General features: G+C 69.6%; 53 protein-coding genes and 1 pseudogene (2 of these 54 cut by a window edge). 18 read left to right on the top strand and 36 right to left on the bottom strand.

What is annotated here, in order from left to right; genetic code table 11:
* The 4 genes in view from nbrcactino_RS17530 to nbrcactino_RS17515 are tightly spaced (at most 41 nt apart) and all read right to left on the bottom strand, a layout consistent with a single transcriptional unit that may run on beyond the window.
* Positions 1-2573, bottom strand: partial view of a hypothetical protein gene (locus tag nbrcactino_RS17530; RefSeq protein ID WP_161928737.1) — the 5' portion only. Its footprint begins 109 nt before the window's first position; 2573 of the gene's 2682 nt are visible here — the first part of the coding sequence; it begins with the start codon at positions 2571-2573; its stop codon lies off the left edge, out of view.
* Positions 2573-6358 (bottom strand): tubulin-like doman-containing protein, encoded by a 3786-nt coding sequence (locus nbrcactino_RS17525; protein ID WP_161928736.1) that lies wholly within the window; start codon positions 6356-6358, stop codon positions 2573-2575. The genes nbrcactino_RS17530 and nbrcactino_RS17525 overlap by 1 nt, the downstream gene beginning before the upstream one ends.
* A 33-nt stretch (positions 6359-6391) precedes the next feature.
* Positions 6392-9163: a vWA domain-containing protein gene (locus tag nbrcactino_RS17520; RefSeq protein ID WP_228460999.1), complete on the bottom strand. Its 2772-nt coding sequence runs from the start codon at positions 9161-9163 to the stop codon at positions 6392-6394.
* A 41-nt stretch (positions 9164-9204) separates the two neighbouring features.
* Entirely contained in the window at positions 9205-9501 is a 297-nt protein-coding gene (locus nbrcactino_RS17515; protein ID WP_161928734.1) for a hypothetical protein, read from the bottom strand.
* 483 nt (positions 9502-9984) lie between these two features.
* Here nbrcactino_RS17515 and nbrcactino_RS17510 point away from each other — a divergent pair, with 483 nt between their 5' ends.
* Genes nbrcactino_RS17510 through dtd form a run of 5 tightly spaced genes read left to right on the top strand, consistent with a single transcriptional unit; the run spans position 9985 to position 13393 of the window.
* Positions 9985-10395: a phage holin family protein gene (locus tag nbrcactino_RS17510; protein ID WP_161928733.1), complete on the top strand. Its 411-nt coding sequence runs from the start codon at positions 9985-9987 to the stop codon at positions 10393-10395.
* Positions 10396-10413: 18 nt separating this feature from the next.
* Complete coding sequence (locus nbrcactino_RS17505; protein ID WP_161928732.1) at positions 10414-11157, top strand: SIMPL domain-containing protein; 744 nt, start codon at positions 10414-10416, stop codon at positions 11155-11157.
* An 8-nt stretch (positions 11158-11165) separates the two neighbouring features.
* Entirely contained in the window at positions 11166-11684 is a 519-nt protein-coding gene (locus tag nbrcactino_RS17500; protein ID WP_161928731.1) for a hypothetical protein, read from the top strand.
* A 7-nt stretch (positions 11685-11691) separates the two neighbouring features.
* A complete protein-coding gene (locus nbrcactino_RS17495; protein WP_161928730.1) occupies positions 11692-12906 on the top strand; it encodes an alpha/beta hydrolase family protein in 1215 nt (404 codons plus the stop codon).
* 37 nt (positions 12907-12943) lie between these two features.
* Positions 12944-13393, top strand: a complete 450-nt coding sequence (gene dtd / locus nbrcactino_RS17490; protein WP_161928729.1) for a D-aminoacyl-tRNA deacylase — start codon at positions 12944-12946, stop codon at positions 13391-13393.
* A 22-nt stretch (positions 13394-13415) separates the two neighbouring features.
* Here the strand turns inward: dtd and map are convergent, their stop codons facing one another.
* The 9 genes from map to rpsH all read right to left on the bottom strand — a co-directional run bounded on the left by map (position 13416) and on the right by rpsH (position 19001).
* On the bottom strand, positions 13416-14216 hold the full coding sequence (map, locus tag nbrcactino_RS17485; RefSeq protein WP_161928728.1) for a type I methionyl aminopeptidase: 801 nt from the start codon (positions 14214-14216) through the stop codon (positions 13416-13418).
* 17 nt (positions 14217-14233) lie between these two features.
* Positions 14234-14776 (bottom strand): adenylate kinase, encoded by a 543-nt coding sequence (locus nbrcactino_RS17480; RefSeq protein ID WP_161928727.1) that lies wholly within the window; start codon positions 14774-14776, stop codon positions 14234-14236.
* Positions 14773-16119 (bottom strand): preprotein translocase subunit SecY, encoded by a 1347-nt coding sequence (gene secY / locus nbrcactino_RS17475; RefSeq protein WP_161928726.1) that lies wholly within the window; start codon positions 16117-16119, stop codon positions 14773-14775. The genes nbrcactino_RS17480 and secY overlap by 4 nt, the downstream gene beginning before the upstream one ends.
* Positions 16120-16288: 169 nt before the next feature.
* Positions 16289-16729, bottom strand: a complete 441-nt coding sequence (rplO, locus tag nbrcactino_RS17470; protein ID WP_161928725.1) for a 50S ribosomal protein L15 — start codon at positions 16727-16729, stop codon at positions 16289-16291.
* Positions 16730-16732: 3 nt separating this feature from the next.
* Positions 16733-16912, bottom strand: a complete 180-nt coding sequence (gene rpmD, locus nbrcactino_RS17465; protein WP_124246904.1) for a 50S ribosomal protein L30 — start codon at positions 16910-16912, stop codon at positions 16733-16735.
* A 27-nt stretch (positions 16913-16939) separates the two neighbouring features.
* Entirely contained in the window at positions 16940-17605 is a 666-nt protein-coding gene (gene rpsE, locus nbrcactino_RS17460; RefSeq protein ID WP_161928724.1) for a 30S ribosomal protein S5, read from the bottom strand.
* 46 nt (positions 17606-17651) lie between these two features.
* A complete protein-coding gene (gene rplR / locus nbrcactino_RS17455) occupies positions 17652-18050 on the bottom strand; it encodes a 50S ribosomal protein L18 (RefSeq protein ID WP_161928723.1) in 399 nt (132 codons plus the stop codon).
* A 3-nt stretch (positions 18051-18053) separates the two neighbouring features.
* Positions 18054-18590, bottom strand: a complete 537-nt coding sequence (gene rplF, locus nbrcactino_RS17450; RefSeq protein WP_161928722.1) for a 50S ribosomal protein L6 — start codon at positions 18588-18590, stop codon at positions 18054-18056.
* A gap of 12 nt (positions 18591-18602) precedes the next feature.
* Complete coding sequence (rpsH, locus tag nbrcactino_RS17445) at positions 18603-19001, bottom strand: 30S ribosomal protein S8 (protein ID WP_161928721.1); 399 nt, start codon at positions 18999-19001, stop codon at positions 18603-18605.
* Positions 19002-19385: 384 nt separating this feature from the next.
* On the opposite strand from rpsH, the gene nbrcactino_RS17440 reads away from it, so the two are divergent.
* The 6 genes from nbrcactino_RS17440 (at position 19386) to nbrcactino_RS17415 (ending at position 28097) form a co-directional block, all read left to right on the top strand.
* The gene (locus nbrcactino_RS17440; protein ID WP_161928720.1) at positions 19386-19865 is read left to right on the top strand and encodes a Dps family protein; all 480 of its coding nucleotides are present in this window, start codon (positions 19386-19388) and stop codon (positions 19863-19865) included.
* 172 nt (positions 19866-20037) lie between these two features.
* Positions 20038-23757 carry a nitrate reductase subunit alpha gene (locus tag nbrcactino_RS17435; protein ID WP_161928719.1) on the top strand — a complete coding sequence of 1240 codons (3720 nt, stop codon included), beginning with the start codon at positions 20038-20040 and terminating at the stop codon, positions 23755-23757.
* Complete coding sequence (gene narH, locus nbrcactino_RS17430; RefSeq protein ID WP_161928718.1) at positions 23757-25412, top strand: nitrate reductase subunit beta; 1656 nt, start codon at positions 23757-23759, stop codon at positions 25410-25412. Before nbrcactino_RS17435 ends, narH begins: the two co-directional genes overlap by 1 nt.
* Complete coding sequence (gene narJ / locus nbrcactino_RS17425; protein WP_161928717.1) at positions 25412-26128, top strand: nitrate reductase molybdenum cofactor assembly chaperone; 717 nt, start codon at positions 25412-25414, stop codon at positions 26126-26128. Before narH ends, narJ begins: the two co-directional genes overlap by 1 nt.
* Entirely contained in the window at positions 26125-26877 is a 753-nt protein-coding gene (gene narI, locus nbrcactino_RS17420; protein ID WP_161928716.1) for a respiratory nitrate reductase subunit gamma, read from the top strand. The genes narJ and narI overlap by 4 nt, the downstream gene beginning before the upstream one ends.
* Entirely contained in the window at positions 26874-28097 is a 1224-nt protein-coding gene (locus nbrcactino_RS17415) for an MFS transporter (protein ID WP_161928715.1), read from the top strand. The genes narI and nbrcactino_RS17415 overlap by 4 nt, the downstream gene beginning before the upstream one ends.
* A gap of 57 nt (positions 28098-28154) precedes the next feature.
* On the opposite strand, the gene nbrcactino_RS17410 is transcribed toward nbrcactino_RS17415, so the two are convergent.
* The 9 genes from nbrcactino_RS17410 to nbrcactino_RS17370 all read right to left on the bottom strand — a co-directional run bounded on the left by nbrcactino_RS17410 (position 28155) and on the right by nbrcactino_RS17370 (position 36271).
* Entirely contained in the window at positions 28155-29864 is a 1710-nt protein-coding gene (locus nbrcactino_RS17410; protein WP_161928714.1) for a purine-cytosine permease family protein, read from the bottom strand.
* A gap of 128 nt (positions 29865-29992) precedes the next feature.
* Complete coding sequence (locus nbrcactino_RS17405; protein WP_161928713.1) at positions 29993-30997, bottom strand: HoxN/HupN/NixA family nickel/cobalt transporter; 1005 nt, start codon at positions 30995-30997, stop codon at positions 29993-29995.
* The gene (locus nbrcactino_RS17400; protein WP_161928712.1) at positions 30994-31731 is read right to left on the bottom strand and encodes an urease accessory protein UreD; all 738 of its coding nucleotides are present in this window, start codon (positions 31729-31731) and stop codon (positions 30994-30996) included. The genes nbrcactino_RS17405 and nbrcactino_RS17400 overlap by 4 nt, the downstream gene beginning before the upstream one ends.
* A complete protein-coding gene (gene ureG / locus nbrcactino_RS17395) occupies positions 31728-32474 on the bottom strand; it encodes an urease accessory protein UreG (protein ID WP_161928711.1) in 747 nt (248 codons plus the stop codon). Before ureG ends, nbrcactino_RS17400 begins: the two co-directional genes overlap by 4 nt.
* Positions 32467-33132: an urease accessory protein UreF gene (locus nbrcactino_RS17390; protein WP_161928710.1), complete on the bottom strand. Its 666-nt coding sequence runs from the start codon at positions 33130-33132 to the stop codon at positions 32467-32469. Before nbrcactino_RS17390 ends, ureG begins: the two co-directional genes overlap by 8 nt.
* Positions 33132-34841 (bottom strand): urease subunit alpha, encoded by a 1710-nt coding sequence (locus nbrcactino_RS17385; RefSeq protein WP_161928709.1) that lies wholly within the window; start codon positions 34839-34841, stop codon positions 33132-33134. Before nbrcactino_RS17385 ends, nbrcactino_RS17390 begins: the two co-directional genes overlap by 1 nt.
* Positions 34841-35161, bottom strand: a complete 321-nt coding sequence (gene ureB / locus nbrcactino_RS17380; RefSeq protein ID WP_228461008.1) for an urease subunit beta — start codon at positions 35159-35161, stop codon at positions 34841-34843. Before ureB ends, nbrcactino_RS17385 begins: the two co-directional genes overlap by 1 nt.
* Before the next feature lie 27 nt (positions 35162-35188).
* A complete protein-coding gene (locus nbrcactino_RS17375) occupies positions 35189-35491 on the bottom strand; it encodes an urease subunit gamma (protein ID WP_161928707.1) in 303 nt (100 codons plus the stop codon).
* A gap of 135 nt (positions 35492-35626) precedes the next feature.
* Positions 35627-36271, bottom strand: a complete 645-nt coding sequence (locus nbrcactino_RS17370) for a TetR/AcrR family transcriptional regulator C-terminal domain-containing protein (RefSeq protein ID WP_161928706.1) — start codon at positions 36269-36271, stop codon at positions 35627-35629.
* 83 nt (positions 36272-36354) lie between these two features.
* On the opposite strand from nbrcactino_RS17370, the gene nbrcactino_RS17365 reads away from it, so the two are divergent.
* Genes nbrcactino_RS17365 through nbrcactino_RS17355 form a run of 3 tightly spaced genes read left to right on the top strand, consistent with a single transcriptional unit; the run spans position 36355 to position 38127 of the window.
* Entirely contained in the window at positions 36355-37299 is a 945-nt protein-coding gene (locus nbrcactino_RS17365; RefSeq protein ID WP_161928705.1) for an NAD(P)-dependent alcohol dehydrogenase, read from the top strand.
* A 21-nt stretch (positions 37300-37320) separates the two neighbouring features.
* Positions 37321-37572, top strand: coding sequence for a hypothetical protein (locus nbrcactino_RS17360; RefSeq protein WP_161928704.1), 252 nt, complete (start codon positions 37321-37323; stop codon positions 37570-37572).
* A 33-nt stretch (positions 37573-37605) separates the two neighbouring features.
* A complete protein-coding gene (locus tag nbrcactino_RS17355; RefSeq protein WP_161928703.1) occupies positions 37606-38127 on the top strand; it encodes a DUF4334 domain-containing protein in 522 nt (173 codons plus the stop codon).
* A 16-nt stretch (positions 38128-38143) separates the two neighbouring features.
* Here the strand turns inward: nbrcactino_RS17355 and nbrcactino_RS17350 are convergent, their stop codons facing one another.
* Positions 38144-39169 carry a TQXA domain-containing protein gene (locus nbrcactino_RS17350; RefSeq protein WP_161928702.1) on the bottom strand — a complete coding sequence of 342 codons (1026 nt, stop codon included), beginning with the start codon at positions 39167-39169 and terminating at the stop codon, positions 38144-38146.
* A 315-nt stretch (positions 39170-39484) separates the two neighbouring features.
* Between nbrcactino_RS17350 and nbrcactino_RS17345 the strand changes: the two genes are divergently transcribed.
* From nbrcactino_RS17345 to nbrcactino_RS17330, 4 genes are all read left to right on the top strand, one after another.
* Positions 39485-40414, top strand: a complete 930-nt coding sequence (locus nbrcactino_RS17345; protein WP_161928701.1) for a family 2A encapsulin nanocompartment shell protein — start codon at positions 39485-39487, stop codon at positions 40412-40414.
* Entirely contained in the window at positions 40356-42089 is a 1734-nt protein-coding gene (locus tag nbrcactino_RS17340; RefSeq protein ID WP_371864611.1) for a family 2A encapsulin nanocompartment cargo protein cysteine desulfurase, read from the top strand. Before nbrcactino_RS17345 ends, nbrcactino_RS17340 begins: the two co-directional genes overlap by 59 nt.
* Positions 42090-42137: 48 nt before the next feature.
* Entirely contained in the window at positions 42138-42680 is a 543-nt protein-coding gene (locus nbrcactino_RS17335) for a dihydrofolate reductase family protein (RefSeq protein WP_161928699.1), read from the top strand.
* Between the two features lie 394 nt (positions 42681-43074).
* Entirely contained in the window at positions 43075-43347 is a 273-nt protein-coding gene (locus nbrcactino_RS17330) for a hypothetical protein (RefSeq protein WP_161928698.1), read from the top strand.
* 5 nt (positions 43348-43352) lie between these two features.
* Here the strand turns inward: nbrcactino_RS17330 and nbrcactino_RS17325 are convergent, their stop codons facing one another.
* The 13 genes and pseudogenes from nbrcactino_RS17325 to nbrcactino_RS17265 all read right to left on the bottom strand — a co-directional run.
* Positions 43353-44279 carry a TIGR03564 family F420-dependent LLM class oxidoreductase gene (locus nbrcactino_RS17325; RefSeq protein WP_161928697.1) on the bottom strand — a complete coding sequence of 309 codons (927 nt, stop codon included), beginning with the start codon at positions 44277-44279 and terminating at the stop codon, positions 43353-43355.
* Positions 44280-44446: 167 nt separating this feature from the next.
* On the bottom strand, positions 44447-44632 hold the full coding sequence (locus nbrcactino_RS17320; protein WP_007319192.1) for a type Z 30S ribosomal protein S14: 186 nt from the start codon (positions 44630-44632) through the stop codon (positions 44447-44449).
* Between the two features lie 15 nt (positions 44633-44647).
* Positions 44648-45223 (bottom strand): 50S ribosomal protein L5, encoded by a 576-nt coding sequence (gene rplE, locus nbrcactino_RS17315; RefSeq protein WP_161928696.1) that lies wholly within the window; start codon positions 45221-45223, stop codon positions 44648-44650.
* Between the two features lies 1 nt (position 45224).
* Positions 45225-45542, bottom strand: a complete 318-nt coding sequence (rplX, locus tag nbrcactino_RS17310) for a 50S ribosomal protein L24 (RefSeq protein WP_124246725.1) — start codon at positions 45540-45542, stop codon at positions 45225-45227.
* 2 nt (positions 45543-45544) lie between these two features.
* On the bottom strand, positions 45545-45913 hold the full coding sequence (gene rplN / locus nbrcactino_RS17305; protein ID WP_161928695.1) for a 50S ribosomal protein L14: 369 nt from the start codon (positions 45911-45913) through the stop codon (positions 45545-45547).
* 323 nt (positions 45914-46236) lie between these two features.
* Positions 46237-49668, bottom strand: coding sequence for a GH92 family glycosyl hydrolase (locus nbrcactino_RS17300; RefSeq protein ID WP_161928694.1), 3432 nt, complete (start codon positions 49666-49668; stop codon positions 46237-46239).
* A gap of 29 nt (positions 49669-49697) precedes the next feature.
* Complete coding sequence (locus nbrcactino_RS17295; RefSeq protein WP_161928693.1) at positions 49698-49982, bottom strand: hypothetical protein; 285 nt, start codon at positions 49980-49982, stop codon at positions 49698-49700.
* A 169-nt stretch (positions 49983-50151) separates the two neighbouring features.
* On the bottom strand, positions 50152-51399 hold the full coding sequence (locus tag nbrcactino_RS17290) for an ATP-binding cassette domain-containing protein (RefSeq protein WP_161928692.1): 1248 nt from the start codon (positions 51397-51399) through the stop codon (positions 50152-50154).
* Between the two features lie 46 nt (positions 51400-51445).
* Positions 51446-52282: an ABC transporter permease gene (locus nbrcactino_RS17285; protein WP_161928691.1), complete on the bottom strand. Its 837-nt coding sequence runs from the start codon at positions 52280-52282 to the stop codon at positions 51446-51448.
* The gene (locus nbrcactino_RS17280; protein WP_161928690.1) at positions 52279-53016 is read right to left on the bottom strand and encodes an ABC transporter permease; all 738 of its coding nucleotides are present in this window, start codon (positions 53014-53016) and stop codon (positions 52279-52281) included. The genes nbrcactino_RS17285 and nbrcactino_RS17280 overlap by 4 nt, the downstream gene beginning before the upstream one ends.
* Positions 53017-53038: 22 nt before the next feature.
* Entirely contained in the window at positions 53039-53344 is a 306-nt protein-coding gene (locus tag nbrcactino_RS17275) for a hypothetical protein (protein ID WP_161928689.1), read from the bottom strand.
* Between the two features lie 136 nt (positions 53345-53480).
* The gene (locus nbrcactino_RS17270; protein ID WP_161928688.1) at positions 53481-54479 is read right to left on the bottom strand and encodes an alpha/beta hydrolase; all 999 of its coding nucleotides are present in this window, start codon (positions 54477-54479) and stop codon (positions 53481-53483) included.
* A gap of 14 nt (positions 54480-54493) precedes the next feature.
* Positions 54494-57671 (bottom strand): annotated as a pseudogene (locus nbrcactino_RS17265) (amino acid adenylation domain-containing protein) (its annotated part continues 13586 nt past the right edge of the window); the annotation flags it as partial.

Genomic DNA, 57671 nt, shown 5'->3' with positions numbered 1-57671 from the left:
GCTGGTGCGGGTGCGGTGGCGGCCCCCTCCAGACGCAGGTAGTCCACAGTGATCGCCTCGGACAACTGGGTCGCCACGCACACGATTCCCAAGCCCACCGCGACGCGATGCCGGACGTCGACGCGCACCGCGGCACCGCCGTTGGTCACCGCGATGTCGGTGAGCAGCCCGTGGTCGAACGCCCCGCTGGGCGCGGCGTCCCGGTCGATCCCGGCGAGGAACTCCTCGCGCGGCAACGCCGCTGCGCCGGGAATCGCGACGGTGCTGACCAACCGCGGGACCAGCTCACCGAGCGGTCCGCCCAACGACGCCAGGGCACGGCCCCACACGAAGTCGGCCCCGCTCGAGCCGATCACCCCGTTGAACAGGTCCGTCGACCAGCGGTCCAGCGCGGTGCCGGTGTCCTTGCCGTGGTCGAGCCACACCGGCGACGCCTCGGCGCCGGCTTCCCGCGACCCGAGTCGCGGCGGGATCGACGACACGATCAGCGTGTCCCACGACGGGGTCAGCCAGCCCGGTCGGAACAGGTCGCGGCGCAGGTAGCCCACCGACTCGTCGACGTCGGGTCCACTCGGCTGTGCCGAGCCCAACCCGGTCGACATGGGCAGTCCCCACCCCAACTGCAGTGACCGCGCGGCTGCCGCCGACGGCGAGCCCAGGGGTGCCTCCAGGTAGGAGCCCAGAGCACGGTTCCACGACAGGAACTGGCCGTAGGCCTGCGACAGGCGGCGGACATCGCGCAGCGCCGCACGCAAGTTGTGCCGGTCGACCTCCAGCCGGTCGATCGAGGCCCGCCGCTGGTGCAGCAGCGCGAAGATCATCCGTTGCGAGGAGATGAAGCCCCACAGGCAGGCGCCCAGGCCGATGAGGCCGAAGGCGACGACGACGATCAGCGACACCCACCAGGCCAAGCCCTGTTTGATGCTCAGGTACGCGAACAGGCCGGTGATGAGCAGGAACGCGATCACCGTGACCTGGACGGCCCGGCCCAGCGAGCGGTTGCGCTGGTCGGGTTCGGGCGGCGGGGCGACCGCCGTGTTCACCTGGTGCAGCAGCTGCTGGACCTCGTTGTACGCGCCGTAGAACGCGTCGCCGAGCCGCTGACCGGCGGCCACGCCGAAGCTGCGGCCGGAGTTGCGGCGCCAGGTCGTGAGTTCGGTCAGCGTCGAGCGGGCGCCGACGCCGTGATCGGAGCTCGATTCCAACTCGGTGAGCCGGTTGGACAGGTCCACGATGCCGAGCACGTCGGTCGCGTCGACGCTGTCCACCTCGACGGCCGCCGAGACCGGTCCGGGGATGGCGCGGAACGCGGCCGACGGGCCGGGGACGACCTCGTCGGCGTGTTTGACGATGGCGCGTGCCGACCCGACCTGGATCGGCGGCAGATCGCGGCTGCGGGCACCGGCGTCGGCGAGGGTCAGCGCGGCACGCGCGTAGTCCTGCCACACCTGGGTCAGGTCCGAGTCGGAGTCGGCCAACTGCCCGGACGGGTCGAACAGGGCGCCCGACAGCGCATTCGAGGCGGCGCCGATCTCGGCCCACCCGGCCATCCGACCCGAGGAGGTGCGGCCGTTGACCACGACCTGGTAGGCGGCGGGTTGGCCCTGGAAGACCGCTTGTTCCACCCCCACCGCGATCTTGGACGACACGCTGTCGACGACGCTGCGGTACCAGGCCGCCGGCGCGTTGCGGATCGATGCCCAGACGAAGTTGAAGAACATCTTCAGCACCGCCATCGCACCGATCTCCTGCGGCGGGTTGGCGCTGTAGGCCATCCGGGGACCGCGCAACACCGCGGCGTGCTTGCGCCAGAAGACATCGGCCATCGTCGAGGTGGCGGTGGCCACGTCCGCGACGTAGACGATCTGGGAGCGCTGGTCGCTGGGCAGCGGCAGAACGCCGTCGTTGGTCAACAACGAGGCACTCAACGCGGCCTCGACCTCGTCGGTGCGCAGCTTCCGGTAGAACGACCGGGCCAGCCGGACCGACTCGCCGGGTACCACCTGCAGGCCGTCGAGGGGCGCGTGATCGACGCCGCTCCACAGGCCGACCAGGCCCGCGATCACCGGTGCCGCATGACGTCCCAGGTCGTCGGCGGACGCCTGTTCGGTCAGCGGGACGCGGCCGAACTCGGGGCCGCGCGCATCCTCCGGCGAGATCACGATGTTGTGCCAGCCGGGGACCGCCAACTCGCGGCCCGCGCCGGCGACGGCCGGCGGCCGCGTGATGAGCGCCCGCACCCGGGTCACCTCACCGGCCCCGGTCGTACCGATCAACTGGTTCGCGACGGCGGTCTCGTCGGCCACCGAGGAGCGCGGCGTGCCCGGCAGGGCCGGGACCACCGAGCACAACCGCAGGCGCGTGGTGCGTCGGCTCGCCACGAGTTCGGTCAGACCCACCTCGCGCACCCGGCCGCCGGCGACCATCTGCACCGAGACCACCGGGGTCTGCGCCGACGGATCGGCGACCCACAGGAAATCGTCGACGAGGCCGGCCGCCGACAGGTCCGTCAGCGCCGACAACACGCTGCCCGCCGCGCCGGTCGGCGCCATGAGCACGGTCAATGCCGACATCAGAACCCGCCCGGCTGCTCAGGGGACTGCAAACCTCCGAACGGGTTGGGCCCGCCCTGGCCCTGCGGCCCGCCGGGCGTGCCCGGCCCCGTTTCGGGGGCCGGTGGCGCATACGGCGATGACGTCGGCGGCTGGGGTGTCGGCGGCACCGGCGGCTGGGCCGTCGGCGGCACCGGCGGCTGGGCCGACGGTTCCTGGGTGAAGGCCGCGGCCGGATCCATTGACGGCACCTGGTAGGTGTCGCCGCCCTGGAAGTTCGGGGCGGGTGCCGGGGCCACCGTGCCCTGCTCGGCGATCGCCACGGCCGCGTCGACCAGGCCGGCCAACTCGTTGGTCGCCCAGAAGACATCCGGCGCGACGTCGCGGTAGATCGGGGTCTTCGACGCCTGCTGGCGCACGGTGATCCGGGCGAACACCCCGGTGCCGTCGGCGCCGGGATGACCCGGACTCGAGCCCTGGCCCGGTTCCATGTAGTTCTTCGACACGAAGTCGTTCTGGTAGGCGAAGTAAGCCCGCAGCTTCTCGGCGCGGTCGCGGATCGAGAGCCCCGGCCCCGAATCCGGGATGGCCGACGCCACACCGGTCCCGGTCTCGCCGTTGCGCAGCCAGTTCGCCATGTTCACCGCGGCGGCGAGTTGGCGCTGGTCCAGCCCCGACGCCGGGTTCTCCGCACCGGCGTCGTAGATGTGGCGCAGCGCGCGGTACGGCGCCATCGACGACATGACCGGCGGCTTGTGGCTCTGCGCGATAGCCAGCAGCACCGATTCCAGAACCGCGGGCAGCCAGTCGTAGTCGGCGAGGAACTCCGACTGCGGGGTCAGCAACGGGTTGGGGAAGGCCAGCCAGCGCCGGTCCTCGGTATCCCACACGTGCACGGCGTCGGTGAACGGCGGCGGCGGCACCTGGATGAACCCGAGGGCCTGGCCGAGGATCCATCCGGCCACCATCGCGCGCCGCTCGTTCTCGTGCATCGGCAGGCTGGCCTCCAGCGGCCGGCTCCGGCGCATGGTCCAGAACGCCTTGCGCTGACCGGGCGACGACGCCAACCACTGGCGCGCGGCGGGCTCGATGACCGCCTCGTAGGCCAGCGGCGAGTAGTTCGGATAGGAGCCGAAGATGTCGATGCGCTTGATCTTCGCCTCGTCGGTGAGGGCGTTCTTGACCGCGTCCCCGCTCTTCTTGTCCACGCGCGCGGTGGAGTTCAGCCCGGCCATCAGGTTCTCGGCGACCGGGAGCCCCTGGAACGGGATCGCGGAGAACTTGTAGCGGTACACCATCTCGGCGACGCCGTGGATGGCCTGCATCGCGTTCTCGTTGACGCTGGCGAGGGGGCGGGCGAGGTTGACGGCCTCGATGAAGCGCAGCTCCAGGTCGCTGCGGCGGGCGGCCCGCTCGGACTCCGGCGCGTCATAGCCCTCCACGTACTCGCGCAGCGAGACCGAGCAGAACCGGTCGAACGACTCGCCGGTGCGCCCGACGAAGCGCCGGGCGCGGCCCAGCAGTTCTCCCGGGCGCAGGTGCACGTCGTAGCTGGCCCGCTGGGCGATCAAACCGTCACCGGTCTCCGGGTGCCGCGGGAAGGCCCGCGAGACCCAGGTGGTGGTCCGCTCGACGACGGCGCGCTCGTCGGCCGGCGACGTCGTCCCGTCGAGAGTCGTCCAATACCCGGTGATGACGTGGCCCGCCGCGCGGGAGATGCCCTCGCCCAGCAGGCGCGGGTCGGTGCTGGTCGCACCGACCGAGGCGGGCAGGTCGATCTCGTAGCGCTGCTTGAACTCCGCCGAGCGGGTCAGCATGACCTCGTTGTCCGCCTCGGAGAAGCGCTCGGCCACCAGCTCGTCGGAGTCGGCCGGCCAGGCCGCGTACTCCTCGGTCTGCAACTGGGCCAGGCCCACCTGCTGCCGGTTCGCCCCTGCGGCCTGCCGCAGCAGGGTTTGCGCTTCGTTGAGCGCGTCGATCAGCGGGTCGAAGACCTCGGTGATCATCGCACCGCACGCATTGCCGACGTGGTGTGCCAGCGCGGCGTAGATCTGGCGCTCGACGGTGCGCGCCGAACCCGCGAACACCTCGTCGGCGATCGGCGCCGGGTTGGTGATGGTGCCCGACAGCCCGGCCAGCGTGCCCTTGGTCTCCGGCGGCAGGTCGGCGATATCGGCCGGCCCGTACTTCGACAGGTCGGTCAGCGACGGTAGCAAGACGTCGTCGAGGAGGCGGGCGACGCGCTTGACCAGACCGGTCGCATACGGCAGCCCCTGGGTGGCCAGCGCCCGGGACGTGGCCTGCTCGAGGTGGGCGACGAAGTTCTGGTGCCACACGAAGGCGTCGTGGTACGCCGCCGCGTTGGCCCCCTCCGCGAGGTTGTGCCGCTGCTCGACGAGCACCTGTCCGACGCGCGCCGACCACTGCTCCCCGTTGATGCCGGGAGTCTGGTCGATCATCGGCCGCACGCAGGCGTTGACCACGTTGCGCGACTGCGCGACCACCTGGTCGCCGGGCAGCACGGTGTGGGTCAACCACGGTGCGACGACGGCCGCCGATCCGTCGGCGCCGTCGGGCAGTCCCAGCGAATGGCAGATGTTGCTCCACTGGTTGTCGAGGATGGCGTTGACCTGTTCCTCATCGGAGGCGTCGTTGCCCGGCTGGACGTGGCCGTGCAGCAGCTTGTCGATGCTGCTGCGCGCCAACCGTTGCGCCGAGTACTCGGCGTAGCGGTCGCGGCCCATCGACAGGCTGGCGTAGCCGAAGGTTCCCCACGGGATGTTGTTCCACTGCTTGTTGCCCCACCCGAGGTACTCCAGCGACCCCTGGTCGCCGGTCTGGTTGGTGAGGTCCCACTCGATGAACTGCTGGGTGGCCGAGCCGGACAGGACCATGCCCGCCAACCCTCGGCCGAGCCCGCGGTACACCGCACCCGGGGTGCCGTCGCCGAAGACGGTCCGCTGTGCACCGACATAGCGGCCGATCGGGAAGACGCGGGCGAACGGGATCCGCTCCCCCTCACCGTGCTCGTGCCCGAGTGCGCGCAACAACTCGACGTCGCTCTCCCGCGCCGAGCCGGTCTGGCTGGCCACGATCTCGCCGAGCATGGCCAGGGCGTTGGCCCGGGTCCCGGTGATGGCGGATTCGTCGAGCGACTCGAAGATGTCCGGGGTCACCATGAACACGCCCATGAGGCGCGGATCGACGCCCTGCACCAGCGTGAGGATGCGGCAGATGTCCAGCGCCATCGAGGCACCGGCGCCGCCGGCCATCGACGAGACGACGAGGACGATCGGCTGGTCGTTGGAACTGTACGGTCCCGCACCCGGGATCTTCAGCGACCGCATCTCGGTGTCGGTGGAGTTGGCGAACAGCGTGTCCCAGGACCGCTGCAGCGCCTTGCGCACGGTGTCGACGCGGCTCAGCGTGATCATGCGCCCCAGCGCGCGGTACTGGCCGGCACCGGTGGAGAGCGGGGTGTACACCTGCTCCGGCTCGCGCGGGGCCCAGGTCGCGATGGTGTCGAGGGCGTTGTTGGCGATCAACCGCTGCGACAGTGCGTTGTCGAGGACCTTGTAGCCGTCACTCTCGGGTCCGGTGCCGACGTAGACCCCGCCGTGGTCGGGCACGGTCCCGACACCGGCAACCGGCGACGGCGACGTGGGCACGTCGAGGTGCACGAACTGCCAACCGGCCGGCAGCCGGTTGATGCCGTGCGCACGGAGGTCGGACTCGAGCTGGTCCATCATGTAGGCCAGCGCGGCCCCACCGGAACCACCGCAGCCGACGACGAGAAAACGCTTCATCTGGTTTCAATCCTCTTCACGGACTAGATCGGGTCAGTTGTCGAACGGGTTGTAGTCGCGCGGGGGGCCACCGGGCCCGGCCTGCGGGGGGCCACCCGGGCCGCCCTGCGGCGGACCGGCCTGCGGCGGACCACTCTGCGGCGGACCAACCGGACCGCCCTGCGGCGGGCCGAACGAACCCGGCCGCGGCGGCGGTGGCTGCGCGGCGAACGGATCGCCACCGGGCACCCCACCCGCCCGGCCGAACGGATCCGGCGACTCGCCGGTGGCGGCGGGAGCGCCGGCCTGCTGGCGCAGCGTGGCGACCACGGTACCCACCGACTCGGTGATCTCCTCGCTGAAGCGTTCCAGCGTCACCGACCCGGCGTCGTCGCCCACGAGGACCACCACATCGGCCCGATCGGCGGGCCCGCCGGGGTTGTGCAAGACGAACCACCGGTTGTGGACGTTGAGCGGGAGCCGGGCATCCGGCGCGGGTCCGACGCTGTCGCCGGTTTTGCCCGCCGCCCCGATCATCCCGGGCGCGCTGGCCACGACGTAGCCGGTGCCGAACGGCGACCGCCCGACGCGGGTGTCGAGCGAGATCCCATCGATCGCCAGGTGTCGCGTCGGTGCCGCGGTACCGGGGACCATGCGGACCAAGTCGTTGTCGCGGAAGGCGAACGGTTCACCGTCGCGCAGGACCGACGACCCGCTGATCGTCACCGGGATGACCTCGGCGCGCAGCGAGCGCGCGGGGATCCGCGCCGTCCACCACTTGGCCAGGTACGCCAGGCCGAGCGGCACAAGCGGGCCCAGGATCAGCGCAGCGAGGATGCCCAGCAGGGTGTTGGCCGCATCCTGCTGCTTGGCCAGGGTCGCACTGAACTGGACCTGCATGGCCCGGGGTTCGCCCTGGCCGTCCGCTTTGGCGACCATCACGGTCACGGTGCCGCCGACGTCGCCGCGCCCCTGGTTCGGGACGTGCAGGGTGAGCGGCAACTTGCCTTGTTCCCCCGCCCCGGGGTCCGAGGCGCAGTTCTTCGCGCTGGTCGCCGTCGACGTCACGTTCAGCCCATCGGTGCCGCTCGGCGACGCCTCCACCTTGGTGGCGCCCTGCGGTGCCACCCAGACGCAGCCCGGACCGTGGAACTCCAGATCGACGGTCGCCTCGCCGGAACCGGTGACCGTGCCGAAGTCGACGCGCGAGGCGACCTGGGGGTACCCGGCCGGCGGGTTGATCGTCACCGGCAGGTCGACGCCCTTGGGCACCAACGGGGTTCCGGGGACCAGCTTGCCCCGGGAGTCGCGCGCCGGCGCGGTGGTGACCGCGAGCTTCATCCGCAGCATCGCCGGACCGGGCGCGACCTTGGACAGGTCGGCGGTCTGCGTCTGCGTCACCTTGTTCTTCGGCAGGTTGCGGGCGATCGTGACGGTCTGGCCACCGCGGGTGACCAACCCGGCGTCGAAGGAGACCGTGCCCGGCAACGCCTCGACCGCGACGGTCTGGTTGCTCTTGTTGGTCACGACGAAGTTGAACTGGGCAAGTTTGTCGCCGGCCCGCAACTTGTAATTGCCATAGGCCGGCCACGCCGGCGCCAGATCTCCGTAGATCCGGATGTTGGACTGGGTCTGTGCGCTCACCGTCTGATCGGGCGACACGAACACCAGGGCCCAGACACCGCGCCACTTCTTCGCGTCGGCGGCCGCCATCTCGATGGACACCGACTTCGGACTCGGCGAGGAATAACTCACCGCGGTTCCGGCGATGTCGACCTTCCCCGGTTTCCCGGTCTCGAGGCGGTGCTCGGACCCGTCTGGCGCCACCAGGACCGGGATCAGGCCGGTCGTCGTCGCGTCGGCGATGATGCTGACGCTCGACACCGACTCGTCGAGGACGAAGCGGTGCTTGGCGTCTTCGCAGACCCGGTTGTTCGGGCAGGCTCCGCGCTTGGTCTCCACGCCGGCGCCGCCGCCGATCGTGGCGAAGGCGCGCACCAACTCGTCGATGTCGGTGACCCGGTAGAACGCCCCCGGCACCGGCTGGGTGATCGACCCGCAGGTGCGGCCGCCATCCGACTTCCCGGTGGCGATCGCCTGCAACAGGTCGAAGTCCGAGGCGCGGGACTGGGCGTCGAGGCCGATGGCGACGGTGATGACCCCTGCCGAGCGCAACTGGTCGGCGATTCCGCCGGGCCGGCAGATGCTCTGCTCGGCGGCCTTCTTCATCGCGTCGCGATCGGCCGGGCTGGTGAGCTGCTGGCCGGGGGCGAACTCTTTGTCGACCCGGCCGCGGTTCTGGTAGTCGAAGTCGAGCGCGCCGTCGGTGAACCAGACGATCATCTGGCACCCGGCCGCGGCATCGGGCCGGCGCTTGGCGGCGAGCGCCGACGCGGCGTTGGCCAGGGCCGTCGCATAGTCGGTGTCGCGCCCGGTGTTGCTCTGCCCCAGCTTGTCCAGACCGGCGGTCACCGCACCCATCGAGTTCGCGTTCAGCTCGGTCCAGTCGGTGATCACCCGGTAGCCGTCGGCGAAGGCCGCCACCGACAGGTCCAGCCGGGTGCCGTCGCGCTCGGCGACCATGCGCAGCTGGCGGGCGAGTTCCTTCGCGGCGGCCACCCGGGCCGCCGTGGCGTCGGACTTCTGCAGGCTCAGCGATTCGTCCATGAGGAACAGCACCTGGCCGTTCTTCTGACCGGCCACACACGACGCGAACCGGGAGACGGCGGCGTCGCCATCAGCCGGTTCGGCATGGGCCGCGCCGAGCAGCAGGCCCAACGGCGCCAGCAGCACCGCGAGCGCGACGACGGCGAACCACCTGGCCACGACTGATCGCGAATCCGCCACCGGATGAATCCCCCTTGCCATCACAACCGCCCGACCCAGAATCCGACGGCCAACGCCGTCACCGCGATCCCGATGACGACCAAAGCAATCGCCACCGCCCACAGCACCCCGGTGGACCCGGGTCGCGAGTACACCGTAGCGGTCTTGCGCTCGGTGTCGACGGCGACGAACCGCGCGACGAACCAGATGGCCAACGGGCCGGCCAACACCCAGCCCAGCAGGGACCACCAGTGACCCCAGCCGATCGCGCCGATGATTCCACCGACCGCGGCCAGCACCGCTGCCGCAATCAGCAACCCGTTCGGCGGCTCGGCCATGGTGATCGCGCTACCGCCGGGAACCGACGACCCGGATTGGCGGCGCGCGAGCGGGTCGGCCGGGTCGACCCCGGTTCCCGTCGAAACACCGTGGTCAAAAGGCGTCGTGCCGAACCCGCCCGCACCACCGGGGGCCTCGTGTCGGCCCGGTGTGGCCTGCGGCCCCGCGTTGGGGACCCACTGCCCCGGCTGCGCCGGGGGTTGGGGCGGACCGGATTGAACCGGCCCGGGCTGCACATGCCGGCCCGGGTAGCCCGGCCCCGGCTGACCCGGCCCCGGTTGACCCGGACCCGGCTGACCCGTTTGGGGCGCACCCGGGTACCCCGACGGTGCTCCAGAGGGCGACGACTGGCCCGGGTCATTACCCTGACCAAACGGATTGAACGACGACACGGATGCCATGTTTTCACATGTCCTGCGCGTCTGGGTGACCCAGACGAATGAATCGCCCACCCAGTTGGCTGAATCTGGCAGGATCGGGCCATGATCCCTTTCCTCTGGCGCACCGCGACGACCGGCGTCACCCTGTGGCTCGCGACCCTGTTGGTTCCCGACAGCATGCATTTCGAATGGGGCAACGCCGATTCGGTGTGGCGCAAGGTCGGGATCGTGTTGATCGTGGCGGTCGTCTTCGGCGTCGTGAACGCGTTCGTCAAGCCGGTCGTGCAGTTCCTCTCCATCCCGTTCTACATCCTGACGTTGGGCCTGTTCCACGTGATCGTCAACGCGCTGATGCTGTGGCTGGTGTCCTGGTTCAGCAACCACGTGACCGGGTGGGGCCTGGTCGTCGACAAGTTCTGGTGGTCGGCGATCTGGGCGGCGATCATCGTCTCGATCGTCGGGATCGTGGTGACCGCGGTCGGCGACCGCATCGCCGACACCGTTTCGGACTGAGTGATCGGAGCCGCTGATATGCCCACCACACCGCACCGCTTCCGCACCGCCGTCGCGCTGATCGCCGGCATCGGCGCCGCCGGGGCCGTCCTCGTCGGATGTTCGGCCTCGTCGAACTCCGTCGACGACACGCGTTCGGTCACCGTCGTCGGCAACGGCAAGGTGACCGGGGTGCCCGACACCCTCAGCGCGACCGTCGGCGTCGAGGCGGAGGCCGCCGACGTCTCCGCGGCCATCAACGAGACCTCGGCCAAGATCACCAAGATCACCGACGCGGCCGTCGAGGCCGGCGTGGACCGCAAAGACGTGCAAACCCAGCAGGTCTCCATCTCACCGCGCTACTCCTCGCCGGGCCCGGGCGGCGGTACGTCCACCATCAGTGGCTACCAGGCGACCAACACCGTCTCGATCAAGATCCGCGACCTCGCCAAGGCCTCCACGATTCTCGGCAACATCGTCACCGCCGGCGGCAACAACACCCGCCTGTCGGGTGTGAGCTTCGCCATCGACGACAATTCGGCGCTGATGCGCAATGCGCGCGAGGCCGCCTTCGCCGACGCCCGGGCGCGCGCCGACCAGTACGCCCGCCTGGCCGGGGACAAACTCGGCAAGGCGTTGGTGATCACCGAGACGAACACCGCCGATTCGGTGGGCCCGTCCTACCGCCGCGCCCCCGACGCGATGGCGGCCGCACCCGTGCCGATCGAGCCGGGCCAACAGACCCTCACCTACACGGTGACCGTCAAGTTCGCGCTGACCTGACCCCCGACATGCATCCGGCACTGGAACAGTGGTCCGACTTCAACGTCGCCATCGCCGGTGCCAGCGCGGCGTTGGCGGGCCTGATCATCGTCGCGGTGTCGGTGAACCTCGAACGCATCTTGGTCTCGCCGGCCATCCCGGCCCGGACCGGCGCGGCGATCGGCGCCCTCACCCTCGCCGTCGCCGCCGGATGCCTCTCGCTGATCCCCGACCAGTCGCTGTCCGCCCTCGGGGTGGAGATCCTGGTCGGGGCCCTACTCGTCGGGTGGTTCGCCCTGCTCGCCTCGCTGCGGATCTATCGCGTGGCCTCCGCCGAGCACGATCCGCTACTGCCCAAACCGCCCCGGATGTGGCCGCCGGGCAAGATCGCCATGGCGCTGGCCTCCCCCCTGTTGTTCGTCATCGGCGGAATCATTCTGGTGACCGGCAACGTCGACGGGCTGAACTGGGTCGCGGCCGGATCGATCACGGCAATCGTGGCCAGTGTCGGGCTCTCGTGGATCGTGTTGATCGAGGTACGGCGGTGAGGATTTTGTGACCATCCTGTTCCACGACCCGCTGCTCGACGAGCTCGGCGTGTGGCCGCTGGCCTATGCGCCCTACGGGGGCTGCGACTTCGGCGAACTCCGGGCGATCGCGACCACCGTCGGCGACGGCGGCGCCGATGCCTTCTACGCCGCCTTCGCCGCGATGGCCGACGGGTTGGCGGCCGACGCGGCCGCGGCCGAGAAGGCCGGGCACACCGCGTCGGCCCGGGAACTGCATCTGCGGGCCGCCGTCTACTACGCGTCGTCCTTCCATCCGCTGTACGGCACCCCGGTCGACCCGCGCCTCGTCGACGCCTTCGACAAGCAGTCCGCCGAGTTCGGCGCCGCCATGGCACTGCTCGACCCCGCCGGCACCGCGGTGCAGATTCCCTACGACGACACCTCGCTGCCCGGTTATCTCATCCCGGCGCCGGGCTCCGCGGGTGAGCGCCGGCCACTGGTCGTCTTCACCAACGGGTACGACGCCACCATCACCGACATGTACTTCGCCTCGGCGGTCGCGGCGGGTCGCCGTGGCTACCACTGCCTGCTGTTCGACGGCCCCGGGCAGGGCGAGATGCTGATCCACCGCCAACTGCCCATGCGGACCGATTGGGAGCACGTGATCACGCCCGTCGTCGATTGGGCGCTGGGGCACGACCTGGTCGATCCCGACGCCATTGTTCTCAGCGGGTGGAGCCTCGGCGGCTACCTCGCCCCGCGCGGCGCCTCCGGCGAGCACCGGCTGGCCGCGGTGGTGGCCGATCCGGGGCAGTGGGACGTCGGGGCGACGATGACCCTGATGGCCACCTCGATGGGGGTGGCGCCGCGCGCCGCCGCGAATCCGAGCACGATCGACCAGAAGACGATCGACGCGATGATGGCCGCGATCACCGCCAACCCGAGGTTGGACTGGTCGATCGTCAAGCGCGGCTTCTGGGTGAACGGGGTGGACAATCTCGCCGACTTCCTCGCCGCCACCCTGCGCTACTCCCTCGACGGCGTCGGTTCACACATCTCCTGCCCGGTTCTGGTGACCACCGCCGAGGACGACTTCCTCTCCCGCGGCGCCCAACGGTTCGTCGACGAACTCGGCGACCGGGTGACCCTGTTGGACTTCACCGCCGCGCAGGGCGCCGGAATGCACTGCGAGATGCTCAACCGGTCGCTGCTCAACCGCCGCGCCCTCGATTGGCTCGACGACACGCTGCAGCGGGCCTGATCGCGGCCGCCGACTCGACTCTGGCAGGGTTGTCCGCATGCGAGCAGTCGTCCAACGGGTCAGCCGGGCACGGGTCCTCGTCGACGACGAGGTGGTCGGCGAATTGGACTTGGCGCCGGGCGCACAGGGACTCGCGGTCCTCGTCGGCGCCACCCACTCCGATGGCGACGAGCAGGCCCGGGCCCTCGCCGAGAAGATCTGGCGGTTGCGCATCCTCGACGGACCCGACGGCGGTCAATCCGGTGCGGCCGACCTGCTCGCACCGGTGTTGGTGGTCAGCCAGTTCACCCTGTACGCCAATACCGACAAGGGCCGTCGGCCGTCGTGGAATGCCGCGGCACCCGGCGATGTCGCCGAACCGTTGGTGGCGGCAGTGGTCGAGCACCTGAGGTCGATGGGCGCATCGGTGGCGACCGGCCGGTTCGGCGCGCACATGATGCTCGACCTGGTCAACGACGGACCGGTCACCATCACGTTGGACGTGTGAGGCGCGGTAGCGTGCGAGAGGCTCAGGCGCCGGCGGGCCGGGTCGTCAGGATGCGCGGGCCGTCCTCGGTCACCGCGACGGTGTGCTCCCAGTGCGCGGCCCGGGTGCCGTCGTCGGTGATCACGGTCCAGTCGTCGTCCAAGACGGTGGTGTCCTCGGTACCCAGCGTGAGCATGGGCTCGACCGCCAGCGTCGACCCGACCACCAGTCGCGGACCGCGACCGGGCTCCCCCTCGTTGGCCAGGAACGGGTCCAGGTGCATCTCTCGGCCGATCCCGTGGCCGCCGTAACCGGCGACGATGCCGAAGTGACGCCCGAACCGCTCGCGGGCGGCAATCGTGCCCTGTTCGATGGCGTGGGACACGTCGGTGAGCCGGGCGCCGTCGACCATGGCGGCGATCCCCGCCTCCAACGACAACCGGGTGGCCTCGCTCAGCTCCTCGTCGTCACGGGCCAGGGTCCCCACGCCGAAGGTCCAGGCGGAGTCGCCGTGCCATCCGTCGAGAATGGCCCCACAGTCGATGGAGACGAGATCCCCCTCGGCGAGGACGACGTCGGCCGACGGGATGCCGTGCACGACGACGTCGTTGACCGAGCTGCAGATGGACCCGGGGAAGCCGTGATAGCCCTTGAACGAGGGCACCGCCCCGGCGGCGCGGATGACCGACTCGGCGACCTCGTCGAGTTCCAGGGTGGACACGCCGGGCGCGGCGGCCGCGCGGACCGCCACGAGTGCCTCGCCGACGACCGCGCCAGCGGCAGCCATCGCGTCGAGCTCACCGGCCGACCGGAACGGGACAACCCGTCGACCGAACAAAGCCATGGTCGGAGACTCGCCGCCTACTCGGCGCCGGTGCCCAGTGCGGCCAGGACGCGCTGGTGCACCTCGTCGACCTCGCCGACCGCGTCGATCGACGTGACGTCGTTGCCGTAGTACTCGAGCAGCGGTGCGGTCTCCGAGTCGTACACCGAGAGGCGGTTGCGGATCACGTCCTCGCTGTCGTCGGCGCGGCCACGGGCCAGCATGCGCTCCACGACCACGTCGGCGTCGACCGAGAAGGAGAGCACGGCGTCGAGGGTGACACCCATCTCTTTGAGTGCGTCGGCCTGCTCGATCGACCGCGGGAAGCCGTCGAGGATGAACCCGCGGGCGGCATCCGGCTCGGCGATGCGGGCGCGCACCATGTCGACGGTCACCTCGGAGGGGACCAGGTCGCCGGCGTCGAGGTACCGCTTCGCCTCGATGCCGATCGCGGTGCCCTGGGAGATGTTCGCGCGGAACAGGTCCCCGGTGGAGATGTGGGGAATGCCCAGCGCCTCCGACAGGAGTTCGGCCTGCGTGCCCTTACCGGCCCCGGGAGGGCCAAGGATGATGAGTCTCAATTCAGGAACCCTTCGTACTTGCGCTGCATCAACTGGCTGTTGACCTGCTTGACGGTGTCGAGGGCCACCACGACCATGATCAGGAGGGCGGTACCGCCGAACGGCAGGTTCTGGATGCCGCCGGAGCTGCTACCCACCTGCAGGAACACGTTGGGCAGGATCGCGATCAGACCCAGGTAGATCGAACCGGGGAGGGTGATCCGCGACAGGACGTAGCCGAGGTAGTCGGCGGTCGGCTGACCGGGTCGGATGCCCGGGATGAAGCCGCCGTACTTCTTCATGTCGTCGGCGCGTTCCTGGGGGTTGAACGTCACCGCCACGTAGAAGTAGGTGAAGAAGATGATCATCAGGAAGTACGTGGTGATGTAAACCCAGTCGGTCGGGTTCACCAGGTGCTGTGTGATGAAGACCTGCCAGCCCTTCGGCTGACCGTCCTGACTGGTCAGGTTGGCGATCAGCATCGGCAGGTACAGCAGCGACGAGGCGAAGATGACCGGGATAACACCGGCCTGGTTGACCTTGAGCGGCAGGTACGTCGACGAACCGCCGTACATCTTGCGGCCCACCATCCGCTTGGCATATTGGACCGGGATCCGGCGTTGGCCCATCTCGATGAAGACCACGCCCGCGACGATGACCAGGCCCGCGATGATCACGAGCGTGAAGGCGACCGCGCCGCGCTCCTTGAGGATCATGCGGCCCTCGGCCGGGATTCGGGCGACGATACCGGCGGTGATCAGCAGCGACATGCCGTTGCCGATACCGCGCTCGGTGATGAGCTCGCCGAACCACATGACCACCATGGCGCCGGCCACCATGACGATGACGATGGTCACCAGCCCCATGATCGACTTGTCGTCGATCATGTCGCTCGGCGTACAGCCCTCCTTGGCGGCCGCCCCTTGCAGCAGCCCGCCGTTCGCGGCGAGGGCAACGATGCCGGTGGCCTGCAGCAGCGCCAGCGCGACCGTGAGGTAGCGCGTGTACTGCGTCATCTTGGCCTGGCCGGCCTGCCCCTCCTTGCGCAACTCCTCGAAGCGCGGGATCACCACCGTCAACAGCTGCACGATGATGCTCGCGGTGATGTAGGGCATGATGCCGATCGCGAACACCGACAGCTGCAACAGTGCGCCGCCGGAGAACATGTTGATCAGCGAGTAGAGCTGCTCCTGGGCCGACGACTGGCCGTCGGTCGGCTTGAGGCAGTTCTGGATGACCTGGAAGTTCACACCCGGCGACGGCAGCGTCGCACCGAACCGGTACAGCACCAAGAGGAAGATGACAAAGAAGATCTTCTTCCTCAGTTCCGGCGTGCGGAACACGGCGACGAGGGGGGAGAACACTAATTCCTCCTAGCGGCGACCACTTCGGATCGGTGCCTGACGGTCAGGGGTGGCGCGGACGGCTCGGTCGCGCGACGGGCAACGCTGCAAACTCTAACAGTTGCCGGGAAAGCGGGTCGTCGGCGCAACGCGCTGGGCATTGCACCGACGACCCCGCCCCCGGATGTGCTTAGAGCTCGGTGGTGGTGCCACCGGCGGCGGCGATCTTGTCCTTCGCCGACGCGGAGAACTTGTTGGCGGTGATGTCGAGCTTCACCGACAGCTCCCCGTCGCCGAGGACCTTCACCAGCTCGTTCTTGCGGACCGCGCCCTTGGCGACGAGGTCCTCGACACCCACGGTGCCGCCGGACGGGAAGAGCTCGGCGAGATCGCCGACGTTGACGACCTGGTACTCGACCCGGTTGCGGTTGGTGAAGCCCTTGAGCTTCGGCAACCGCATGTGGATCGGCATCTGGCCGCCCTCGAAGCCGGCCGGCACGGTCTTGCGGGCCTTGGTGCCCTTGGTGCCGCGGCCGGCGGTCTTGCCCTTCGAGCCCTCACCGCGACCCACGCGGGTCTTCTCGGTCTTCGCGCCCGGAGCGGGGCGAAGGTGGTGGAGTTTGATGGTCATGTCTTAAACCTCTTCGACGGTCACGAGGTGCCGGACCACGTTGATCAGGCCCCGCGTCTGCGGGTTGTCCTCGCGGGTGACGGTCTTGCGGATGCCCTTGAGGCCAAGGGTGCGCAGGCTGTCACGCTGATTGCTCTTGGTACCGATGGTGCTCTTGATCTGGGTGATCTTCAGCTGGCCCACTTCAGTCTCCTTTTTGGCCATGGCGGCTTACGCCCCCTTAGCGGCCGACGACGCAGCGGCAGCCGCAGCGGCGCGGGCCCGCAGCATGCCGGCGGGTGCGACGTCCTCGACCGGCAGGCCACGGCGGGCGGCGACCTCTTCGGGGCGCTGCAGCAGCTTGAGGGCGGCCACGGTGGCGTGCACGACGTTGATGGCATTGTCCGAGCCCAGGCTCTTGGCGAGGACGTCGGTGACGCCCGCGCACTCGAGCACGGCGCGCACCGCGCCACCGGCGATCACACCGGTACCGGGAGCGGCCGGACGCAGCAGCACGACGCCGGCGGCGGCCTCACCCTGAACCGGGTGGGTGATGGTGCCGGCGATCATCGGGACGCGGAAGAAGTTCTTGCGAGCCTCTTCGACACCCTTCTGGATCGCGGCCGGAACTTCCTTGGCCTTGCCGTAGCCGACGCCGACCATGCCCTGGCCGTCGCCGACCACCACGAGGGCGGTGAAGCTGAACCGGCGGCCGCCCTTGACGACCTTGGACACGCGGTTGATGGTGACGACGCGCTCGAGGTGGTTGCGCTCCTCGCGGTCGCGGCCGCCCCGGTTGTCGCGACGGTCGCCGCGGCCACCGCGGCGGTCGCCGCCGCGCTCATTGCTGTTGCTGTTGGCGGGTCCGTTCCCGCCGTCACGCTGACGTCCGGGCATCAGAGGATCCCTCCGTTGTTGATCAGGCAATTCATGTAGGTGGTCATCAGAACTTCAGGCCTCCCTCGCGGGCGGCGTCGGCGAGCGCCGCGATCCGGCCGTGGTAGCCGTGGCCACCGTGGTCGAACACGACGGCCTCGATGCCGGCCGACTTGGCGCGACCGGCGATCAGCTCGCCGACCTTGGCCGCCTGGGCCGACTTGTCGCCACCGGCCGACCGCACGTCGGCCTCGATCGACGACGCGGCGGCCAGCGTGTTGCCGGCCAGGTCGTCGATGAGCTGGACGTGGATGTGGCGGCTGCTGCGCTTGACGACCAGGCGCGGCCGCTCCGGCGTGCCGGAGATCTTCTTCCGCAGGCGGAAGTGGCGGCGGTTGGTCGCGGTGCGGCGACGCGTCGAGGCGTCCTTGCCGACCGGCTTGCGTTGCGTTGCGGTTTCACTCATGGCTTACTTACCCGTCTTTCCGACCTTGCGGCGGACCTGCTCACCCTCGAAGCGGATGCCCTTGCCCTTGTACGGGTCCGGACGCCGCAGGCGACGGATGTTCGCCGAGATCTGGCCGACTTGCTGCTTGTCAATGCCCGTCACCGAGAACTTGGTCGGCGACTCCACAGCGAAGGTGATGCCTTCGGGTGCCTCGATCGGCACCGGGTGGCTGTACCCGAGTGCGAACTCGAGGTCGCGACCCTTGGCGGCGACGCGGTAGCCGACGCCGAAGATCTCCAGCTTGCGGGTGTAGCCGTCGGTGACGCCGACGACGAGGTTGTTGATCAGGCTGCGCGACAGACCGTGCAGGGCACGGTTGCGACGCTCGTCATTGGGCCGGGTGACGACGATCTGCTGGTCTTCCACGGCGGCCGTGATCGGCTCGCTGATGGTGACGGACAGTTCGCCCTTGGGGCCCTTGACCTTCACGTCCTGGCCGTCGATGGTGACATCGACTCCGGCCGGGATCGCAATGGGGCTCTTACCGATTCGCGACATGTTGTGGGCCCCTTACCAGACGTAAGCGAGGACTTCGCCGCCCACGCCCTTGTTGGCTGCCTGGCGGTCGGTGAGCAGGCCCGACGACGTGGAGATGATCGCCACGCCGAGGCCGCCCAGCACCTTGGGCAGGTTGGTCGATTTCGCGTAAACCCGCAGACCCGGCTTGGAGACGCGGCGCAGACCAGCAATGCTGCGCTCCCGGCTCGGGCCGTACTTGAGGTTCACGATGAGCTTCTTGCCGACCTCGGCGTCTTCGACGCGGTAGTCGGTGATGTAGCCCTCTTTCTTGAGGATCTCGGCGATGTTGGCCTTGATCTTCGACGACGGCAGGGTCACCTCGTCGTGGTACGCCGAGTTGGCGTTGCGCAGACGCGTCAAGAAGTCTGCGATCGGGTCAGTCATGGTCATGGTTGACCGTCAACCTTTCTCGTAGCGGTTCCCATACAGCGGCGTACTGGGTTTTCCCAGGTCAACCGGTGGGCCTTCCACGAAGTGGAGTTGTGCGTAGGTTCTTCCCTGCCCATGCCGTTGGCTTTTCGCCGGCACGGGCGGGGTATGAAGTTGTGGCTCCCGGGGGGCACAGTTCACCCCGGGCAACCGTTTCAGTGTAGGGAACCCGCTCCAAGAACCCAAATCCTCGGTGGGGGCGGCCGACTCGGCCCCCACCGGGCCAGCCGCCCCCCTCTCTAATCTGGATTCAATCCAGATTTAGTGGTAGAGTCAGTGGTGTTGCAGCCCCCAGCGACACACCGGCCAAACCCAACCGAGGCCGGACGAGAAGGAGTGATGAGTATGAGCACCGCGACCCCCATCAACGGAGTACTCGACCACGACGCCCGCCAGGTCGTCGGCGACGCCCTGCAGGCGACCCTCGTCGACCTGGTCGACCTGAGCCTCATCGCCAAGCAGGCGCACTGGAACGTCGTCGGCAGCCACTTCACCGCGGTCCACGCCGACCTCGACGAGCTCGTCGACGTCACCCGCGAGTTCTCCGACGCGGCCGCCGAGCGGGCAACCGCCGTCGGCGTCAGCCCGGATGCCCGGGTGCAGACCGTCGCCAAGACGACCGGGACCCCCGGGATCAGCGAGGGCTGGATCGGCGACACCGCCGTGATCGGCGTGATCGTCGAGAACCTCGCCGCGGTCATCGGCGGCATCCGCGAGCGCATCGAGGCCACCGGCACGCAGGACCCGGTGACCGAGGATCTGCTCATCGGGTTCGCCGCCCGGCTCGAGCAGCTCCACTGGATGTGGCAGGCCCGCCAGGCCTGATCGGAGCCGCCCGAGTGGCGGCCCGCCCCACCGACCCCCGGCCCCGCGAACCACCCCTCGGTTCGCGGGGCCGGGCCTTGTCTGCGGGAGACGGCGACCCGTGGCGGGACCTACGTCGGGACTTCACCCATTCGCCCCCTGCCGGCCTATTTGGCGAACTACCGTTATTTTTATGAACCGCCCAGCCCAGGTTCAAGGAAAATCTGCACAGTTGCTGCTCGACGCCGGACGGTTCTTCACCCGATGGGATGAGACCGCCGACGGACGGGCGGTGTTCCGCGAGGGAGGCCGCGCGGGCGACTACTTCTACCGCGACCGGTGGAGCCACGACAAGATCGTGCGCTCGACCCACGGGGTGAACTGCACCGGATCGTGCTCGTGGAAGGTGTATGTCAAAGACGGCATCATCACCTGGGAGACCCAGGAGACCGACTATCCGTCGGTCGGTCCGGACCGCCCCGAGTACGAGCCGCGCGGCTGCCCGCGCGGCGCCGCCTTCTCCTGGTACACCTACTCCCCCACCCGGGTCCGCCACCCGTATGCCCGCGGCGTGCTGGTGGAGATGTACCGCGCGGCCAAGGCGAAGCTCGGCGACCCGGTCCTCGCCTGGGCCGACGTGACCGGCGACCCGCTGCGCCGCCGCGCCTACCAACGGGCGCGCGGCAAGGGCGGTCTCGTGCGCGTCTCCTGGGACGAGGCCATCGAGATGGCCGCGGCCGCCCACGTGCACACCATCAAGACCTACGGCCCCGACCGGTGCACCGGGTTCTCCCCGATCCCGGCGATGTCGATGGTCAGCCACTGCGTCGGCACCCGGTTCATCCAACTGATCGGCGGCGTCATGACGTCGTTCTACGACTGGTACGCCGATCTGCCGGTGGCCAGCCCGCAGGTTTTCGGCGATCAGACCGACGTACCCGAGTCCGGCGACTGGTGGGACGCCACCTACCTGATGATGTGGGGCTCCAACGTGCCGGTCACCCGCACGCCCGACGCCCACTGGATGGCCGAGGTCCGCTACCGCGGCACCAAGATCGTCACCGTCTCCCCCGACTACGCCGACAACACCAAGTTCGCCGACGAGTGGCTGCCCGCCCAGGCCGGCACCGACGCCGCCCTGGCCATGGCAATGGGCCACGTCATCCTCCGCGAGTACTTCGTCGACCGCACCACCGAGTTCTTCTCCGACTACGTGCGCAAGTACACCGACCTGCCGTTCCTCGTCGAACTGGCCGAGCAGGACTACGAGGGGCAACCGACGCTGGTCCCCGGGAAGTTCGTCACCGCCGACGGCGTCGGACTCGGCACCGCCGACGAGGACGCGTGGAAGACGGTCGTCCTCGACGAGGCCACCGATGCCGTCGTCGCCCCCAACGGGTCGATGGGCTTCCGCTACGCCGACTCCGGGGAAGGCCGCTGGAACCTGGATCTGCAGGGCGTCACCCCCCGGCTGAGTCTGGTCGACGACCCGGCGGCCGAACCGGTCGCGATCAGCCTCGCCGCCTTCGACGCCCCCGACGGCAGCGGCACGGTCCTGTGCCGCGGCGTCCCGGCGCGGCGCGTGCACGGCAAGCTCGTCACAACCGTCTTCGACCTGATGCTCGCCCAGTACGGCGTCGGCCGCGACGGCCTGCCCGGCGACTGGGCGGCCGGTTACGACGACGCCGCCACCCCGTACACGCCCGCGTGGCAGGAGGCGATCACCAGCGTCCCCGCCGATGCGGCGATCCGCATTGCCCGCGAGTTCGCCACGAACGCCGTTGAGTCCCAAGGGCGTTCGATGATCATCATGGGCGCCGGCATCTGCCAGTGGTTCCACGGCGACGCCACCTATCGGGCGATTCTCGCCCTGCTGAACCTGACCGGGAGCATGGGCCGAAACGGCGGCGGGTGGGCCCACTACGTCGGGCAGGAGAAATGCCGCCCGATCACCGGGTGGATCTCGCTGGCCAACGGGCTGGACTGGTCGCGGCCACCGCGCACCCAACCGGGCACCTCGTACTGGTATATGCACACCGACCAGTGGCGCAACGACGGGTATTCGACGACCGCGCTCGCCTCGCCGCTGTCCCGCGGGGTGCTCGACCACCCCCACACCGCCGACGCGATCGCCCAGTCGGCCCGCCTGGGGTGGATGCCGTTCTACCCCCAATTCTCCGCCAACCCGCTGCAGCTGGCCGACGACGCGCAGGCCGCCGTCGACGCCGGCACGGCGCCGAACGTGGGCGCCTGGGTGGCCGACCGACTGCACGACGGCGGGCTGACCCCGTCGATCAACGACGTCGACGCCCCGGAGAACTGGCCGCGCACCCTGGTGCTGTGGCGCTCGAACCTGCTCGGCTCGTCGGCGAAGGGCGACGAGTACTTCCTGCGCCACCTGCTGGGCACCGACCACAACATCCTGGGCACCGAGGATCCGCAGACCCCGCGCCCACGCGAGGTGGCGTGGCACGACGAGGCCCCCGAGGGCAAGCTCGACCTGCTGCTGTCGGCCGACTTCCGCATGACCTCGACGACGCTGATGAGCGACATCGTCCTGCCGGCCGCCACCTGGTACGAGAAGCACGACCTCAGTTCGACCGACATGCACCCGTTCGTGCACGCCTTCACCCCGGCCATCTCGCCGCCGTGGGAGGCCAAGAGCGACTTCGAGCTGTTCCACCTGCTGGCCCGCGAACTGTCCCGGCAGGCCAAGACGCACCTGGGTACCGTGCACGACCTGGTCGCCACCCCCAACCAGCACGACACCCCGGGCGAGACGGCCAACCCGCACGGCATCGTCGACGATTGGCTCGGCTCCCCGCGCCCCGGGGTGCCGGGCAAGAACCTGCCCCAGTTCGCCGTCGTCGAACGGGACTACACCGCGATCGCCGACAAACTGGCCTCGGTCGGCCCGCTCGCCGACCGGCTCGGCTTCACCGTCAAGAACCTGACCTTCGACGTCGGGTCGCAGATGGCCAAACTCGCCGGGCGCAACGGCGTGATGATGGGCGCGCACAGCGCCGCCCACGGCCGCCCGGCGATCGACACCGACGAGAAGCTGGCCGAGGCGATCCTGCTGTTCTCCGGGACGACCAACGGCGAGCTCGCCGTCGACGCCTTCGAAAAGCTGGAGCAGCGGACCGGTAAGCGGTTCGTCGACCTGGCGATCGGTTCGGAGGAGAAGCAGATCACCTTCGCCGACACCCAGGACTCCCCGCAGCCGGTCATCACCTCGCCGGAATGGTCGGGCTCGGAGACCGGCGGGCGCCGCTACGCCCCGTTCACGATGAACATCGAGCGGGACAAGCCCTTCCACACCCTGACCGGGCGGATGCACTTCTACCTCGACCACGACTGGATGCTCGACATCGGCGAGGCGCTGCCGCTGTACCGGCCGCCGCTGGACATGCACCGGTTGTTCGGCGAACCCCGACTCGGCCCGACGGGCGAGATGGAGATCGCGGTGCGCTACCTGACCCCGCACAACAAGTGGTCGATCCACTCGGAGTACCAGGACAACCTGTTCATGCTCTCCTTGTCGCGGGGCGGCCCCACCGCCTGGCTCTCCCCCGACGACGCGGCCGCGATCGGTGTCGAGGACAACGACTGGATCGAATGCGTCAACGCCAACGGCGTCTTCGTCGGCCGGGCCGTCGTCAGCCATCGGATCCCTGCCGGGGTGACCTACGTCCACCACGCCCAGGAGCGCACCATCGACGTGCCCAAGTCGGAGGCGACCGGGCGCCGCGGCGGCATCCACAACTCGGTGACCCGCCTGCTGGTGAAACCCTCCCACCTGATCGGCGGATACGCGCAGCTGTCCTATGCCTTCAACTACCTGGGGCCGACCGGCAACCAGCGAGACATTGTGTCGACCATCCGCCGGCGCAGCCAGGAGGTGACCTACTGATGCGAGTCATGGCCCAAGTCGCGATGGTGATGAACCTGGACAAATGCATCGGCTGCCACACCTGCTCGGTGACCTGCAAACAGGCCTGGACCAACCGGGCCGGCACCGAGTACGTGTGGTTCAACAACGTCGAGACGCGCCCCGGGCAGGGGTATCCGCGGCGGTACGAGGACCAGGACACCTGGCGCGGCGGGTGGTCGCTCAACCGCCGCGGCAAGCTGCGGTTGCGCACCGGCGGGCGCCTGCAGAAGCTGGCGACCATCTTCCACAGCCCGGTCCAGCCGACCCTGGACGACTACTACGAGCCGTGGACCTACGACTACGAGAACCTCATCAGCGCCCCGCTCGGCGACGACATCCCGGTTGCCCGGCCCAAGTCGCTGATCACCGGCCAGGACATGAAGATCTCCTGGTCGGCGAACTGGGATGACAATCTGGGCGGCAGCGGGGCGACCGCCCAGCGCGACCCGATTCTGCAGAAGCTGGCCGAGGAGTCCAACGAGAAGATCAAGCTGTCCTTCGAGCAGACCTTCATGTTCTACCTGCCGCGGATCTGCGAGCACTGCCTCAACCCGTCGTGCATGGCGTCCTGCCCGTCGGGCGCGATCTACAAGCGGTCCGAGGACGGCATCGTGCTGGTCGACCAGGACCGCTGCCGCGGGTGGCGCCAATGCATCACCGGCTGCCCCTACAAGAAGATCTACTACAACCACCGCACCGGCAAAGCCGAGAAATGCACGTTCTGCTACCCCCGACTGGAGGTCGGCCAGCCGACGGTGTGCTCGGAGACCTGCGTCGGGCGCCTGCGCTACATCGGGATCTTCCTCTACGACGCCGACCGGGTCACCGAGGCGGCGTCGGTCCCCGACGAGAAGGATCTCTACGAGGCCCAGCTGGACCTGATGCTCGACCCGTCGGACCCCGCGGTGATCGCCGCGGCCAAGGCCGCGGGCATCCCCGACGACTGGCTCGACGCCGCACGCCGCTCCCCGGTGTACGCGCTGGCCAAGCGCTACCGCGTGGCACTGCCGCTGCATCCGGAGTACCGGACCATGCCGATGGTCTGGTACGTGCCGCCGCTGTCGCCCATCGTCGACCTGCTCACCGAGCAGGGCCACGAGGGGGAGAGCCACACCAACCTGTTCGGCGCGATCGACAGCCTGCGCATCCCCGTCGAGTACCTGGCCGAGTTGTTCAGCGCCGGCGACACCGCGGTGGTGACCGGAGTCCTGCGCCGACTCGCCGGGATGCGGTCCTACATGCGCGACATCGCCCTGGGCCGCGAGCCCAACCCGCTGATCCCCGCCTCGGTGGGGATGGACGAGGAATCCATGGTCGAGATGTACCACCTCATGGCGATCGCCAAGTACGCCGACCGCTACGTGATCCCGACCGCGCACGTCGAGCAGGGCCACCAGCTCGAGGAGATGGCGTGCTCGCTGGACTACGAGGACGGCCCCGGCATGTACGAGTCGGGCCCGTTCGGCGAGGCCAGCGGCCCGGTGATGCCGGTGTCGGTGGAGACCTTCCAAGCCCTCCAACAGCGGCAGACCAGTGAGCATGCCGCCGACGAGGAGTCCCTGCGCGGCCGGGTCAACCTGTTGAACTGGGACGGCAACGGTGCGCCGTCCGGCCTGTTCCCCGCGGGGCGATGATGCGATTCCCCTTCGGTTCCCCCTCAGCCCCGACCGCGGCCCCGCGGCGCGGCGCCGCCGACCACCGCGTGCTCTACCAGGCCGCGTCATGGTGTCTGCAATACCCCGACGACGAGGTGCTCGCCCGCGCCGCGCTGCTGCGGGCCGCCCTCGACGAACAACCGTCGTCGGACGCGGTGCTGGCGTTGGGCCGGTTCGTCGACCACCTCGCCGCCACCGACCCTGACGACCTGCGCCACTCCTACGTCGACGTCTTCGACCTGTCGCGCCGGCAGACCCTCTACCTCACCTATTGGACCCATGGCGACACCCGACGGCGCGGCGCGGCGCTGGCCGCGATCAAGCAGCGCTACCGCGACGCGGGCTTCCTCGTCGACACCCGCGGCGAGCTGACCGACTACCTGCCGATGGTCCTGGAGTTCGCCGCCCGGGTCGACCCGGACGGCGGGCGGGAACTGCTCGTCGAATACCGGCCCTGCCTGGAGTTGATCCGGCTCGCCCTGGCCGACCAGACCTCCGCCTACGCCGACGTGCTGACCGCGGTGTGCGCGACGCTGCCCGGGCCGTCCCCCGCCGACCGGGCCAGCGCGTTGGCGATGCGGGGCGAGGCGGAGACCGTCGAGCAGGTCGGGCTCGACGCCGGCGATCCGCGGTTGATGCCGTTGTTCACCGTCGCGGAGATGGCCGCGACGGCTCCGATGGGAGGTCGACGATGAAGATCCTGCTGTGGGGGGTGATTCCGTACCTGACCCTGATCGCGGTGATCGGGGGCACGATCTGGCGCTACCGCTACGACAAGTTCGGGTGGACCACCCGCTCGTCGGAACTCTACGAGTCCCGACTGTTGCGCATCGGTTCGCCGCTGTTCCACTACGGCATCCTGATGGTGATCGCCGGGCACGCGATGGGCCTGGTCATCCCGGAGTCGTGGACCGAGGCGGTCGGGATCAGCGAGTCCGCCTACCACTGGGCGGCGGCGATCGGCGGAATCTTCGCCGCGGCGGCGACCCTCGTCGGCGTCGCCATCCTCGTCTACCGGCGGCGCACCGTCGGCCCGGTATTCGCCGCCACCACCGCCAACGACAAGCTGATGTACCTGGTGCTGGTGTCGGCCCTGGTGGCCGGGACCTACCTCACCGTCATCGGGCTGATCGATCCGCACGGCCCCGGGGTGAACTACCGCGAGACCGTGTCCCCCTGGTTCCGCTCGATCTTCCTCCTCCAACCCGACCTCGACGCCATGGCCGCCGCCCCGCTGCGCTTCCACGTCCACGTCCTGATCGGGATGACGCTGTTCATCCTGGTTCCGTTCACCCGCCTGGTGCACATCTTCACCGCACCGCTGCACTACCTGTTTCGGCCCTACATCGTCTACCGCAGCCGCGACGAGAAGTTGACCCCCGGCGACGCCAAGTCCGCACACGCGTGGGCCCCGATCGGCACCTCGGATCGACGGCGCTCATGACCACCGACACCGCACCTCCCCAATCGGCGATCGACCGGGCGGCACAGACGAGGAACCTGGCGTTGGCCACCACGGCCTTCACCATCACGTTCTGGGCCTGGAACCTCATCGCGCCGCTCGGCGTCTTCTACGCGAACCCGCTGCAGATGGACTTGTCGTCGGGGCAGAAGTCGATCCTCATCTCGGTCCCGATCCTCGTCGGGTCGTTGGGCCGCATCGTCGTCGGCGTGCTGACGCCGCGGTTCGGCGGTCGGGTGATGTTCACCGTGCTCCTGCTGCTGTCGGTGCCGTTCGTGCTGCTGGTCGCGGTCGCCGGCGAACTCAAGTCCTATCCGCTGATGCTCGTCGCCGGGTTCTTCCTCGGCATCGCCGGCACCAGCTTCGCCGCGGGCATCCCCTTTCTGAACAACTGGTACGAGGCGCACCGGCGGGGTTTCGCCACCGGCGTGTTCGGCGCCGGCATGGGCGGCACCGCACTCTCGGCCTTCTTCACGCCCCGGTTCCGGGAGTGGTTCGGCTACTTCCCGACCCACCTCATCATCGCGATCGCCCTCGTGGTCGTCGCCGGCGTGTGTTGGACCTGGATGCGCGACGCACCGTCCTGGACGCCGAACCGCGAGGCCGCCCTGCCCAAGCTGATCGACGCGGTCAAACTCCCGATCACCTGGCAGATGGCCTTCCTCTACGCCGCGGCCTTCGGGGGGTTCGTGGCCTTCTCGACGTATCTGCCGACCTACCTCAACGACGTCTACGACATGCACGACCTCAAGTCGGCCGGCGCCCGCACCGCCGGGTTCGCGGTCGCCGCCGTCATCGCCCGGCCGATCGGCGGGTCGTTGTCGGACCGGTTCGGCCCACGGCTGGTCACCGCGGTCTCCTGTGGCGGTGCCGCCATCCTGGCCGTGTGGATGATCATGAAGCCGACGATGCCCTGGCTCGCCGGGGTCGACTTCATCCTCATGGCGCTGATGATGGGTATGGGTTCGGGCGCCGTGTTCGCCTGGGTGGCCAAGGCCGCCCCGCCCGCCCGGGTCGGGGCCATCACCGGCCTCGTCGGCGCCGCCGGCGGTCTGGGCGGATTCTTCCCGCCGTTGATCATGGGCGCGACCTACGACGAGGCGACGCACTCCTACACCATCGGCCTCTCGCTGCTGGTTATCGCGGCGGCCGCCGCCTGCCTGTTCACGGTGTTCGGCATCCGTCACACCGCATCCGAATAGCGGGCCCGACCATCGAGGCCGCCCGTCGCATGGACGGGCGGCCTCGCCGTATCCGACTCAGCGCACCGGCGGATCGGCCGGCAGCACATGCTCGCCGGTCCGGTCGCAGGACAGCGCGAGCGAAGAGATGTACTGCTTGGACCCGTCGGGCGCCGGGACCGCCGAGGCGATCATGTCCGGCCGCTCGAACTCCGTCTGGGTGACGCAGCACCACAGCTTGACGTCGCTGGGGTTGCCGTCCTCGTCATACATCGGCAGATCGATTCCATCGTCGCCGCGGCGCAAGTAGTAGCGACCCTTGGTCGCGACCGCGAGCACCGGGGGCGTGACGAATCCGAGAACCGCGGCGACCATCGGCGAATACGGGGCAACCGCGTCGCCGAAGACGCCGAAGAACACCAGGATCGATGCACCGGCGGCGACGATGACCGACACGAAGCCCACCGGGTTCACCGCGTACAGCATCCCGCGGCGGAACTCCGGATGCTTCGGGCTGATCTTGAGCACGTACTTGTTGATCGCGATGTCGGTGGCGACGACGACGATCCAGGCGATACCGCAGTTGGCGTAGAAGTTCAGCAGCTCCGACAGGAAACTGAACATATTCGCTTCCATCAGCACCAGGGCGATGACCAGGTTGACCACGACGAAGACCAGTCGACCCGGGTAGGTCTTGGTGACGCGGGTGAACGAGTTGGTCCATGCCAGCGAGCCGGAGTAGGCATTGGTGACATTGATCTTGATCTGGGAGATCACCACCAGGATCACCGCCAGGGTCATCGCCAGCCAGGCGGGCATGAACTCCTCGTAGATCATCACGAACTGGTGCACCGGCTCGTTGGCGACCCCGACGCTGTCGGCGACGTGGCCGATCAGGTAGACCGCCAAGAACAATCCGGCGACCTGCTTGAGCGCGCCGAAGAACACCCATCCGGGACCGGCGACGAGGACCGCGGTCCACCACTTCCGCTTGTTCTCCTCGGTGCGGGGCGGCATGAACCGCAGGTAGTCGATCTGCTCGGCGATCTGCGCGATCAGCGCCAGACACACCCCGGCGCACAGCATGATCCCGGCCCAGCTGACCCCGTTGCCCAACGGTTTGCCGGCACTGTCGACGCCGGAGAAGCTCAGGAAGTCGCCCACCGAACCGGGATGCGCGGCCACCAGGTAGATGAACGGGCCCACCATCATGACCAGCCACAGCGGGGTGGTCCAGACCTGCAGCTTCGCCAACGCCTTCATCCCGTAGACGACCAGCGGCAAGACGATCAACGTCGACGCCAGATAGCCGACCGGCAGCGGGATGCCGAGTCCGAGTTTGAGGCCCTGGGCCATGATAGAGCCCTCGAGGGCGAAGAAGATAAACGTGAACGACGCGAAGATGAGGTTGGTCAGGACCGAGCCGTAGTAGCCGAATCCGCTGCCACGCGTGACCAGGTCCAGATCGATGTTGTACCTGGCCGCGTAGTAGGCCAGCGGCGTCCCGGTGATGAGGACGACGATGGCGAACAGGAGGATGCCCCACAGCGCGTTTCCCGTCCCGTGGGCGATACCGATGTTCGCCCCGATGGAGAAGTCGGCGAGATAGGCGATCCCGCCGAGCGCCGAGGTGGCGACGACCGCCGGCCCCCAGCGCCGATAGCTCCGCGGCGCAAACCGGAGGGTGTAGTCCTCCAGCGTCTCCTTCAGTGCCTCGCGCTCGCTCGTGTTGACGGGCGAAACGCCGGCCCTGGTATCCCCGGCCCTCGTATCCACTGTGTCGGTCATGGTCCTCCGCTCGACTGCGCAGTCGACGACTCGACGTCGTCGATTTCCGTGTGCTGCGACGGTACGAAGGCCGTGTTTTCCCGGTGGGACACCGATGTTTCCGGCGTGCTACACCGTGGCTGCGGAGGCTAAGACACGGTTACACGTCTGCGGCCGGCGATGCCGAACCCGATCGCCGCCACCACCCAGATGACCAGCAGCGCGACGGTGAGGCCGATCCCGGCGCTTTCCAGGTCGATTGCGCCGACCCGCGCGACCACGCCGCCCCAGCCGAGGGTCTCGGTCCCCACCCCCGCGAGTTGGACGGTGGCCACGGCCACCGCGGCCGCCGCCGACAGGCCGGTCATCACCACCGCATAGGTGACGGCCCGGCGTCGCGGTCGCCCGTCGCCGGCACCCGTCCGCCAGGCATAGGCGCGGCGCATCACCGCCCCCTGGGCGGTGTCGGCCACCGCCATCCCGGCCGCGAACAGGACCGGCAGGGTCATCACCGCCCACCACGGCACCCGGCCCAGCGTCGCGGTTCCGGCGATGGCCAACAGGCCGACCTCGGTCGCGGTGTCGAAGCCCAGGCCGAAGGCGAAGCCGACCCCGAACATCCGCGACGGACGGTCCACGACCGATTCGAAGCGGCGCATCAACCACCACACCGGCCCACCGGGCGGGGCGCCGCCCGTCCCGCGCCGCGCCTGCCGGATCGACCAGACGTTGATGGCGGCGATGGCGAGCAGGAACACCGCCGACACGGTCGGCCCCCACACCCCGGCGACGCGGTGCACCCCGGAGTCGTCGGCGGCGATCGCCGCGGCGGCGGCGCCGAGGCCGACCGACAGCGCCGCGCAGAGCAGGACGACAACGGTCGAGTGGCCGAGCGAGAACCACAGGCCCACCGTCGCGGCCGGACGGCCGCGGTCGACGAGCCGGCGCGTCGTGTTGTCGATCGCGGCGATGTGGTCGGCGTCGAAGGCGTGCCGCATACCCAGCGCATAGGCGGCCAGCCCGACCGCCAGCGCCGTGGACCCGCCCACCGCGTAGTGGATCCCCGACGGCACCACCGCCGTCAACAGCAGCCCCCACCCCAGCAGGTTCAGGCCGGCAATCACCGCGACGGCGACCCGCCACTCGCCCCTCATCGTCGGCCCCCCGCCCGGTCTGCGCCGTCCCCGGCGAGCAGCTCGCCCGACCAGTCTGACCACACCCGGCCCATGGGGCTGTCGTGGGTCGCGGACCCGAGGAACCGGGCCAGTGCGCCGGGTTCGGCCAGCGCCATCGCGCCGACGTCCTCGGACGGTCGGCGCCCGACCAGCAACACCGAATCCATCACCGATTGCCCGTGCAGGACCCCCGGCACCGGGTGGGCGCCGTCGAGCTCGAGTTCCTCGACCAGGACCGGCCGCCGCGGCCCGGTCACCGTCGTCTGCTGCCACACCCGGCCGCCGCGCTCCCCGCTGCGCCCGAGCACCGTCGTCTCGCGCAGCAGCGCGCAGGCCCGCTCGGCCAGCCGGACCGTCGTACGCCGGACGAGGTTGGCCCCGGTGGACACCACCGTCTCCCGTCCCATCCACAACAGCCGCGCCCCCTCGCCGACCGTGATGTTCACCAGCCAGCTCGACTCCGCGCCGTCGGCGTCATAGGCGACGGTGCCGCCGACCTCGACGACCTCGAGCACGCACCCGGGACCGACGTCGATCGACACGTCCAGGTGGTCGCCGCCGAGCACCATCGCCCCGCCCGGCACCAGCGCGACCCGCGCCGAATCGGCGGTGCGGTTCAGGATGCGCGGGACCAGCGCGGTGCCGGCGCCCGACGACATTGAGACGCGGGTCCGCGGGCCACCGGCACCGACCGCGACGACGGTCCGGCTCACCGGTGGGTGTGTCCGGGGACGTGGGCGTGGGTGTGGGTGAGGCCACCGTCGGGGTGGTCGGGGTCGGCGTGGAAGTGGGGCGCCATCGGTCCCGGATCCACCGGGGTGTGCCGCCCCGAGACATGCGCCTCGAGCATCGACAGGACCCACTCGCGCAGCCGCCCGACCGAGGCCTGGTCGTGACGGGACAGCGCCAGCACCGGACGGCCCTCGCGGGCGGCGAGGCCGTCGTCGACCATCGCCGCGACGTCCACGCCGACGTACGGCGCCAGGTCGGTCTTGTTGACGACCAACAGGTCGGCGCGCCCGATGCCGGGCCCGCCCTTGCGGGCGACGTCACCGCCGCCCGCGACGTCGAGGACGAAGATCTGGGCGTCGACGAGCGCCGGGGAGAACGTAGCGGTGAGATTGTCCCCGCCGGATTCGACCAGCACCACGTCGAGTGGGGCGAAATCACGCTCGAGGTCCTCGACGGCCAACAGGTTCTCGGTCACATCGTCGCGGATCGCGGTGTGCGGGCACGCCCCGGTCTCCACCGCCCGGATCCGCTCGGCATCGAGCACCCCGGCGGCCTTGAGCATCCGGGCGTCCTCGTCGGTGAAGATGTCGTTGGTGATGACGCCGAGTTCCAGGTCATCGGCCAATGCTTGGCAGACCGTCGCGATCAACGACGACTTGCCGGTGCCCACCGGACCGGCGACGCCGAGGCGGAAGGAACGGGTGCGGGGGGCGGAGTCAGGCACGGAATAACCTTTGGGTCAGGAGGGCGTGGGCCTGGGCCCACTCCTCGGTTTGCGGGGCCCCGGTGGCGGGGATGTCGGCGGGATCGGTCAACGCGGCCACCTCCGCGACGTAGGGTTCGCCGGTGGCACAGGCGTCGAGCACCCACCGGCTGACCTCGGCGGGGTCGCGCGGGTCGAGTTTCAGAACCGCGGCGGCGGCCGCTGCGGCATCGTCATAGACGACGGTGCGGACCAGGTCGGCCGGGGGCATCCCCGATTCCGCCGCGATCGCGCCCAGCACCACCGCCCGGCACGGCGCGCGGTCCTCGAACAGGGCCCACGCCGGCGCCTCCGGCCACAGCCGCGCAGCCAACCGCAGATACCCGCGGCCCTGGGCGACCGACGCGGCGCGCAGAGCCGGCGACGGGGTCCGCGCCGCCCAGGCAGCCGCGACGTCGGCGAGCGCGCGGCGATGGGCCGTCGCGTCCCCGAGCAGGACGTGCCGGGCGAGGACCGCAGTCCCGGCCTCCACTCGGGTTACCGTGCGCACCCGGCCGATCAGATAGTCCGCCAACAGGTCCGGGGGCAGCCCGGCACGCACCGCCGGTTCCACGCCCGCCGAATAGGCATGGCCCCCGGTCGGCAGCCGGGCGTCGGCGAGGAGCATCGCGGTGTACATCAGAACAGCGAGTACAGCTGGGCCAGCGGGAGCCGCTGCGCCGGGGCGGGCTCGACGGGTTCCCCGTCGACGGTGATCTCGAAGGTGTCGGGTCGGATGTCGATCGACGGGAGCGCGTCGTTGAGGCGCATATCCCGTTTGCCGACGGCCCGGGTCGGTTTGAGCGGGGCCAACCGCCGACGCAGACCCAGCCGCTGCGCGAGACCGTCGTCGAGCGCGGCCGGCGACACGAAGCTCACCGACAGGTCGGCGCCGACGGCGTCGCCGAACGCCGGACGCTGCAGGACGGGCTGCGGAGTGGGGATCGACGCGTTGGGGTCGCCGAGCGCCGCCCACGCGATCGCCCCGCCCTTGATCACCAAGGACGGGCGGACGCCGAAGAATTTCGGCTCCCACAGCGTGAGGTCGGCGAGCTTGCCCGGCTCGATCGAGCCGATCTCGTCGTCGAGCCCGTGGGCGGTGGCCGGGTTGATCGTGTACTTCGCGACATAGCGGCGGACCCTCAGGTTGTCGGCCGGACCGTCGCCGGGGCCGCCGAGGTGCCCGCGCCGAGCCTTCATCACGTGCGCCACCTGCCAGGTGCGGGTGATGGCCTCGCCGATCCGCCCCATCGCCTGGGCGTCGGAGGAGGTGATCGACAACGCACCGAGGTCGTGGAGGATGTCCTCGGCGGCGATCGTCGTAGCCCGGATCCGGGACTCGGCGAACGCCAGGTCCTCGGGGACCGCCGGGTTCAAGTGGTGGCAGACCATCAGCATGTCGAGGTGTTCGGCAACCGTGTTGACGGTGTGCGGGAGGGTCGGATTGGTCGAGCCGGGGATGATGTGCGGCAACGACGCGATCGACAGGATGTCGGGGGCGTGCCCGCCGCCGGCCCCCTCGACGTGGAAGGCGTGGATGCTGCGCCCGGCAATGGCGTTCACCGTGGAATCGACGAACCCGGCCTCGTTGAGCGAGTCGGAGTGCAGCGCGACCTGCACGCCCCATTCGTCGGCCGCGCGCAGCGCCGCATCGATCGCGGCCGGGGTCGCCCCCCAATCCTCGTGCACCTTGAACCCGCCGGCCCCGGCCAGCGCCTGCTCGGCGAGCCCCGGCGCGGATACCGTGTTGCCCTTGCCGAGCAGCACGACATTGAGCGGCACGTCGTCGAGGGCCCGGTGGATCGTCGCCAGATGCCAGGGCCCGGGGGTGACGGTGGTCGCCTTCGAGCCCTCCGATGGTCCCGTGCCGCCGCCGATCACCGTCGTGATCCCCGTCGCGAGCGCTTCGCGCAGCTGCGACGGCGAGAGCAGGTGCACGTGCGAGTCGATTGCCCCGGCGGTGAGGATCTTTCCCTCGCCGCCGATCACGTCGGTCGACGGACCGATCACGAGGTCGGGATGCACCCCGTCGGCGATGTCGGGGTTACCCGACCGGCCCAGTGCGACGATCCGGCCGGCGCGGATGCCGACGTCGGCCCGCTCGATCCCCCACCAATCCACGGCGATGACATTGGTGATCACCGTGTCCAGCGCCCCGTCGGCGCTGGTGACGGTGGACTGGTTCATCGATTCACGGATGGATTTGCCGCCGCCGAAGACCGATTCTTCGCCACCGGCGGTGTGATCGCGCTCGATCTCGATCCACAGATCGGTGTCCCCCAGGCGGACCTGGTCGCCGGTCGTCGGGCCGTAGATCGCGGCGTAGCGCTCCCGGTCGATCGCCACCATCAGAGCCTCCCGCCGTCGGTTTTGCCCAACGCCACCCCGGGCACGCGGCGCCGGCCCCGCAGGGCGACCGCCGCGACCGTGCGCGACGCCCCGGGTTCGAACCGCTGAGAAGTGCCCGCCGGGATGTCCAGCCGAAACCCGTGCGCCGCCTCGCGGTCGAAGTCCAGTGCCGCATTGGCATCTGGGAGATGCACGTGCGATCCGATCTGGACCGGCCGATCACCGGTGTTGACCAGGACGAATTCGGCGCGTTCGGCGTCGCCGCGGTCGGCGTTGAGTTCGATCCGGCCGGGCCGGATGCGCAGTTCGCCGGGGATGATCGGGGCGGTGGGGTCCATGGCGGCCTCCTAGTCGATCGGGTGGTGCAGGGTGACAAGTTTGCGGCCGTCGGGGAAGGTTGCCTCGACCTGGACCTCGGTCACCAGCTCGGCAACGCCGGGCATCACCTCGTCACGGGCCAGGACCCGGCGGCCCTGGTCCATGAGGTCGGTGACGCTCAGCCCGTCGCGGGCGCGCTCGATGATCCACGTCGACAGCAAGGCGACGGTCTCGGGATGGTTCAACAGCACGCCGCGCTCGCGCCGGTCCCGGGCGACCATCCCGGCCACGGCCAACATCAGCTTCTCGGTGTCGGCGTCGGAGAAGTGCATGCCGGAGATCTTGCCATCCCGAGATGTCCACCCGGGACCGTTGAGGGACATCGTCCCAGGTCGCCGTTGGCGGCGAAAAGGACTTCTTACCGACTGGAAACGACCGCGAAACAACTGGGGCGCGAGGGCGACGACTCAGTCCGTCGCCGCTGCCAACCGCACCGCCAGCGAGTCCAGCACAAGGTCCAGGCCGTAGGCGAACTCGTCGGAGTAGCGGAATCCGTCGGCCATGATCGTTCGGGCGAGTTCGGCCAAGTGCGGATAGTCGTTCATCGGCAGCGCCTCGGTGAATTCCCCGACGTACTCTTCGGCACCGTCGTTGAACGGCAGGTTCGTCTCGGTCAGCACGAAGCCGTACACATAGGAGTCGACCGCGGAGAAGGCGTGCGAGGCGAGCATGACCGGGAAGCCGTTGCGCCGCAGGCAGCCGAGGACGGCGTCGTGGTGGCGCAAGACCGCGGTCCCGGGCGTCCGGCGCGACTCGACGAGTCCGAGCGCCCAGGGGTGCGCGGCCAGGACACGTCCGGCCGATTCGGCGGTGCGCCGCAGCCCCTCCCGCCAGCCGTCGTCGGCCGCGGGGAGTTCGATCCGGCGGAAGATCCAGTCGACCATGGCGTCGAGGAGCGCCGACTTGTCGGATACGTGGTGATACAGCGACATCGCCTCGACCCCGAGCGCGCGCCCCACGTTGCGCATGCTGACCTTCGTCAGCCCGCCCTCGTCGGCGACGGCCACGGCGGCGTCGACCACGTCATCGCGGGTCAGGCGGGCGCGGACCACCGCTTCCTCCTCGTCGTCGGTTGCAGTCTTACGGCTGTAAGGTTAGCATTCAGACGTCGGCTTACAGGTGTAAGGAGAAGGTCATGCGCGCAGCCATCGTCGAGGAATTCGGCCCGCCCGAGGTCGTGCACGTCCGCGACACCGCCGTGCCGCGGCTCAAGCCGGGCGCGGTGCTCGTCCGCGTCGCCGCCGCGGCGGTCACCAGCGGCGACGCCCGCATCCGCGGTGCCCACTTCCCGCCCGGCTTCGGCTCCGTGTCGCGGTTGGTGTTCGGCCTGCGCCGCCCGCGCCGCCCCATCCTGGGCGGCGTCTTCTCCGGCACCGTCGAGGCGGTGGGCGCCCGCGTACAGGGCATTGCCGTCGGCGACGAGGTGTGCGGCATGACCGGGGCGGCCATGGGCACCCACGCCGAGTACGTGGCGGTACCGGCCAAGAAGCTGGCCCACAAGCCCGCGTCGGTGACCCACGAGCAGGCCGCCGGCGTGCTGTTCGGCGGTTCGGCCGCGCTGCACTTCCTGCGGGCCGCCAACACCGGCCCGGGCTCGACGGTCCTGGTCATCGGCGCCTCGGGAGCCATCGGCACCAACGCGGTCCAGCTGGCCAAGCACCTCGGCGCCACCGTCACCGCCGTCACCAGCGGGGCCAACGCCGGGTTCGTGACCGGCCTCGGGGCCGACGACACCGTCGACTACACCACCACCGGGCTCGACGACCTCGACCGGCGCTTCGACGTCGTCCTCGACGCCGTCGGCACGCTGGACCGGCACAGCGCCCCGAGTCTGCTCGCCGACGGCGGCACCGCCGTTCTTGCCGTCGCCAGCCTGGGCGACAACGTCTTCGCCCGCGGCGGCGTCAAAGCCGGCGTCGCCTCGGAGCGGGCCGAGGACTTTTCGACGCTGGTGGGCCTGGTCGCCGACGGGGTGCTGCGCGTCGTCATCGAGGAGGTTGTCGACCTCGACGAGATCGTCGCGGCGCATCGGCGCGTCGATTCCGGCCACAAGGTCGGCAACCTCGTCGTCCGGTGTTGATGCGCCGGTACGGTGGTGACCATGGCACGCAAACGTTGGAATGACCTGTCCCCGAAGGCCAAAGGCTTCGTCGTCGGCGCTGCCGCCGTCGACGCCGGACTCCGCGCCTGGGCGTTGCGCGATTTGGGCAGCCGGACCAAAGACGAGGTGAACGGCCCGAAGTCCTTGTGGTCGGCGGGGCTGGCCATCATCAACTCCGCCGGGATCTTCCCGCTGGTCTATCTGGTGAAGGGCCGTCGACCACGGGTTGCCGCGCCGGCCACCGAATCCTGACCCACCGTCCACCGACTGCGAAAGAACACCACCATGACGACCATCGCCGACCTGCGTTCGGGGCTGAGCGCCACCGCCGCCGAGGAACTCTTCGACTCGCTTGCCCCGGTTTCCACCGACGACATGCTGGGCCGCTGGCACGGCTCGGAGGTACCCACCGGCCACCCGATGGACGGGTTGCTCGACGCCAGCGGTTGGTATGGCAAGGAATTCATCGACGCCGATTCGGTCCACCCGTTGCTGTTCGGCAAGCCGGGCGACCTCTTCGCGGTGAACCCGAAGCTCGTCCCGATGCAGACCCTCAACCGGCTGGGTAACCGGATGCCGCGGACGTTGCCGCCCGGCGGCGGACTCGCCTTCCGGGCGATGCGCACCACCAAGCCGCGCGCCCGCATCCGCGTCGTAGAATTCCGCGGAACCGCCAGCGCCGCAATGGTTTACGACGACATCCCGGTCATCGACCACTTCCGCCGGCTCGATGCGAACACGGTTCTCGGCGCGATGGACCAGCGCGGCTCGGCGCAGATCTACTTCTTCCTGCTCGAGCGCGAGTGAGCGCCGTCGCCGGCGGTCACCGCACGGTGATCAGCGGCGTCAACCCAAGCTCGGAGGCATCGTCGGCGAGCAGAACCCACGGCTTGGCCGCCCCGGTACCGACCGGTGCGGCCGCCCGGCCGGCATCCTGGCCGACACTGTCGAGCAGGTAGCGGTAGAGCTGCACGATCGGGGCGTCGTTGGCGTACCGCGAGCCGATGATCCGGAATCTCAGGTCGTCGAGCCGCACCCGACCGGCGGCGGAGACGTCGAGCCGATAGCGGCGATGGCCCACCCGGCTCGCCGCGGGGCCGGTTGCGCGGATGGTCGCGGCCTCCCCCAGCGTCCGGGCATGGGTGCCGTGCACGTCGGTCTCGAACACCGACCCGGCGACCGTCACCCATCCGCGCGCCGTCGGCTTGAGCAACCGGACCGCGAATCGATCGGCCGGCGAGTCCGAGCCGATCCCGACGGAGAACCCGCCGAGCACGACGTCGTCGGCGAAGGCGACCTCGATGAGGCTGCCCTCAGCCTCGTCGACGACGCGCACCTCGACTGGTTCGTCGCGGGCAACGGTGTCCAGCTCGAGATTGTTGGTCAACCGCCAGATCGCCGCCTGCGTCGCGGCGATCGCCTCGTGTTCGCGCAGATTGGCCGCTCCCAGGGCATAACCGGCGGCACGCAGCCGGTCGCTCAACACGCGCAACCCGACCACCGGGTACGACTCGTGCAGCACCGTCGAGATCGCCGAGGCCCGGAACCGGGCCGCGTGGACCCCGGTCACCCGGTCCCACGCCCGGGGCCGGTAGACCGTGGGCGAATCGGTGACCATGCCGTTGAAGTCCAGCGAGTAGGCGCTGACGTCGGGGTTGAGGCGGATGAGGTCGGTCCGCGCCGTCGTGCCGTCGGCGAACCGGATCCGCGCCACCGTCGGCGAGTAGGTGCCGCCGCGGTACCGGGTCAGCCGTTCAAACGGCGGTACGTCGACGGCAGGGCTCGCCGCGGGCGTCGCGACGGGGATGACGGGACGCGGCAGGGGACGGGCAAACGCGAGTTCGGACATGTGACTTCTTTTCGATGGAGGTGGGCGGCGTGGCGCACGACGGGACTACCCGTCGGTCATCGACACCGACAACCCGGTGCGACGACGACGTCGCACATTCGCATCGAAAGCAGAACACTCACGCCCACCACGCTAAGCCAGCCGGGCGTCGTTGTGGAGAGTTGCGGCGGGTTCGGATCACGCTGAATCCAACCCCGTGCCGATTTGTCCACCTCTAATCCCCCGGAATTACAGTCAACGGACCGCTTCGGGGAGCACACTTGGCCCCGAATCGCCGGGAAGCCGTGCCGCGACCACCCCCTATTGGAGGACCCGATGACGAATCCGCAGAACGAATCCCAGGCGCTCGGCGACCTCGCCGCGCGGCAACTGGCGAATGCGACCAAGACCAACGCCCAACTGTCGACGATCACCCCGAGGTGGCTCCTCGACCTGCTGCAGTGGGTTCCCGTCGAGGCCGGCATCTACCGGGTGAACCGGGTGGTCAACCCCGACCAGGTTTCCGTCCACGTCGCCCAGGGCGAGTCGGATCTCGACGGCGACCTGCCGCAGACCTTCGTCGACTACGAGACCCATCCGCGCGAGTTCACGCTGCGGCCGATCTCGACCGTCCTCGACATCCAGACCCGCGTGTCCGACCTGTACTCCAGCCCCCACAACCAGGTCGCCGAGCAGCTGCGGCTGACCATCGAGACGATCAAGGAGCACCAGGAGTCCGCGCTGATCAACAACCCGGAGTACGGGTTGCTCGCGCAGGCCGTCCCCGAGCAGCGCGTCGGCACGCTGACCGGACCGCCGACCCCCGACGACCTGGACGGACTCATCACCAAGGTGTGGAAGTCGCCGGGCTTCTTCCTCACCCACCCGTTGGGTGTCGCCGCCTTCGGCCGCGAGGCCACCCGCCGCGGTGTTCCGCCGGCCACCGTCAGCCTCTTCGGGTCCCAGTTCCTGACCTGGCGCGGGATCCCGATCATCCCGTCGGACAAGGTGCCGGTGGAGAAGTCGAAGACCAAGTTCATCCTCGTGCGCACCGGCGTCGAGCGCCAGGGCGTCGTCGGGTTGTTCCAGCCCGACCTCGAGGGCGAGAGCCAGACCCCGGGCCTGACCGTGCGCTTCTCCGGCATCGACCGGGCCGGCGTGGCGTCGTACCTGGTGTCGCTCTACACGTCGTTGGCCGCCCTGACCGATGACGCGCTGGCCGTCCTCGACGACGTCGCGGTGGACAACTTCCATGACTACTCCTGAGCCCCCGGCGCTGGGAGGCACGGGTTTGGGAAACACGGGTTTGGGCGGCACGGGTTTGGGAGGTGGCGGCTCGGTGCCGCGGGAGTTCCGCAGCACCGGCGCCGACAGCGAGTTGCCGGTGAGCGCCGCCGAGCTGGCGAAGCTCGCCGGCCGGCTCTACGCCGCGCCGACTGGGCCCTCTTTCCCGCCGACTGGGCCCTCTTTCCCGCCGACTGGGCCCTCAATCCCGTCGACTGGGCCCTCAATCCCGTCGACTGGGCCCACCACCCCGTCCACGGCGGGGTCGGCGACCGAGGAAATCTCCGCGACACCGCAGTTCTACTTCACGTCGGAGACCGCCCAGCCGTACTACTTCATCGACGAGCAGCCGGTCGTCGACGAGGACGTCCCGACGACCGTCGACATCGACCACCCGGCAGTGCCGACCACCGCGACCACCGCGACCACCGGCGACCAACCGCTCGACGTCGCCGCGGTCCGTCAGGATTTCCCGATCCTGTCCGAAACCGTCAACGGTCGGCCGCTGGTGTGGTTCGACAACGCAGCGACAACGCAGAAGCCCAAGGCCGTCATCGATCGGATCAGTTACTTCTACGAGCACGAGAACTCCAACATCCACCGTGCGGCGCATGAGCTCGCGGCGCGGGCCACCGACGCGTACGAGGACGCCCGCGAGACGACGCGGAAGTTCATCAACGCTCCTCGGGCCGACGACGTGATCTTCGTGCGCGGCACCACCGAGGCGGTCAACCTCGTCGCGCAATCGTGGGGCGCCAAGCATCTCGGCGAGGGCGACGAGATCGTCATCACCCACCTTGAGCACCACGCCAACATCGTCCCGTGGCAGCTGATCAGCCAGCGCACCGGCGCGGTGATCAGGGTGGCGCCGGTCGACGACCGCGGCAACCTGTTGCTCGACGAACTTGAACGCCTCGTCGGGCCGCGGACCAAAATCGTTGCGGCAACCCACGTTTCGAACGCGTTGGGCACGGTGACGCCGGCCAAGAAGATCGTCGAGATCGGTCACCGGTACGGCGCCCGAGTCCTCATCGACGGTGCGCAGAGCATCCCCCACATGCCCATCGACGTCGTCGACCTGGGTGCCGACTTCTTCGTCTTCTCCGGGCACAAGATCGTCGGCCCGACCGGCATCGGCGTGCTCTACGGCACCGAAGACGCACTGGCCGACACACCGCCGTGGCAGGGCGGCGGCAACATGATCGCCGACGTCACGCTCGAGCGCGCGCTCTACCAGGGCCCGCCCAACAAGTTCGAGGCCGGGACCGGCAACATCGCCGACGCGGTGGGTTTGGGGACGGCGCTGCGCTATGTTGCCGACCTCGGGATCGAGCGCATCGCCGCCTACGAGCACTTCCTGCTCGAGTACGCGACGCCGCGGCTCGCCGCCATCCCGGGCGTGCGGATCATCGGGACCGCCGACGAGAAGGCCAGCGTGTTGAGCTTTGTGCTCGACGGCCACGAGCCGCTCGAGGTCGGCAAGGCACTCAACGCGGAGGGCATCGCGGTCCGGGCCGGCCACCATTGCGCGCAACCGATCCTGCGCCGCTTCGGCGTCGAACAGACCGTCCGCCCGTCATTCGCGTTCTACAACACCACCGACGAGATCGACGCATTCATCGACGTCGTCGACAGCCTCGCCCGCGGCGGGGTCTGACCCGCCGTTCGCCCGTCGCGGGAGCCGACCGCAGGTAGCGTCGGGCGCATGCGTCCCCTTCGGTATTCGATCAATGTGACGGTCGACGGCTGCTGCGATCACCTCGCTGGCCGCCCCGACGAGGAGTTGCACGCTTACACCGCGGAGATCCTGGGCCGCGCCGACACCCTCCTGTTCGGGCGGATCGTCTACGAGATGATGGAGTCGGCGTGGCGGGTACCCGACGACGAAGAGCCAGATGACCCGTTTGTCGCGCGCATCAACGCGATGCCCAAGTACGTCGTGTCGAGCACCCTGACCGACGTCGACTGGAACGCCGAACTGATCCGCGGCGACCTCGCCGGGGCCGTGACGCGGCTGAAGGAACAGCCCGGTACGGGGATTTACGTAGGTGGCGTGACGCTGCCACTCGAACTGGCCCGGCTCGGGTTGATCGACGAGTACGAGTTCATCGTCCATCCACGGATCGCCGGCCGTGGTCCGACGCCGTTCGCGGGGTTGGCTGAGTTCGTCGACTTGCGGCTGACCAATACCAGGCAGCTGAAGTCCGGCGCCGTGGCGCTGCGCTACACGCCCGAGGAAGCCTCTTAACGCGCAAAACAGTCATCGGTTAATAACCCAGCCCACACCCAGCCCACATATATTTGAGCTCGCCGGCAGTCATTAGGCACCCTCCCTAGCGCTCCTGAACAGGCCCGCGGCGACTGTTGCCCTAACCGACTCCGCGGCCGCAATGACCTGCAGAAATACCCTGAATGCAGCGGCGGTCGGCGTATCGATTGGCCGACTCGCCGCACGTCCACCTCGCGTCGCTCCCATTGCCCCAAACGGGTGAACCGATTTCCACTATCGGAGACTTATCCGCTATGCCACTTTCGTGCCGATAGGCTTACTTGCGTTCTCAACGCAATATCCCCAAATGTGATCCACATCACTAAATCTCGGGTCAAGGTCACCACAGCGACGACCGGAATCGGCTTGGCTCGTGGCTGTCATCCCCGGCCGCCCATACGGCAATCTGTACACCGGACCCGATGGAACGCTCTACCAGCTCACCTACAGCGATGAAGGCGCTGACGGATCTACCACTATCACCGCCATTTCCGCGGACGGGACTACGGTGAAAAGCACCCAGGTCACCGGCACCCCGGGCGAGCCTGGCGGCCTACGTATCGACGATAGCGGGACGATCTATCTGTTCACGGCAACGCCCACCGCCACCAAGTACTCGATTGTCACCTTTGCCGACCCAACCTAAGCGACCTACCGGCCGTCGAGTTCGCGCAGCAATGCGCGAGTCCGTTCGCGCACCTTGTCGTCGCGGTCGAAGACGATGCCGACATACTCGTCGACACCTGCGTCGGCGAGTTCGCGGATGCGGGCGGTGACCGACTTCTCGTCGCCGACGATAGCCGCGTCGGTGGGGGTGTCATAACCCTCGCGGTCGAGCATCGCCCGGTACGACGGGAGCGAGTTGTACATCCGGAACTGTCGGGCGGCGGCCGCCTTCGACGACTCGACGTCGTCGGTGACGGCGAGCGGCAAAAAGGCGACGGTCCGGACATCGCCGGCCGTGCGCCCGGCCGAGACGGCGGCCTCGCGCAACGTCGGCACGATGTGGTCGCGCAACGTCTTCGGCCCGGTCATCCAGGTGACGGTGCCCGCGGTACGACGACCGGCCAGCCCCAACATCTGCGGCCCGAGCGCGGCGAGATACACCGGCGGCGCGGGCACCTCGTTGAGGGTCATCGCACCCCGCGTCGTGGTCAATGTGCCCACCGCGTCGGCCATCTCGCCGGACAGCAACGGCAGCAGGCCGTCGAGGTACTCGGACATGCGCCGCAGCGGGCGGTCGTAGGAAATACCCCACATTCCCTCGGTCACCACCTGGTGGGTCAACCCAATTCCCAGTGTGAGTCGGCCGCCGGTGATCGCGTTGACCGTCAGCGCTTGTTGGGCGAGCTTCATCGGATGCTGCGGCTGGATGGGCAGCACGCCGGTGGCGAATTCGATCCGCGGCACCTCCCGCCCGGCGACGGCCAGGACGGTCAACGTGTCGGCGTCGGTCGGCATCTGCGTTGCCCAGGCGCGCCGGAACCCCTCCGACTCAAACGTCGCGAGGGTGGCGATGTACTCGTCGAGGTGCAGGGTCTTGCGGCTGTCGACCGCGTGCATGATGGTGATCTCCATCGGTCCAACCTATCGGGTGCGGTCTACCCGGGGCCCAGTCGACGAGAAACAGGGCCCAGTCGACGAGAAGTAGGGCCCAGTCGACGAATGCACGACGACCCCGCCTCCCATCGGAGGCGGGGTCGTCGTCGTAGTCCTATCGGTCCGGCAACCGCCGGACCGTCAGCTCACCAGCTGGACTTCTGCACGCCCGGCAGCTCGCCGGCGTGCGCCATCTCGCGCAGGCACACACGGCACAGGCCGAACTTGCGGTACACCGAGTGCGGGCGACCGCACTTGTTGCAGCGCGTGTAGGCGCGCACGGCGAACTTGGGCTTCTTGTTGGCCTTGTTGACCAGAGCCTTCTTTGCCATCAGTAATCCCTACCGTCAGTTCTTCGCGTTGTTGTCTTTGAACGGGAAGCCGAGCGCGCGGAGCAGCGCACGACCCTCGTCGTCGTTGGTGGCCGACGTGACAACGGTGATGTCCATACCGCGCGGTCGGTCGATCGAGTCGATGTTGATCTCGTGGAACATCGACTGCTCGTTGAGACCGAACGTGTAGTTGCCGTTGCCGTCGAACTGACGGTCGCTCAGGCCGCGGAAGTCGCGGATACGCGGGAGGGCGATCGACACGAGGCGGTCGAGGAACTCCCACATCCGGTCGCCGCGCAGCGTGACGCGGGCGCCGATCGGCATGCCCTCGCGCAGCTTGAACTGGGCGATCGACTTGCGGGCCTTGCGGATCTCCGGCTTCTGACCGGTGATCAGCTCCAGGTCCTTCACGGCGCCGTTGATGAGCTTGGAGTCGCGGGCGGCGTCACCGACGCCCATGTTCACGACAACCTTCACCACGCCGGGGATCTGCATGACGTTCTCGTAGGAGAACTCCTTGTTGAGGGAGTCCTTGATCTCCTCGCGGTAGCGAGTCTTCAGCCGAGGCTGGACCTTCTCAGAGGTGGTCATCTCAGATGTCCTTCCCGTTCTTGCGGGAAATCCGGACACGCTTGCCGGTCTCCTCGTCGGTCCGGTAACCCACGCGGGTCGGGTTGCCGTCGGAGTCCACGACCATCACGTTCGACACGTGGATGGAGGCCTCCTGGGTCACGATGCCCCCGGAGGAGGCGCCGCGCTCGTCAGCCGACGCGGCGGTGTGCTTCTTGATGCGGTTCACGCCCTCGACGAGGACACGCTGCTGCTTCGGGAAGGCCTGGATGACCTTGCCCTTGGCGCCCTTGTCCTTGCCGGAAACGACGATCACGGTGTCGCCCTTGTGCACCTTCATGGTTAGAGCACCTCCGGAGCCAGCGAAACGATCTTCATGAAGCGCTTCTCGCGCAGCTCGCGGCCGACCGGGCCGAAGATGCGGGTACCGCGGGGATCGCTCTCACCCTTGAGGATGACGGCCGCGTTCTCGTCGAAGCGGATGTAGCTGCCGTCGGGACGACGACGCTCTTTGACAGTGCGGACGATGACGGCCTTGACGACCTCGCCCTTCTTGATGTTGCCGCCGGGGATGGCGTCCTTGACGGTGGCGACGATGACGTCGCCGATCCCGGCGTATCGCCGCGACGAGCCACCCAGCACGCGGATGCACAAGATTTCCTTGGCACCGGTGTTATCGGCGACGCGCACGCGGGATTCCTGCTGAATCACTCGTGTCTCCTGACCTGGTGTTGTTGCCCGCCGGATTACCGACCCGACGCGCACGGCCTGCTGCCATCAGACACGTGCCTGCCTGGCGTTTCTCGGTCTCCCGAGGCAACACCAGTGGGTTCACGTGCCGACTCGCGACGCTACTGCGCCGCAGGCAACCGTTTCAGTGTAGGGGAATGCGCAGGTCGGGGCCAAATCCAGCGACGACGAGAGGGCCCACTCGACGAGATCGAGGGCCCAGTCGGCGAGGATCAGGGCCCAGTCGACGAGATCGAGGGCCCAGTCGGCGGAAAACAGGGCCCAGTCGGCGGAAGGGGCGGGGGTCAGGAGCCCAGGCGCAGGAATTCCAGCTGGGCCAGCGACATCGGATCGTCGACGACGAGCCGCAGTGCCGCGACCGGCCCGGGAGCACCAGCGTCGGCACCACCACCAGTGTCGGCACCACCAGCAGCGGCAACAGCGTCGACGGCGGGGGCGACGGCGAAGACCCTGGTCTGGTTCTCCCACCGGAACTGCGCGGTCTGTGCGCCGACCGGCGACCACCGGCCGTCGGCACCGCGCGCCTGCACCTCCCACGCATACGTCCCCGGTGAGACGACGGTGACCGTGTAGTGGTCGACCACCGTCGGACCCGCGAACTCCCATCCGACGTGCCCGCCGGCGCCCAGCACCGCCGGCGCGGTCGCCGACGAGTCGTCGAAGGCGTGGCCGGCGTCGTCGGCGCCCAGCGCACCGGCCCCGTCCGGCGAGGTGAGGTCCACCGGCGGCGCCGGCTGCGCCCCCTCGGCGGTTAGCGACGGCGGCACACTCCCCGCGGCCCAATCCGACGGCGAGGACCCCAACTCGAACTCGATGACCACCCCGTCGGTGAGCCGCTCGCGCTCGATGGTGATGCTGTCCCACGGCTTCCCGTCGACGCGCACCGCCTGCACGTAGACGTTCTCCGACGAGAAACCGTGCGCGACGATGTCGATCTGTGCGCCGTTCTCCAGCGTCCACGTCAACCGCGGCAGGCTCGGCGCGCACAGCACGAACTGCCCGCTGCCGATGGTCACCGGATACAGCCCCGACGCGGCGAGCAGGTACCACGCCGACATCTCGCCGTTGTCCTCGTCGCCGGGGTAGCCCTGGCCGAGATCGGATCCGACGAAGAGCCGGCGCACCGCGTCGCGCACGATCGCCTGGGTCTTGGCGTGGGCGGTACTCCCCTCCCGCGAGGCGAAGGCGTACATGAAGGGGATGTGGTGGGCCGGCTGGTTCGACAGGGCCAGCATGCCCATCCGGGTGTCGCGGGCCTCGCGCATCTCGTGGATCACCACCGGGTAGCCGCCCATGAACTCCGGGCGCCCGGTCTCGGGCAGGGCCATGAACTCGTCGAGGGCCGCCTCGAGTTCCGCGCGCCCGCCGTACAGTTGCGCCAACCCCTGACCGTCCTGCGGCGCGGTGAACCGCGTCCCCCAGGCGTTGGTCTCGGTGTAGTCGGTGCCCCAGTTGCGCGGGTCGAACGGGCCGGTGCGCCAGCCGCCACCGGCCGCCGCGGGTTCCCGGCCGCGGAAGAAGCCGGTCGACTCGTCGAACATCAGCGCGTAGCGCGCGGCCCGCGCGGCGAACCAGACGGCGTTGGCGGCGAACTCCTCGGCCCGGTCGTGGCCGGGGAAGCGTTCGAGCAGGTATCGGGAGAAGGCGGCGATCGCCGCATCGTTGATCGCCGCGTCGATCGTCCACGACATCCCCTCGTGCGCCTCGGTGTCGGCGTAGCCGGTGAACATCGACTGCGCCATCCCCTTGCGGCCGACGAAACGACTCGGCGACGGGACGGTCGCATTGCGCAGGCAGGAGTCGTAGGCCCCGATCACGTCGAAATCGCCGAGATCGGCGATCCCGGCGACGGCGGCATCGGCGAACACCGCGTCGCTCGACGTCCCGGTCATGATGTCGGCGGGCGCCGGTGCCGACCACCGGCTCACCCAGCCGCCGTCGCGGAAGTGCTCGACGAATCCGTCGAGCAGGCGCCCGGTCAGCGTCGGTGCGATCAGGGTGCGCAGCGGCCAACTCGCCCGATAGGAGTCCCAGAACCCGTCGGTAACGGTCAGCCGGCCGTCGACGATCCGCCGCCCGGTGTGCGTCGGGGTGTCGTCGACGTCGGGGCGGTAGGCGAACGGCGAGGCGAACCGCGGCCCGTCCGGGGTCGGCTCCGAGGCGTCGTTCGGGTAGAGGTGCACCCGGTAGAGGCTGGAGTAGAGGGTGGTGAGCTGGTCGGCGCTGGCACCCTCGACGTCGAGCCGCCCGAGGACCGCCGACCAGCGGTCCCTCGTCGCCTCGACGACCTCGTCGAAGGAGCCTGCCGCCCGGTCGTGTGCCAGGTTCCGGCGCGCCTGGTCGAGGCTGATGTGCGAGGTCCCGATGGCGACGGTGACCGACCGGTCCGCGGGCGACAACCCGATGGTAAGCGCGCCGAGCACCGCCTCCCGCTCGTGCCCCGGAAACCGCCGGGCGCTCAGGACCCGACCCTCGACCTCCACGTGGACATACATCCGCGGGACGTGCGTCAGGCCGCCCGGACCGTCGACGTACGCGGTGGCGACGTAGCGCTGCCCCGGTACCGGGTCCGGCAGGTCGAGGAAGCCGTCGGCGTCGAGCTGGTCGAAGACCAGCGATCCGGTGTCGCCGCCGTACGTCGCGCGCAGCCACACCGAATGCGACCCCGCGGTCAGCTCCGCGCGGATCGGCGCGTGCATCCCGTCGTCGAGGACCACCGCGTACAGGTGGGGTCGGTCGAACTCGTCGTCGTGGGAGAACGGCAGCGCCCGGTCGTCGCGGTCGGGCTTGGGGTGGGCCAACGGGTGCGGGAAGACCTGGAAACTCCCCCGGTCGCCCATCCACGGCGACGGGATGTGCGAGGTGGCGAAGGACTGCAGGTACGGCCGGACGGTGGCCGAGTCGGTCGACGGGTCCTGCGGCGGATTCGAGTCGACGCGGCCGGCCTCGTGATACGAGTAGGGCCAGCCGCGGTTGCCGCCGTCGGTCATCGGCAACCCGAAGACGAAGCCGTGCGGCACCGCCACCAGCGGGGCGCACCCGCCGCGGGAAAACCGGTCCGACGAGAAGGTGCCACGCGTGGTCACGACCCGGTCGACCGGATCGGTTCCACCACCGGTTTCGGTATCGGGATCGGTCGCGACGATGTCGACGCGGTCGAGGAAGCCGATCTGGGGCCGCGGCCCGTCGTCGGGGGCGCCGGCCCCACCGATCGGGGTGGCGACCCGCGCGGGCACCACACCGGCCACTTCCACACGGTCGACCGTCTTGCCGGCGGCCGCGGCCAGCGACACGGTCCGCGACGACCACTGGTCGACGGCGAGCATGCGCGCCCGGTACTGCGCGGCCGGATCGACCGCGACGCCGTATTGATCGGCGGGATCGGCATCGGAGAGCCGGGTGCCGTCGGTGAACCGCAGGTCGACGGTGACGGCGGTGGCGGCATAGCCGTCGCGGACGTCGGGTTCGTCGGCGTCGAAGACGGGGAAGACGGCGAATCGCAGCGATGAGTCGGCGGGGATCAGTCGCCCTTCGAGGCCGGTGTCGTCGAGGACGGTGCGCCACGCGGTACCGGCCCGGGCGCGGACCTGGAAACCCCACGGATGGGCGGAGGTGAGTCCGACGCCGGGTTTGGCGTTGACGGCGTATGAGGGGCCGACGCCGCGGACCAGCGGCTCGGGGCAGATCGGGTTACGAGGGTGCGTTGACTTCGCCACGCACCCAGTTTGTCAGGCGGCGGGGCGGCTTAGCCGACGGCGCGCAGGCCGACGGTCGGTTCGATGTCGCGCCCGAGCCACTCGACCACCTCGGCGACCGAATCGCCGGTGGACACGGTGGGCAGCGATGCCATGATTCCCGCGGTCAGGGCGGCGTTGCGCCCGAGACCGTGACGGCTCAGGACGGCCTGGTACTCGTTGATGACCTTGTCAAGGTCTCCATAGGTCACCGCACAGTCGCCGAACCGGGCCGCGGTCAAGCGCGGCGTGGTCGCTGCACGGGTGCTGACGTGGTCCATCACCTGCGTCATCATGTCGATCCCCTCAGATCTCCATCCGCAAATACCCCGTTTGGGGCCTTGCGCAATGCTCCAGGAAACTCCCAGAACACTCACAGTTTGCCACACAAAGCCGCCGGGACGCCAGGAATCACGCGGGGAAACGGGAAACCGTTGAGCCTAAACCACGCCGCGGGCGAACCGTTCAATCAACCGACAGCGGCGTGTCGGTCGGTTGACCAGGCCCGGTGAGCTGGAAAAACACGTCGTCGAGGGAGGGGCTGCGCATGGCGATATCGGCGATGGCGATCCCTGCCTCGCCGGCCCGGCGCACCACCTCGACGAGAACCTCGGCTCCCGCCGCCGCGGGCACCGACACCGACGTCTCGCCGATTCCGCCGTCGGCGGGGAGGAGTCCGCCCAGGGCCTGCGCCAACGCCGGCAGGTCGTCGATGCGGGCCGGGGTGACCTCGCAGACGGTGCCACCGGTCGCCGCCTTGAGTTGCTCGGCCGTACCGGACGCAATGACCCGCCCGTGGTCGATCACCACGATGTAGTCCGAGAGCAGGTCGGCCTCCTCGAGGTACTGCGTGGTGAGCAGCACCGTCACGCCTTGTTCCTTGAGCCGCTCGATCAGCGACCACACCTCTTGCCGGCTGCGCGGGTCGAGCCCGGTGGTGGGCTCGTCGAGGAAGAACACGCGCGGCGACACGACGAGGCCGCAGGCGATGTCGATCCGGCGGCGCATTCCGCCGGAGTACTTCGACACCTGGCGCGCCCCGGCATCGACCAGGTCGAAGTCGGCGAGCAGTTCGTCGGCGCGCACCTGCGCCGCCCGTTTGTCCATCCCGTGCAGCCGACCGAACAGCACGAGGTTGTCCCGACCGCTCAACGCCTCGTCGAGGGCGGCGAACTGACCGGTCAGCGCGATACTCCGGCGGACCTGAGCCGCCTGCGACACCACGTCGAACCCGGCAACGCGGGCCGTGCCGCCATCGGGGCGCAGCAGCGTCGTGAGCATGTTGACCGTCGTCGTCTTGCCCGCCCCGTTGGGCCCCAGCACCGCCAGGACGCTCCCGGTCGCCGCCACGAGCGACACGTCGTCGACCGCGACGGTGTCCCCGAAGACCTTGCGCAGACCGGTCACCTCGATGGCGGGGGCGTCCAGCGCGATGCGCGCCCGGGCCTCCCGGGGGGCGACGGTGCGCGCCGGGGCGAGTTCGGCCTCGGCGACGACGGGCTCCAGCACCGACTTGGTGACACTCGGACCGGAGTCGACGCCGTAGTAGTCGTCGAAGGCCTCCGGGACGGCGATGATGTTGGGCTCGCCCTCCCCACCCGCCCGGCCGGGGGTGCTGGGCGACACCGCGGGCTTCGCCGGGGTCACCGCCGGCCCGGCCGGGGAGACGTTCGTCGGCGGCTCCGATCTCGACACTTGCTTCCCTTCATCCATTGCTGGCCAATCTATCGTTCCCGGCGCGCAGACCTCGGCAAGCGCATCACCGGCCTACCGCCGCACGCCGGTATCCGCGCACCGCGGGATAGCCGAACACGACGAGGGCGCCGACGAACCAGGCGGCCACCACCACCAGGTCGGCGGCGGCGCTCTCTCCCGAGGCCAGGTGGTTCATCGCGTTGATCGCCGGCGTCATCGGCTGGTGCTCGACGAAGGGCCGCAACACCCGCGGATACTGGTCGACCGGGTTGAACCCGGCGTTGAAGAACATCATCAGGCTGCTGATGAGCGAGATGACCGGCACGATGGGCGAGTCCGGGCGGGCGTTGACCGCCAGCGCGAGCACACCCACCGAGAAGGCGGTACCGAACATCACCGCGACTGCGATGATCCCCAGCGCCGAGCCGAGGGCCGCCACCGCACTCCCGTGGAACCGGAATCCCATGGCCATCCCGATGAGCAGCAGCAGGACGGTCACGATGACGATGCGCACGACCTCGGCAAGCAGACGCGAGGTCAACTCCGCGGCCCGGTTGATCGGCAGCACGTGCAGCCGGGCCAACAATCCGGTGCGCCGTTCGTTGTTGAGGCGCACCGCGCTGGTCACCGAACCGAACATCGCGCTGACCACGATCACCAGGGGCACCGTCGCGTAGATGCTGTCCTTGCCCATGGCCGCGCCGACGACGTCGCCGAAGACCACTTTGAACAGCAGGAGGGTCAGCGCGGGGACCGCGACGATCTGGATGACCGTCGAATAGTCGGCCGCCTGGACGCGTAACTGGCGGTTGGCGAGCACGACGCTCTCCCTGGCCCACGCGGCGATCTCCCCCACCCATGACCGCCGGTCGGCCGGCGTCTGGGCCGGCGCCGCGGTCACCGGCGGACCCGCCCGGTCGCGACGACGACGAGCGCGGCACCGACGGCGAGCAATCCCGCGGCCCACCAGAGCGCCGGCACGATCGACCCGGCGGACCCGGTGTTCAGGGCGCGCATCGCGTCGGCGAACGCCGAGATCGGCTGGTTGCGCACGAAGGGCTCGACCCAGTCGGGGAACTTCTCCACCGGCATGAACCCCGTCGACAGCATCCCCAGGACCAGCACGGGCAGGGTGAGGACCTGACTGGTCGCCTCCGGCGTTCCCGCCAACAGGCCGATGCCGTCGGCGATGAGGACCAGCGCCACCCCGACGGCAAAGGCCAGCGCGAACAGGCCGGCGGTCCCGGCGACGCCGCCGTGCGGGCGCCATCCGATGATCAGGCTGACCAGCGCCGCACAGAACAGGGATGCGACGAGCAGCACCGCGTTGGCGGCCAGCCGTGCCGACGGCGGGGTCATCAACCCCATCGGCAAGGTGCGGAACCGGGTGTTGATGCCGTTGACCCGGTCGAACGCGACCCGCACCGCCGCCGCACTCGCCACGAAGGCCGTCGCCTGCAACGCGATCACCGGCATCAGGAAGGAGGCATAATCCATCGTCTGGTTCATCTGCGATTTCAGCGGGATGTAGAAGCAGACCGCCAGCACCACCGGCGACGCCAGCGCGAAAACGATCTCGCCGCTGCGCACGATAGAGGCCAGCCCGCGCGTCGTCAGCACCCACCATTGCCTCATGGGCACCAAGCCTATCGTCGGCTCAGACGACTGCGGTGACCGACGCGGCCCGGCCGCGGTCCTCGCGGCCCAGCCAGGCGATGGCCTCGGCCACCAGTTCCGCCTGGTCAGATGGTTGCCGTGCGCGCAGTTGGGCCGGCATCAGGCTCAGCAGCGCCGCGGAGAGCGCGGCAAGTTCGGACAGCCCGGCCGCGGCGATGACCCGGTCGTAGTCGCACACCCGCTCGCGCAACTGTCCATACGTCACCGACTCGCCATCCCACCGGATGGCGGTCAAGCGCGGCGTCACGCGTCCGCGCTCGTCGATCAGGACGATGAGATCGTGCATAGGGGCCACCTGGTTTCGGCTCGACACCCCCGCTGGGGTGCTTGGCCCCATTGTGGTCCGCCGCCGCGCCGATTCCGGTGAGCGACGGGCGGGTGTCACGTGTTTGCCGCAAATCCGTGACCGAACCGCGCGACTCCTACGACAGCGCCCGGCGGATCTGCGGCCAGGACGCCTTGAGTTCGCGCTGCCAGTAGCCCCACGAGTGGGTGCCGGTCGGGCGGACCACCACGGTCGCCGGGATGTGCAGGGCCCGCAAGCGCTGGGCCATCTGCGCGCTGCACAGGTCCATGGCGGCCTCGATGCCGCCGCCCAGGACGACGCGGTCGACGAGTTCGCCGTCGACGTCGGCGGGGCTGTGGACCACCTCGTCCTGCCCCGGCAGCCCGGTCATCGAGGAGAGGTAGATCGAGATGCCCCGCAGCTTGGCGGCGTTGACGTACGGGTCGTGCCGGATCCAATCGGGACCGTCCAGCGGCCCCCACATGTTGACGACGTTGCCGCCGCCGCGACCCTCGACGACCTGCTTGATGTACTCCTGCCCCACCGGATCGCTCGTGCGCGCACATCCGCTGTACGACGCGACGACGCGGTAGAAGCCGGGACGGACGACGGCCAGGTTGAGCACCGACGTGCCCGCCATCGAAATGCCGGCCGCGCCGTTGGCGCCGGTGCTGCCGAGTTTGGCGTCCAGTACCGGCGGCAGCTCGCGCGTCAGGAACGTCTCCCACTTGTTGCGCCCGAGCTTGGGGTCGTCGCGCAGCCAGTCGGTGTAGTACGACAGCTTGCCCTTCAGTGGCGTCACGACGTTGACGTGCTTGTCGGCGAAGAACCGCATGTAGTCGGTCTTGTCCGCCCAGTTGCCCTCGCCCTCGCCACCGGCGGCGCCGTTGAGCAGGTACAGGGTGGGTGCCGGCTTGGCGCGGTCCCGCGGCACCAAGACGTCGAGGGGGATGTTGCGCCGCATCGACGGGGAGAATGCGGTGATCCGCAGGTGCTGGGCACCCATGGACTGCACGGACACGATCCGGGCCACCGGCGCGGCCGCGGCGGGGCCGGCGGCCACCACCGCCGTCAGCGAGGTCAGCAGTGCGCCGCCCACCGCTGCCGCGGAACGCAGGTGAGTCAATACGGCCATGTGCATCCTTTTGCTCAAGTCAAATACTTCCGAAGGGTACCGTTCAGCGCTCGTTCGATCTGTACCCCAAACAGCGCAAACCCTTCGGCGGTGCCCATCGCACCGTGCTCGACGTCGGCGTCGACGACCGACATCTGCCCGTCCACGCGGGCGGCCCAGTACTCGACGAGGCTGCTCGGATCACCTTTGCCGCGCATCGCGCGGATGAAGAGCACCGACCCCCCATAGCGCCCGGGTTCGTAGGACTCCAGCAGGTCGGCACCCGCGTCGAGCGCGTCGACCATCCGGCGGACCTGCTCGCCGGGGGCGGCGCCGACGGCGGCCAACTGCGCCCCGATCGTCTCCTCGGTCGAGGCCGCGGGATCGACGTCGGCCGCACCGAGACCGCCGGCCATCGCATCGATACTGGCGCGCAGATCCGCGACGACGGCGTCGTGTTCGGCCCGCGACACCTGCGCGGTGTAGGCCGAGCCGGCGGCCGGGTCCATCAAGCCGAGGAAGGCGACCTCGTCACCGCCGTGGCGCAGCAGCCGCGCGACCTCGAAGGCGATCACACCGCCGAGGGACCAGCCGAGGAGGTGGTACGGCCCCTCGGGGGCGATCGCCTTGATCTCCGCGACGTAGCGCTGCGCGAATTCCCCGATGCTGCCCATCGGCGTCTCACCGGCGACGACGGCAGGGTTTTGGAGCCCGTACACCGGGCGCCCCGGGAGGTAACCGACGAGTTCGCCGTAGGCCCACGCCAACCCGTCGGCGGGATGGATGCAGAACAGCGGCGGTTCGACTCCGGTGCTGCGCAACCGCACCACCACCCCGCTGGCGCGGAGGTCGTCGCGGACCGCCTGGGCGAGGTCGCGGGGCGAGGGGTGCTCGAAGAGTCGGGGCAGTTCCACGGCGACGTCGCGCTCGGCCAGCCGGGCGATCAGCCGCATCGCCGAGAGCGAATTGCCGCCCAGTTCGAAGAACGACTCGGTCGCCGAGGCCCGGTCGACGCCGAGCACGTCGGCGAACACCGCGGCGATGGTCTCCTCCAGCGCCCCGTCGGGGGCGACGTATTCGCCGGCGAGCGCCCCGAAGTCGGGGGCGGGCAACGCTTTTCGGTCGAGCTTGCCCGAGGTTCCCAGCGTGACGCGCTCCAGCGGCACCCACAGCCCGGGCCGCATGTACTCGGGCACGCGCGCGGCCACTGCCGCGGCGACGGCATCGAGGTCGACGTCGGCCGGGGCCACATACCCGACGAGGAACTCGCCGCCGCCCGGTGCGCGGGCCACCGTCGCCGCCGCGTGCACGACGCCGGGGGCCGCGGCGATCGCCGCCTCGATCTCGCCGAGTTCGACGCGCTGGCCGCGCAGCTTCACCTGGAAGTCGGTGCGGCCCAGGTATTCGATCTCCCCGTCGTCGTTCCAGCGCACCAGGTCGCCGGTGCGGTACAGCCGGTCCCCCGCCCCGCCGAACGGATCGGCCACGAAGCGCTCCGCGGTCAACCCGGGACGGGTGGCGTAGCCGCGGGCCACCTGCACGCCGCCCAGGTACAGCTCACCGGCCACGCCGACGGGCACCGGGCGCAGTCGGGCGTCGAGCACGTAGGTGGTGGTGTTGGCCACCGGCACGCCGATGGTCACCGAGTCGGCACCCCGGTCGACGCGGGCCTGGGTCACGTCGACCGCGGCCTCGGTCGGCCCGTACAGGTTGATCAGGGACGCCTGCGGCAGGGCGGCGAGCACCTGCTGGGCGACCGCCGGGGGCAGCGCCTCGCCGGAGGTGATGATCTGCCTCAGCGACGTCAGGCCGGCCAGCCGGTCGCCGGTGACGTCGGCGAACACCGACAGCATCGACGGCACGAAGTGCACCACCGACACCGATTGTCCGGCGATCAGCCCGGCCAGATAGCCCGGGTCGCGATGCCCGTCGGGTCGGGCGACCACGAGCGGGGCGCCGAGCACGAACGGCAGGAACAGCTCCCACACCGACACGTCGAAGGTGTACGGCGTCTTCAGCAGGAACCGTGCGCCGGCATCCAACCCGTTGTCCTCGGCCATCCATGCCAGCCGGTTGCGGACCGCGCGGTGGCCCACGGTGACGCCCTTGGGTTCGCCGGTGGATCCGGAGGTGAACAGGGTGTACAGCGCGGTCGCGGGGTGCAGCGGCGCGATCCGCTCGTCGTCGGCGATCGGCGGGGTCGCCGGGTCCACCGCGACCGAGGCATCGACGGTCAGCACGTCGGCGCCGGTCAGGCCGACCACCGGTTCGGGAAGGGCCACCGGGGCGACGAGCACCGTTCGCACCCCCGCGGTCGCGGCCATCGACCGGGCGCGCGCGGCCGGGGTCTCGACGTCGATCGGGACGTACTGTCCGCCCGCGGCCACCACCGCGTGGATCGCCACCAGCATCTCGGCGCCGCGGTCCATGCAGACCGCCACCGCCGTGTCCGGGCCGATTCCCCGCGCGATCAGCTCGCGCGCCAGGACGGCCACCCGGGCGCCGAACTCGGCGTAGGACAGCTGGCGATCGCCGACGATGAGCGCGGTGGCCGTCGGGTGGTGCGCGACGGTGGCGGCCACCGCGTCGGCGACCGACCCGGTCGGCACCGGGGTCACCGGCCCGCGGGATCGGGCGAGCGCGGCCTCGCGCCCGGCGTCGTCGAGCAGTGACACCTCGCCGGCCCGCGTCGAGGGCGCCTCGGCCAGGGTCTCGAGCAAGCGCACCACCATGGCGCCGAACTCGCCGACCTGCGCGGCACTGAACGCCTCCGGCAGGTATTTGAGGGTCACCGTGAGGGCATCCCCGTCGCCGGCGGTGATCATGTTGAGCGGGTAGTGCGTGGCGTCGCCGAACTGGGCGTCGACGATCCGCGGGCCGTGCTCGCCGGTGCCCGCGGCGGTCAGCCCGTCGGCATCGACCGGATACGACTCGTGCACGACGAGGGTGTCGAAGGCGACGCCGTCGGCGACCGCGGCGATCTCGGGCAGCCCGATGAAGTGGTAGTCGAGCAGGGCGACCTTGTCGTCGTGGAGGCGGCCGACGATCTGCTCGAGCGTCATGTCCGGGTCGACGTCGACGACGACCGGCAGCGTGTTGATGAACAGGCCGACGACGGTGTCGATGCCGTCGATGTCGGCCGGGCGGCCCGATACCGTCTCACCGAACGTGACTACCCGGTTGCCGGTCCGCTGGGACAGGAACAGGGCCCAC

This window comes from Gordonia crocea (genome assembly GCF_009932435.1).
Lineage (GTDB): Bacteria > Actinomycetota > Actinomycetes > Mycobacteriales > Mycobacteriaceae > Gordonia > Gordonia crocea.
This window is presented reverse-complemented; position numbering and strand designations above follow the sequence as displayed.

Excerpts from the sequence above, each read along its gene's own strand:
- nbrcactino_RS17525 (WP_161928736.1), bottom strand. The coding sequence starts at position 6,358 with ATGAAGCGTTTTCTCGTCGTCGGCTGCGGTGGTTCCGGTGGGGCCGCG.
- nbrcactino_RS17515 (WP_161928734.1), bottom strand. The coding sequence starts at position 9,501 with ATGGCCGAGCCGCCGAACGGGTTGCTGATTGCGGCAGCGGTGCTGGCC.
- nbrcactino_RS17510 (WP_161928733.1), top strand. The coding sequence starts at position 9,985 with ATGATCCCTTTCCTCTGGCGCACCGCGACGACCGGCGTCACCCTGTGG.
- nbrcactino_RS17505 (WP_161928732.1), top strand. The coding sequence starts at position 10,414 with ATGCCCACCACACCGCACCGCTTCCGCACCGCCGTCGCGCTGATCGCC.
- nbrcactino_RS17500 (WP_161928731.1), top strand. The coding sequence starts at position 11,166 with ATGCATCCGGCACTGGAACAGTGGTCCGACTTCAACGTCGCCATCGCC.
- dtd (WP_161928729.1), top strand. The coding sequence starts at position 12,944 with ATGCGAGCAGTCGTCCAACGGGTCAGCCGGGCACGGGTCCTCGTCGAC.
- map (WP_161928728.1), bottom strand. The coding sequence starts at position 14,216 with ATGGCTTTGTTCGGTCGACGGGTTGTCCCGTTCCGGTCGGCCGGTGAG.
- rplO (WP_161928725.1), bottom strand. The coding sequence starts at position 16,729 with ATGACCATCAAACTCCACCACCTTCGCCCCGCTCCGGGCGCGAAGACC.
- rpsE (WP_161928724.1), bottom strand. The coding sequence starts at position 17,605 with ATGCCCGGACGTCAGCGTGACGGCGGGAACGGACCCGCCAACAGCAAC.
- rplR (WP_161928723.1), bottom strand. The coding sequence starts at position 18,050 with ATGAGTGAAACCGCAACGCAACGCAAGCCGGTCGGCAAGGACGCCTCG.
- rplF (WP_161928722.1), bottom strand. The coding sequence starts at position 18,590 with ATGTCGCGAATCGGTAAGAGCCCCATTGCGATCCCGGCCGGAGTCGAT.
- rpsH (WP_161928721.1), bottom strand. The coding sequence starts at position 19,001 with ATGACCATGACTGACCCGATCGCAGACTTCTTGACGCGTCTGCGCAAC.
- nbrcactino_RS17440 (WP_161928720.1), top strand. The coding sequence starts at position 19,386 with ATGAGCACCGCGACCCCCATCAACGGAGTACTCGACCACGACGCCCGC.
- nbrcactino_RS17435 (WP_161928719.1), top strand. The coding sequence starts at position 20,038 with ATGAACCGCCCAGCCCAGGTTCAAGGAAAATCTGCACAGTTGCTGCTC.
- narH (WP_161928718.1), top strand. The coding sequence starts at position 23,757 with ATGCGAGTCATGGCCCAAGTCGCGATGGTGATGAACCTGGACAAATGC.
- narJ (WP_161928717.1), top strand. The coding sequence starts at position 25,412 with ATGCGATTCCCCTTCGGTTCCCCCTCAGCCCCGACCGCGGCCCCGCGG.
- narI (WP_161928716.1), top strand. The coding sequence starts at position 26,125 with ATGAAGATCCTGCTGTGGGGGGTGATTCCGTACCTGACCCTGATCGCG.
- nbrcactino_RS17415 (WP_161928715.1), top strand. The coding sequence starts at position 26,874 with ATGACCACCGACACCGCACCTCCCCAATCGGCGATCGACCGGGCGGCA.
- nbrcactino_RS17410 (WP_161928714.1), bottom strand. The coding sequence starts at position 29,864 with ATGACCGACACAGTGGATACGAGGGCCGGGGATACCAGGGCCGGCGTT.
- nbrcactino_RS17405 (WP_161928713.1), bottom strand. The coding sequence starts at position 30,997 with ATGAGGGGCGAGTGGCGGGTCGCCGTCGCGGTGATTGCCGGCCTGAAC.
- nbrcactino_RS17390 (WP_161928710.1), bottom strand. The coding sequence starts at position 33,132 with ATGTACACCGCGATGCTCCTCGCCGACGCCCGGCTGCCGACCGGGGGC.
- nbrcactino_RS17385 (WP_161928709.1), bottom strand. The coding sequence starts at position 34,841 with ATGGTGGCGATCGACCGGGAGCGCTACGCCGCGATCTACGGCCCGACG.
- nbrcactino_RS17375 (WP_161928707.1), bottom strand. The coding sequence starts at position 35,491 with ATGCACTTCTCCGACGCCGACACCGAGAAGCTGATGTTGGCCGTGGCC.
- nbrcactino_RS17365 (WP_161928705.1), top strand. The coding sequence starts at position 36,355 with ATGCGCGCAGCCATCGTCGAGGAATTCGGCCCGCCCGAGGTCGTGCAC.
- nbrcactino_RS17360 (WP_161928704.1), top strand. The coding sequence starts at position 37,321 with ATGGCACGCAAACGTTGGAATGACCTGTCCCCGAAGGCCAAAGGCTTC.
- nbrcactino_RS17355 (WP_161928703.1), top strand. The coding sequence starts at position 37,606 with ATGACGACCATCGCCGACCTGCGTTCGGGGCTGAGCGCCACCGCCGCC.
- nbrcactino_RS17350 (WP_161928702.1), bottom strand. The coding sequence starts at position 39,169 with ATGTCCGAACTCGCGTTTGCCCGTCCCCTGCCGCGTCCCGTCATCCCC.
- nbrcactino_RS17345 (WP_161928701.1), top strand. The coding sequence starts at position 39,485 with ATGACGAATCCGCAGAACGAATCCCAGGCGCTCGGCGACCTCGCCGCG.
- nbrcactino_RS17340 (WP_371864611.1), top strand. The coding sequence starts at position 40,356 with ATGACGCGCTGGCCGTCCTCGACGACGTCGCGGTGGACAACTTCCATG.
- nbrcactino_RS17335 (WP_161928699.1), top strand. The coding sequence starts at position 42,138 with ATGCGTCCCCTTCGGTATTCGATCAATGTGACGGTCGACGGCTGCTGC.
- nbrcactino_RS17325 (WP_161928697.1), bottom strand. The coding sequence starts at position 44,279 with ATGGAGATCACCATCATGCACGCGGTCGACAGCCGCAAGACCCTGCAC.
- nbrcactino_RS17320 (WP_007319192.1), bottom strand. The coding sequence starts at position 44,632 with ATGGCAAAGAAGGCTCTGGTCAACAAGGCCAACAAGAAGCCCAAGTTC.
- rplE (WP_161928696.1), bottom strand. The coding sequence starts at position 45,223 with ATGACCACCTCTGAGAAGGTCCAGCCTCGGCTGAAGACTCGCTACCGC.
- rplX (WP_124246725.1), bottom strand. The coding sequence starts at position 45,542 with ATGAAGGTGCACAAGGGCGACACCGTGATCGTCGTTTCCGGCAAGGAC.
- nbrcactino_RS17295 (WP_161928693.1), bottom strand. The coding sequence starts at position 49,982 with ATGATGACGCAGGTGATGGACCACGTCAGCACCCGTGCAGCGACCACG.
- nbrcactino_RS17290 (WP_161928692.1), bottom strand. The coding sequence starts at position 51,399 with ATGGATGAAGGGAAGCAAGTGTCGAGATCGGAGCCGCCGACGAACGTC.
- nbrcactino_RS17280 (WP_161928690.1), bottom strand. The coding sequence starts at position 53,016 with ATGAGGCAATGGTGGGTGCTGACGACGCGCGGGCTGGCCTCTATCGTG.
- nbrcactino_RS17275 (WP_161928689.1), bottom strand. The coding sequence starts at position 53,344 with ATGCACGATCTCATCGTCCTGATCGACGAGCGCGGACGCGTGACGCCG.
- nbrcactino_RS17270 (WP_161928688.1), bottom strand. The coding sequence starts at position 54,479 with ATGGCCGTATTGACTCACCTGCGTTCCGCGGCAGCGGTGGGCGGCGCA.